The organism is Paenibacillus sp. GCM10027630 (assembly GCF_042676305.1).
Lineage (GTDB): Bacteria > Bacillota > Bacilli > Paenibacillales > NBRC-103111 > Paenibacillus_S.
Map to the genome: position 1 here is coordinate 1 of NZ_JBHTGY010000024.1, position 53,605 is coordinate 53,605.

Annotated in this window: 46 protein-coding genes, 1 rRNA gene and 1 riboswitch; of the genes, 33 read left to right on the forward strand and 14 right to left on the reverse strand. The window is 46.1% G+C overall.

What is annotated here, in order from left to right:
• Nucleotides 1-239: 239 nt before the first annotated feature.
• From rrf to murQ, 7 genes are all read left to right on the forward strand, one after another.
• A 5S ribosomal RNA gene (gene rrf, locus ACFQ0C_RS11400) occupies nucleotides 240-356 on the forward strand.
• Between the two features lie 186 nt (nucleotides 357-542).
• The gene (locus tag ACFQ0C_RS11405) at nucleotides 543-1,403 is read left to right on the forward strand and encodes a MurR/RpiR family transcriptional regulator (protein ID WP_258218324.1); all 861 of its coding nucleotides are present in this window, start codon (nucleotides 543-545) and stop codon (nucleotides 1,401-1,403) included.
• A 184-nt stretch (nucleotides 1,404-1,587) separates the two neighbouring features.
• Entirely contained in the window at nucleotides 1,588-2,904 is a 1,317-nt protein-coding gene (locus tag ACFQ0C_RS11410) for an ABC transporter substrate-binding protein (protein ID WP_379366813.1), read from the forward strand.
• Nucleotides 2,905-2,940: 36 nt separating this feature from the next.
• Nucleotides 2,941-3,897: a carbohydrate ABC transporter permease gene (locus ACFQ0C_RS11415; protein ID WP_379366816.1), complete on the forward strand. Its 957-nt coding sequence runs from the start codon at nucleotides 2,941-2,943 to the stop codon at nucleotides 3,895-3,897.
• 41 nt (nucleotides 3,898-3,938) lie between these two features.
• Complete coding sequence (locus tag ACFQ0C_RS11420) at nucleotides 3,939-4,739, forward strand: carbohydrate ABC transporter permease (RefSeq protein ID WP_379366889.1); 801 nt, start codon at nucleotides 3,939-3,941, stop codon at nucleotides 4,737-4,739.
• Complete coding sequence (locus ACFQ0C_RS11425) at nucleotides 4,726-6,030, forward strand: N-acetylglucosamine kinase (protein ID WP_379366818.1); 1,305 nt, start codon at nucleotides 4,726-4,728, stop codon at nucleotides 6,028-6,030. Before ACFQ0C_RS11420 ends, ACFQ0C_RS11425 begins: the two co-directional genes overlap by 14 nt.
• Complete coding sequence (murQ, locus tag ACFQ0C_RS11430; RefSeq protein WP_379366820.1) at nucleotides 6,031-6,948, forward strand: N-acetylmuramic acid 6-phosphate etherase; 918 nt, start codon at nucleotides 6,031-6,033, stop codon at nucleotides 6,946-6,948.
• 810 nt (nucleotides 6,949-7,758) lie between these two features.
• Here murQ and nagA read toward each other — a convergent pair.
• The 4 genes from nagA to ACFQ0C_RS11450 form a co-directional block, all read right to left on the reverse strand.
• Entirely contained in the window at nucleotides 7,759-8,949 is a 1,191-nt protein-coding gene (nagA, locus tag ACFQ0C_RS11435; protein WP_379366822.1) for an N-acetylglucosamine-6-phosphate deacetylase, read from the reverse strand.
• The gene (nagB, locus tag ACFQ0C_RS11440; protein ID WP_379366824.1) at nucleotides 8,946-9,674 is read right to left on the reverse strand and encodes a glucosamine-6-phosphate deaminase; all 729 of its coding nucleotides are present in this window, start codon (nucleotides 9,672-9,674) and stop codon (nucleotides 8,946-8,948) included. Before nagB ends, nagA begins: the two co-directional genes overlap by 4 nt.
• Before the next feature lie 51 nt (nucleotides 9,675-9,725).
• Nucleotides 9,726-10,568 carry a MurR/RpiR family transcriptional regulator gene (locus tag ACFQ0C_RS11445; protein ID WP_379366826.1) on the reverse strand — a complete coding sequence of 281 codons (843 nt, stop codon included), beginning with the start codon at nucleotides 10,566-10,568 and terminating at the stop codon, nucleotides 9,726-9,728.
• A 192-nt stretch (nucleotides 10,569-10,760) separates the two neighbouring features.
• Nucleotides 10,761-11,660: an AraC family transcriptional regulator gene (locus ACFQ0C_RS11450; protein ID WP_379366828.1), complete on the reverse strand. Its 900-nt coding sequence runs from the start codon at nucleotides 11,658-11,660 to the stop codon at nucleotides 10,761-10,763.
• A gap of 202 nt (nucleotides 11,661-11,862) precedes the next feature.
• On the opposite strand from ACFQ0C_RS11450, the gene ACFQ0C_RS11455 reads away from it, so the two are divergent.
• The 6 genes from ACFQ0C_RS11455 (at nucleotide 11,863) to ACFQ0C_RS11480 (ending at nucleotide 19,736) form a co-directional block, all read left to right on the forward strand.
• On the forward strand, nucleotides 11,863-13,731 hold the full coding sequence (locus tag ACFQ0C_RS11455) for an ADP-ribosylglycohydrolase family protein (protein WP_379366830.1): 1,869 nt from the start codon (nucleotides 11,863-11,865) through the stop codon (nucleotides 13,729-13,731).
• A 56-nt stretch (nucleotides 13,732-13,787) separates the two neighbouring features.
• The gene (locus tag ACFQ0C_RS11460; RefSeq protein WP_379366832.1) at nucleotides 13,788-15,131 is read left to right on the forward strand and encodes an ABC transporter substrate-binding protein; all 1,344 of its coding nucleotides are present in this window, start codon (nucleotides 13,788-13,790) and stop codon (nucleotides 15,129-15,131) included.
• Nucleotides 15,132-15,207: 76 nt separating this feature from the next.
• On the forward strand, nucleotides 15,208-16,077 hold the full coding sequence (locus ACFQ0C_RS11465; RefSeq protein WP_379366834.1) for a carbohydrate ABC transporter permease: 870 nt from the start codon (nucleotides 15,208-15,210) through the stop codon (nucleotides 16,075-16,077).
• Nucleotides 16,078-16,134: 57 nt separating this feature from the next.
• Nucleotides 16,135-16,923 carry a carbohydrate ABC transporter permease gene (locus ACFQ0C_RS11470; protein WP_379366836.1) on the forward strand — a complete coding sequence of 263 codons (789 nt, stop codon included), beginning with the start codon at nucleotides 16,135-16,137 and terminating at the stop codon, nucleotides 16,921-16,923.
• Nucleotides 16,924-16,963: 40 nt separating this feature from the next.
• Complete coding sequence (locus ACFQ0C_RS11475; RefSeq protein ID WP_379366838.1) at nucleotides 16,964-18,892, forward strand: ADP-ribosylglycohydrolase family protein; 1,929 nt, start codon at nucleotides 16,964-16,966, stop codon at nucleotides 18,890-18,892.
• A 16-nt stretch (nucleotides 18,893-18,908) separates the two neighbouring features.
• Complete coding sequence (locus ACFQ0C_RS11480) at nucleotides 18,909-19,736, forward strand: amidohydrolase family protein (RefSeq protein ID WP_379366840.1); 828 nt, start codon at nucleotides 18,909-18,911, stop codon at nucleotides 19,734-19,736.
• Between the two features lie 831 nt (nucleotides 19,737-20,567).
• Here ACFQ0C_RS11480 and ACFQ0C_RS11485 read toward each other — a convergent pair.
• From ACFQ0C_RS11485 to ACFQ0C_RS11505, 5 genes are all read right to left on the reverse strand, one after another.
• Nucleotides 20,568-22,223, reverse strand: a complete 1,656-nt coding sequence (locus tag ACFQ0C_RS11485) for an extracellular solute-binding protein (protein ID WP_379366842.1) — start codon at nucleotides 22,221-22,223, stop codon at nucleotides 20,568-20,570.
• 55 nt (nucleotides 22,224-22,278) lie between these two features.
• Nucleotides 22,279-23,157 (reverse strand): carbohydrate ABC transporter permease, encoded by an 879-nt coding sequence (locus ACFQ0C_RS11490; protein WP_258217940.1) that lies wholly within the window; start codon nucleotides 23,155-23,157, stop codon nucleotides 22,279-22,281.
• Nucleotides 23,158-23,169: 12 nt separating this feature from the next.
• Nucleotides 23,170-24,138, reverse strand: coding sequence for an ABC transporter permease (locus ACFQ0C_RS11495; RefSeq protein WP_379366845.1), 969 nt, complete (start codon nucleotides 24,136-24,138; stop codon nucleotides 23,170-23,172).
• Nucleotides 24,139-24,267: 129 nt separating this feature from the next.
• Nucleotides 24,268-26,583 carry a helix-turn-helix domain-containing protein gene (locus ACFQ0C_RS11500; protein WP_379366847.1) on the reverse strand — a complete coding sequence of 772 codons (2,316 nt, stop codon included), beginning with the start codon at nucleotides 26,581-26,583 and terminating at the stop codon, nucleotides 24,268-24,270.
• A 98-nt stretch (nucleotides 26,584-26,681) separates the two neighbouring features.
• Complete coding sequence (locus tag ACFQ0C_RS11505) at nucleotides 26,682-28,988, reverse strand: glycoside hydrolase family 95 protein (protein WP_379366849.1); 2,307 nt, start codon at nucleotides 28,986-28,988, stop codon at nucleotides 26,682-26,684.
• A 311-nt stretch (nucleotides 28,989-29,299) separates the two neighbouring features.
• Here ACFQ0C_RS11505 and ACFQ0C_RS11510 point away from each other — a divergent pair, with 311 nt between their 5' ends.
• From ACFQ0C_RS11510 to purF, 9 genes are all read left to right on the forward strand, one after another.
• Nucleotides 29,300-29,992, forward strand: a complete 693-nt coding sequence (locus ACFQ0C_RS11510) for a DUF6483 family protein (protein ID WP_379366851.1) — start codon at nucleotides 29,300-29,302, stop codon at nucleotides 29,990-29,992.
• 116 nt (nucleotides 29,993-30,108) lie between these two features.
• A riboswitch (purine riboswitch) is annotated at nucleotides 30,109-30,210 on the forward strand.
• Between the two features lie 198 nt (nucleotides 30,211-30,408).
• Nucleotides 30,409-30,894 (forward strand): 5-(carboxyamino)imidazole ribonucleotide mutase, encoded by a 486-nt coding sequence (purE, locus tag ACFQ0C_RS11515; protein ID WP_258217934.1) that lies wholly within the window; start codon nucleotides 30,409-30,411, stop codon nucleotides 30,892-30,894.
• A complete protein-coding gene (purK, locus tag ACFQ0C_RS11520; protein WP_379366854.1) occupies nucleotides 30,891-32,072 on the forward strand; it encodes a 5-(carboxyamino)imidazole ribonucleotide synthase in 1,182 nt (393 codons plus the stop codon). Before purE ends, purK begins: the two co-directional genes overlap by 4 nt.
• Before the next feature lie 332 nt (nucleotides 32,073-32,404).
• Nucleotides 32,405-33,700 carry an adenylosuccinate lyase gene (gene purB / locus ACFQ0C_RS11525; protein ID WP_171656643.1) on the forward strand — a complete coding sequence of 432 codons (1,296 nt, stop codon included), beginning with the start codon at nucleotides 32,405-32,407 and terminating at the stop codon, nucleotides 33,698-33,700.
• A gap of 211 nt (nucleotides 33,701-33,911) precedes the next feature.
• Nucleotides 33,912-34,796, forward strand: coding sequence for a phosphoribosylaminoimidazolesuccinocarboxamide synthase (locus tag ACFQ0C_RS11530; RefSeq protein ID WP_379366857.1), 885 nt, complete (start codon nucleotides 33,912-33,914; stop codon nucleotides 34,794-34,796).
• A gap of 234 nt (nucleotides 34,797-35,030) precedes the next feature.
• The gene (gene purS, locus ACFQ0C_RS11535) at nucleotides 35,031-35,273 is read left to right on the forward strand and encodes a phosphoribosylformylglycinamidine synthase subunit PurS (protein WP_171656641.1); all 243 of its coding nucleotides are present in this window, start codon (nucleotides 35,031-35,033) and stop codon (nucleotides 35,271-35,273) included.
• Between the two features lie 54 nt (nucleotides 35,274-35,327).
• Complete coding sequence (purQ, locus tag ACFQ0C_RS11540; protein ID WP_258217931.1) at nucleotides 35,328-36,023, forward strand: phosphoribosylformylglycinamidine synthase subunit PurQ; 696 nt, start codon at nucleotides 35,328-35,330, stop codon at nucleotides 36,021-36,023.
• On the forward strand, nucleotides 36,001-38,244 hold the full coding sequence (gene purL / locus ACFQ0C_RS11545; RefSeq protein ID WP_258217930.1) for a phosphoribosylformylglycinamidine synthase subunit PurL: 2,244 nt from the start codon (nucleotides 36,001-36,003) through the stop codon (nucleotides 38,242-38,244). The genes purQ and purL overlap by 23 nt, the downstream gene beginning before the upstream one ends.
• A complete protein-coding gene (gene purF, locus ACFQ0C_RS11550) occupies nucleotides 38,229-39,713 on the forward strand; it encodes an amidophosphoribosyltransferase (protein ID WP_258217929.1) in 1,485 nt (494 codons plus the stop codon). The genes purL and purF overlap by 16 nt, the downstream gene beginning before the upstream one ends.
• Before the next feature lie 681 nt (nucleotides 39,714-40,394).
• Here purF and ACFQ0C_RS11555 read toward each other — a convergent pair.
• On the reverse strand, nucleotides 40,395-40,796 hold the full coding sequence (locus ACFQ0C_RS11555; protein WP_379366861.1) for a hypothetical protein: 402 nt from the start codon (nucleotides 40,794-40,796) through the stop codon (nucleotides 40,395-40,397).
• 22 nt (nucleotides 40,797-40,818) lie between these two features.
• Between ACFQ0C_RS11555 and purM the strand changes: the two genes are divergently transcribed.
• The 5 genes from purM to purD all read left to right on the forward strand — a co-directional run bounded on the left by purM (nucleotide 40,819) and on the right by purD (nucleotide 45,905).
• Nucleotides 40,819-41,859 (forward strand): phosphoribosylformylglycinamidine cyclo-ligase, encoded by a 1,041-nt coding sequence (gene purM, locus ACFQ0C_RS11560; protein ID WP_379366863.1) that lies wholly within the window; start codon nucleotides 40,819-40,821, stop codon nucleotides 41,857-41,859.
• Complete coding sequence (gene purN, locus ACFQ0C_RS11565; RefSeq protein WP_379366865.1) at nucleotides 41,856-42,509, forward strand: phosphoribosylglycinamide formyltransferase; 654 nt, start codon at nucleotides 41,856-41,858, stop codon at nucleotides 42,507-42,509. Before purM ends, purN begins: the two co-directional genes overlap by 4 nt.
• Before the next feature lie 14 nt (nucleotides 42,510-42,523).
• On the forward strand, nucleotides 42,524-43,702 hold the full coding sequence (locus ACFQ0C_RS11570; protein ID WP_379366867.1) for a phosphoribosylaminoimidazolecarboxamide formyltransferase: 1,179 nt from the start codon (nucleotides 42,524-42,526) through the stop codon (nucleotides 43,700-43,702).
• A 196-nt stretch (nucleotides 43,703-43,898) separates the two neighbouring features.
• A complete protein-coding gene (locus ACFQ0C_RS11575; protein ID WP_258217925.1) occupies nucleotides 43,899-44,633 on the forward strand; it encodes an IMP cyclohydrolase in 735 nt (244 codons plus the stop codon).
• Nucleotides 44,634-44,645: 12 nt separating this feature from the next.
• Nucleotides 44,646-45,905, forward strand: coding sequence for a phosphoribosylamine--glycine ligase (purD, locus tag ACFQ0C_RS11580; RefSeq protein WP_379366869.1), 1,260 nt, complete (start codon nucleotides 44,646-44,648; stop codon nucleotides 45,903-45,905).
• A gap of 427 nt (nucleotides 45,906-46,332) precedes the next feature.
• Here purD and ACFQ0C_RS11585 read toward each other — a convergent pair whose 3' ends face one another.
• From ACFQ0C_RS11585 to ACFQ0C_RS11600, 4 genes are all read right to left on the reverse strand, one after another.
• Nucleotides 46,333-46,503, reverse strand: a complete 171-nt coding sequence (locus ACFQ0C_RS11585; protein ID WP_379366871.1) for a hypothetical protein — start codon at nucleotides 46,501-46,503, stop codon at nucleotides 46,333-46,335.
• Entirely contained in the window at nucleotides 46,500-46,757 is a 258-nt protein-coding gene (locus tag ACFQ0C_RS11590; RefSeq protein ID WP_379366873.1) for a hypothetical protein, read from the reverse strand. The genes ACFQ0C_RS11585 and ACFQ0C_RS11590 overlap by 4 nt, the downstream gene beginning before the upstream one ends.
• Nucleotides 46,758-46,856: 99 nt before the next feature.
• Entirely contained in the window at nucleotides 46,857-47,102 is a 246-nt protein-coding gene (gene sda / locus ACFQ0C_RS11595; protein WP_379366875.1) for a sporulation histidine kinase inhibitor Sda, read from the reverse strand.
• Between the two features lie 205 nt (nucleotides 47,103-47,307).
• Nucleotides 47,308-47,520: a hypothetical protein gene (locus tag ACFQ0C_RS11600; protein WP_379366877.1), complete on the reverse strand. Its 213-nt coding sequence runs from the start codon at nucleotides 47,518-47,520 to the stop codon at nucleotides 47,308-47,310.
• Between the two features lie 884 nt (nucleotides 47,521-48,404).
• Between ACFQ0C_RS11600 and ACFQ0C_RS11605 the strand changes: the two genes are divergently transcribed.
• The 6 genes from ACFQ0C_RS11605 to trxA all read left to right on the forward strand — a co-directional run bounded on the left by ACFQ0C_RS11605 (nucleotide 48,405) and on the right by trxA (nucleotide 53,209).
• Nucleotides 48,405-49,928: a sensor histidine kinase gene (locus ACFQ0C_RS11605; RefSeq protein WP_379366879.1), complete on the forward strand. Its 1,524-nt coding sequence runs from the start codon at nucleotides 48,405-48,407 to the stop codon at nucleotides 49,926-49,928.
• Nucleotides 49,925-50,557, forward strand: a complete 633-nt coding sequence (locus ACFQ0C_RS11610) for a response regulator (protein WP_379366881.1) — start codon at nucleotides 49,925-49,927, stop codon at nucleotides 50,555-50,557. Before ACFQ0C_RS11605 ends, ACFQ0C_RS11610 begins: the two co-directional genes overlap by 4 nt.
• Before the next feature lie 16 nt (nucleotides 50,558-50,573).
• Nucleotides 50,574-51,524 (forward strand): polyprenyl synthetase family protein, encoded by a 951-nt coding sequence (locus ACFQ0C_RS11615; RefSeq protein ID WP_379366883.1) that lies wholly within the window; start codon nucleotides 50,574-50,576, stop codon nucleotides 51,522-51,524.
• A 214-nt stretch (nucleotides 51,525-51,738) separates the two neighbouring features.
• A complete protein-coding gene (locus ACFQ0C_RS11620; protein ID WP_258217919.1) occupies nucleotides 51,739-52,164 on the forward strand; it encodes an RrF2 family transcriptional regulator in 426 nt (141 codons plus the stop codon).
• Nucleotides 52,165-52,390: 226 nt separating this feature from the next.
• Nucleotides 52,391-52,783, forward strand: a complete 393-nt coding sequence (locus tag ACFQ0C_RS11625) for a hypothetical protein (protein WP_258217918.1) — start codon at nucleotides 52,391-52,393, stop codon at nucleotides 52,781-52,783.
• A gap of 105 nt (nucleotides 52,784-52,888) precedes the next feature.
• Complete coding sequence (gene trxA / locus ACFQ0C_RS11630; protein ID WP_379366886.1) at nucleotides 52,889-53,209, forward strand: thioredoxin; 321 nt, start codon at nucleotides 52,889-52,891, stop codon at nucleotides 53,207-53,209.
• Nucleotides 53,210-53,605: the final 396 nt, after the last annotated feature.

The window sequence follows — 53,605 nt, forward strand, 5'->3', positions numbered from 1 at the left end:
CGACGAGGTTGATAGGTTCGGGGTGGAAGTGCCGCAAGGTATGGAGCTGACGAATACTAATCGGTCGAGGGCTTATCCATAAATATCTGCGATGTGTAACATCGTTAGAACAAAGCGTTGCTCGACGCTGCTTGTTTCGGATCTAGTTTTCAGGGTGCAAGCCGCCTTGAATGGAAGTCAATGATGCTTCTTGGCAGAAGCATTCAACAAATTAGTTTTGCGCAAGCAAAACACCATCGTTTGGTGATGATGGCGGAGGGGAACCACGCGTTCCCATCTCGAACACGACCGTTAAGCCCTCCAGCGCCAATGGTACTTAGACCGCAGGGTCTTGGGAGAGTAGGACGTTGCCAAGCAAATTAAAGAAGCAGTCGATCTTATACAGATCGACTGCTTTTTGCATTTAATTAAATTTACTTCGATATGGACATTGAATGGAAATATTGTTTCACAAATGTATTTACAAAATGAAATATTATTTTATAATAAGATTAAGAAGTCGGAGTAAATTATTTCAAGAAGAGAGAGAAAGTGGGTGTTGTATGATTAATGGTGGGCTCGTCAGCATCCAGGAGGCACTCCATAGCTTAAAGCCGACAGAACGCAAGGTTGCCCAGTACATACTGGAGCATCCGGAGAAGGTAATGAATGCGTCGGTACAGAAGCTTTCAGAACTTGCCGGGGTTAGCGAAGCGACAATTGTACGGTTAGCACGTTCTCTTCATCTGAAGGGATTTCAAGAGCTTAAGCTGCGTATCGCAGGAGACCTGGCTAAATCTTCTCACAACATAACGAAATCATATCAGGAAATTCAAATTGACGGCTCGATCCCCGCTTTAATTCAATCGGTTTCACACAACAATGTTTTATCGATCCAAGATACCATGTCGGTGCTTTCGGAGCAAGATGTTGAAAAAGCAATTGATTGCCTAAGCAAAGCTAGAAGGGTGTATGTGTTCGGCGTTGGCGCTTCCTCAGTTATTGCGCAGGATTTCAAGCAAAAGCTATCCCGCATTAACAGATGGTGCGAAGCGGCGCCTGATTTTGACTCTCAAGCAACACTCGCTGCGAACATGACGGATGAGGATGTAGCTTTTGGCATCTCTTATTCAGGACAAACGGAGAATATTATTCAAACGCTCAAAATAGCCAAAGAAAGCGGAGCAACCATCATTTCATTAACGAAATTTGGGAGCAATCCCGTTGAGGAAGCTGCTGACATTCGATTATTCACAAGCTCTTTGGAGCAAAGCATTAGAAGTGGTGCGATGGCGTCGCGGATAGCGCAGTTGAATGTTATTGATATTTTGTACGTGGGAATCGCGAGCCGCACTTATGAAGAAAGTATCATGGCTTTAGATAAAACCCGAAATGCAGTAAAGGGCTCCAAACGAAATAGCTAAGCCTCTTAATTGATTGGGGTACAGGACATACAAGTGCCCGCCGACTCCTAAGGCTGTAGTAAAAATGTCGGACTCTTAGAAAATCAAGCTATTTATTCCTCATTGATGAGGTCTAAATATAGTAAAAAAGCAAGCGCTTACAGGTTTGATTATGCTAGCAAAACTCTAAGGAGGGTCAACGAGTATGAAACGTTTGGTTCAACTTTCTCTGGTATCGGTAGTAGCAATGAGTATGGTAGTAGGATGCAGTAAAACCGACCAACCAAGTCCACAAGGGACAGCACCGGCACCAGCAGCGCCTAAAGATACCAAAGCAGTAGAGCAGCCGCAGCAAAAGGTGAAGCTGACAATGGGCAGCTGGAGGACCGAGGATAAGGAAGCTTACGAGAAAATTATTAAAGAGTACCAGAAGAAAAACCCTAACGTGGAAATCGAATTCAAACCAACTAAAAACACCGAGTACAATACGGTATTAAATACGGCTCTGCAAACCGGAGGCGGTCCCGATATTATTCATCTTCGTCCATACGCTGCGGGTATTGCTTTGGCGGATGCCGGCTACCTTGAGCCGTTGGATTCAATAAAGGGCTTGGAGGTATTGTCCAAGGAAACATTGTCTGCAGCAACCGGCAAAGATGGTAAAGTCTACGGTGTGCCAACGGTATTCAGCTCAACGCAAATTTTTTACAATAAAAAGCTGTTCAAAAAGTTTAACATCCAAGAGCCCAAAACTTGGGATGAGCTGACAAAAGCGGCAGATACGCTGAAGCAAAATAAAATTGCTCCTTTTGCTTTTGGCTCCAAGGAAGGCTGGATTATTTCCCTGACACACGGGGCGCTCGGACCTGCAAGTTACGGAGGCAGTGACTTCGTGAAAAAGATAACCGCAGGTCAGACTAATTTTAAAAGCAAAGAGTTCGTAGAATCTCTGAAAGTGATGCAGGGGCTTGCGAAATATTTTCCGGATAACTACGTTGGTCTTTCTATGGATGATATGCGTAACCTATTTGTAACGGAGCAGGCTGGAATGATGGTGATGGGTGACTGGGAAATAGCTGTAATGAAAAAGATGAATCCCGATTTGGATATGGATTTGTTCCCGATTCCTGGGGCTGCGGCAGATAAGGCTTCTGTAACGACATGGGTGGATGGTTCTTTCTCGGTTAATTCCAAGTCAGCTAACAAGAAGGAAGCTTTGAAATTCGTTGAATATATGACGACGAAGGAGTTTGGCACACTGGTTGCCAATGAACTGAAAAAGCCTAGCACCATCCCTGGCATTGAGTCGAATGATGCGATGGTAACGAAAATTGCAAAACTAGCAAACAGCATTTCTACTCCTTATATGTTCGTAGTGCATTTCAGTGCAGGCAACCCGACCACTAAAGTTACATTGGAAACAGCCATGCAAGGAATGTACTTAGGCAAGCAGACACCTGAGCAGGTAGCTGAGGAAGTTCAGAAGAGCGCGGATACATGGTTTAAACCGGTGGCCAAATAAAGTGGAATTAGCTTAGAAAAAAGGCGGCGAGGCGTAATGAGTGAGGTTAATGTACAGATCCATGCATCCAATCACAAGCAGAATAAATTCAACTGGAGAAAAGGGTTTATTCATCTGTTCCCGCTTCCTGCCCTCGCCGTTTATACGCTATTTATCGTATATCCTATCCTTGCGGCATTCAGTTACAGCTTGTTTGATTGGAAGGGATTGCAGAAGGGTGCCTTTATCGGTATCGGCAACTTTGTAAAGCTGTTTACGACAGAGCCGTTTAATGGGCTGTTTTGGAATGCCTTCTGGCATAATTGGTACTACTTCATATTAGAGATGATTGTGCAAAATGGAATAGCCTTTATTTTGGCATATGTCATATTTTCCAAGGTGAAGGGTGCAGAATTGTTTAAAATGGCCTACTTTTTGCCGCGGCTCCTGTCTGTTATCGTTGTAGGATTTTTATGGAAGCTGATGCTTAATCCTAACTTCGGTGCGGTAAATGTGATCCTGAAGCAAGTCGGGCTTGGTGATTGGGCTCGTCCATGGTTAGGGGAACCGGCTACGGCTCTGACGGCAATTATTTTAGCGAACTGCTGGTTCGGGATAGGGTTCTCTGTGTTGATCTTTCTTGCGGGTTTGCAATCGATATCCCAGGAAGTAATTGAAGCGGCAAGGATGGACGGTGTGAAGGGCCTTCGTATGATCCGTTCGATTATTATGCCAATGATGGTGCAATCGCTGATTATTATTACTGTGTTTACGTTTGTTCATGCCTTTGAAGCTTTTGAATTGATTTATGCTATGCAAGGCTCGCAAGGTGAGCCGTATCATGCAACGGACACATTGGCCGTATTTTTCTACCGGACTGCGTTCGGAGGATCAAGTGGAGATGGCGTGGCTATTGGCTTAGGCTCTGCGTTGGCTGTTACATTGTTCTTCATTATTGCAGCATTGTCCGCGATGTTTATGGCATTTGTGAAAAAACGGGATATGGAGTATTAGAAGGGAGAGGATTGCTTGTGAGAGAACATAAGGGATTGCGCATGGGACAATATGTTATCGCGTATTTGTTCGCTGTCATCAGCCTCTACCCGATTTTTCTAATGCTGCTGTCGTCATTGAAAACGAATATTGAGATATTTAAAAACCCGATGGCTCTTCCAAAAATATGGAGTCTCGCCGCGTACCGTAAGCTTTTGGACCAGCTGCCCTATTTTGATTATTTTGGGAACAGTGTCATGGTAAGCGTAGTTTCGGTGGCACTTATCCTTGTTTTTGGCTCGTTGGCATCGTTTTATATCGCAAGGTATAACTTTAAATGGAATTCCGCATTATTCTTTTTTTTCCTTCTTGGGATGATGATTCCTATTAAGCTGGGGATTGTTCCGTTGTTCATGCTAATGAAAACCTTCGGTGTTTTAAATTCAAGTCTATCTTTGATTATGGTGTATGTGGCGATCGGGATTCCGCTGTCGGTGTTGATTTTGACCGGATTTTTCCGTACCTTGCCTAAGGAATTAGAAGAGGCTGCCAAAATTGACGGCTGCTCGGATCTGAGGGTGCTGCTTAGTATTATTACTCCTTTGATGCGTCCGGCGCTTGGCACGGTAATGATTATGAATTTTATTACGGTTTGGAATGATTTTTTCTTTCCCTTGATTTTTATTCAGGATGAGGCCAAGAAGACAATTCCAGTAGGGATGCTCACTTTATTCAGCGAGTATTCGACGGATTGGAGCGTGCTGTTCGCGGGTTTGACGCTGTCTTCGCTTCCGATGATTATTTTGTTCGCGGTGGCTTCCAAACAGTTTATGGAAGGGATGACCGCCGGTGCCGTTAAATAGGATTGAGTTGGAGCAAGAGCAGGAGCAAGAGCAGGAGCGAGGGCGAGAGCAAGAGCAAGGGCGAGAGCAAGGGCAAGGGCAAGGGCAAGGGCAAGGGCAAGAGCAGGAGCAAGGGCAAGAGCAGGAGCAAGGGCGAGGGCAAGAGCAGGAGCAAGGGCGAGAGCAAGAGCAGGAGCAAGGGCGAGAGCAAGGTCAGGAGCGAGGGCAGGAGCGAGAGCAAGGGCAAGAGCGAAGGCGGGAGCAAGGGCAGGAGCGAGGGCGAAAGCAGGAGTGCGAACGTGAAGTTTTAAAGCGGCAAAGGTTTATCGGTGTGGATGGTGGCGGGACAAAGACGGTTTGCATCATCGGTGACGGTTGCGGGAATGTTTTGGCGGTATGCAGCGGGGATTCTAGCAATATTAAATCAAGACCTTGGGATGAAGTGAAACAAATGCTGTGGACGCTCGTGGAGAGCGCTCTTGAATTGTCCAATAGTGATGAATCCCAACTGGTTCACGTCTACCTCGGTTTAGCAGGGGCAGATAGGCCGGAGGATAAGCAGCAGTTTATTGATTTTTTCAAAGGTGAATTCAAGTCGATAGTCCCTGTTACCGTTCAAAATGATGCTATAACTGCCTTAGCTGCGGGAACATGGGGTGAGGCTGGCATTGTATTGATATCTGGTACGGGCTCTATCGGATATGGTTACTTACCTGAAATGAATACTTGTGTACGTGTAGGCGGTTGGGGTTATTTGCTCGGTGATGAAGGAAGCGGCTTTGCTATCGGACAAAAAGCGTTGATGGCCGTAATGAAACAGCATGACGGACGTGGCAGATTTACAGCATTAACGGAGCTTGTTTTAAAGGAGTGGTCCTTACCGGACCCTAACCGGATCATTACTCATGTTTACAGCCAATCGAATGTACGCACAGAGGTCGCCGCTATTTCGAGGCTGGCTGTTGCAGCAGCAAAAGCAGGTGACGAAGTAGCTTGCGGCATTATCGTTGAGGCGGTTGAGCAATTGGGGGAGTTGGCTGTCACCGCAAAATTACGATTGTCTGAGCTTCAGCCTCATTTTGCACTAACTGGACTCCCGCTTGTTTTGAGCGGAGGGTTGTTCTCGGATGATTGGTTTATGTCTTTGCTCCAACAGCATGAGGAAATTCAAAAAAGCGGGTTAGTAATATGTCGATTGGGTCTTCCGCCAGTGGCAGGTTGTTACGTGCTTGCGCTTAAGCAGGCTGAAATTGAGATTACAGAATCAGTGAAACAGCGGATTGGGGCATGGGAGACAAGGAGGGAAGCTTAAGTGAAACACATCACAAGTCAACCCATTACAGAGCAAAGTAATGAGCAAACGACAAATTTGGATAAGCTTAGCGTCTCAGAAATTATTGGAATTATGAATGCGGAAGATCAGTCAGTGGCGTTTTCAGTGCAGCAGGCGCTGCCGGATATTAGCGCGGCGGTTAGCGGCATCGTTGAGAGGATGAAGCGAGGCGGAAGGCTCTTCTATATTGGCGCGGGAACAAGCGGCAGATTGGGGATACTCGATGCATCAGAGTGTCCCCCGACCTTTGGCGTAAACCGGGAGCTGGTGACCGGTATCATAGCAGGCGGCGAAGCGGCGATTATGACGGCGATTGAAAATGCCGAAGATGATGCAGACGCCGGAGCAAGAGACATCGAGGCGGTCATTACAGCCGCCGATGTGGTAGTTGGCATAGCCGCGAGCGGCAATACGCCGTATGTGATCGGCGCGATTAACCGGGCGCGGGAGCTCGGCGCGTTGACAGCGAGCGTGTCCTGCAATGGAGGAGCGAGACTGAGCGAGGCGGCGCAGTATGCCATTGAGGTGCCCGTAGGGCCAGAGGTCGTAACCGGTTCGACCCGGTTGAAGGCCGGCACGGCAACGAAGATGGTGTTGAACATGATCACGACAACGGTGATGATCAAGCTCGGTAAAGTGTACGGAAACCTGATGGTGAACGTACAGGCTACGAATTTGAAGCTGCGCGACCGTGTCGTGCGCATTGTGCAGGATGCTACCGGAGCCGATCAGGTAGCAGCTGCGGCACATGTGGAGCAAGCCGATGGTGATGCGCGGTTAGCGATTCTGATGATTCGATTTGGCATCGGAAAAGGGAAAGCGTTGGAAGCTTTGCAGCAGAGCAAGGATCACTTTGGTGATGCAATAGAGTGGCTAGAGAAGGAAAGCCTGACTTAGTGTTTTACATCTACTTAATAAGCAAGTGGCTTATGTAACTGAATAAACTGTAGTACAAAACAACATCCAAAAGGGATACCGGGTTTATTTCCTGTATTCCTTTTGGATGTTGTTTTAAGTGAAGGCGTGAGAGCAGATGTTCAAGGCTGCTTTTATTCCAGAGGTTACTTGGATTTTCGAGCGGCTGCTGAAGGGAAGGAAATAGATGGAAATCCTCCCGTTAATCTAGCCTGGATATCGTTTGAAAGCAATATAACTGGAAAAAGTACTGCTAATATAGCTGATATGGATGACTTAAGCCCGAATCCTTGGAATTAGCATGAGAAATTCCAGTTATAGGGAGGGGAATGCTATTTTTCGGAATAATTAACATGACATTTTCCTGATAAATGTGTGGAGTTTGCCAAGCTGCCATGCAAAGTCGCCCAAACCCCAAACCCCAAACCCCAAACCCCAAACCCCAAACCCCAAACCCCAAACCCCAAACCCCAAACCCCAAACCCCAAACCGAAGATTAACACACGTTGTATTCTCAGCAGAATGCAGAGATGAGGTCACTTACTCACCCAAGAAACTGCTGTCTCAAAAGGGTGAACCCTAGTTAGTGAACCCTAGTGAGTGAATCCCATAAAATGTGCAAAAGAACCCTCCCATAAAAAATGCACCCCCTAGAATTTCATCGGTTTAACCAAGGGTTATTCCAATGTCTATTCTACGGGGTGCACTCCAACTTCAAAGTGGAATTGAGGGTTCGTTTGCAACCAGCGAAGGGGGCAGTCCCAAAGTGACTTTTTGGGACTGCCCTCTTGACTAACGAATGACGCGTCCCTGGATCCAGACGCGTCCAAGCTCCAGCTGCTCATCGAGCAGCAGCACATCGGCTTGTTTGCCTGGCTGCAGCGCGCCAGTGACCTGATCGATGCCAAGACGGCGCGCAGGGTTGGCGCTCGCCATGCGGCTTGCATGCTCCACGCTGATGCCGGCGTTCTGCACGGCATAGCGGAACGCATCGATCATGGTCAGCGTGCTGCCTGCCAGGCTGTCGCCTTCTTTGAGCCGGGCAACGCCATCCAAGACGACAACGTCGAGGCCGCCGAGCTGGTAGTCGCCGTTGCCGAGACCGGCGGCTGAAATAGCGTCGGTGATGAGCAGGAGGTTGTCAGGTCCCTTCAGCTTCGCGAGCAGACCTATGACAGCCGGATGCACGTGATGGCCATCGGCGATAACCTCTGCCATGATGGCGGGGTTGCTCATCACGGCGCCGACGGTGCCGGGCTCACGATGGTGCAGCGCGCGCATCGCGTTGAAGGAATGCACCGCATGGCTTAATCCATGCTCCACCGCGAGCTGGACCTGCTCGTAAGAGGCATTCGTATGGCCAAGTGCGGCGATAATGCCTTTACTTGCCAGCGCTTCGATGTAGGGGAGAGCCCCTTCGTTTTCCGGGGCCAGCGTTTGCATACGAATTAGTTCGGGAAAACGCTGCGTCCAATCCTCCAGCCAAGCAAGCTGTGGTGCTGTAATGTGCTCGGGGTTTTGTGCCCCAGGCCACTTAGCGCTAATAAAAGGGCCTTCGAGATGAACGCCTAGAAGCTGGGCATAAGGCATCGCAGATTCGCGGTAGTGGCTGACTCTGCTTAACACCTTATCAATATCCGATTTCGGTGCTGTAACGGTGGTCGCCAGCATAACAGAAGTTCCATGCTGAGCATGAAACTGAGTAATGGCATCAAGGCCTGCACTATCGGCATCCATGAAATCATGTCCATAACCGCCGTGCACATGCACATCAATAAAGCCGGGCAGCAGCCAGCCATTACGTCCATCAATTACTTCGGCATGTTCATAAAGTGTAACAGGCGGAACGTTATTGCTATTGTCGCTAAGGCTTCCAATTTCTTCAATAAGCCCATCAACAAGGTGAACCCATCCATGTTCGATCACACCATCTGGAGTAACTACGTTTACATTATAAATATAGGCTGCCTGTTTCCCGCTCATTGAAATAACCTCCCGGCTTCAGAATCCATAAGTACGACGAGATGAGGATGCGTTTGCAGCAGAGAGGCAGGGCAATCTGTTGTAATCGGACCCGTAAGCGCCCGATGGACGATCTCCGCCTTGTCTTCTCCTTTAACTACGAGTAGGATCATCTTGGCCTTCAAAATGGTGCCTACCCCCATGGTCAAAGCGTGGCTCGGCACCTGCTCCATTGAATCAAAAAAGCGTGCATTCGCCTTACGCGTTTCCTCACGCAGCTCAACAATATGGGTTCCGCTAATTAATGCATGATCAGGCTCGTTGAAACCAATATGCCCATTGTGACCTAGGCCAAGCAGCTGCAGATCGATTTGGCCGGCTTGCTCCAGCAGCTTATCATAGTGAGCGCATTCCGCTTGTGCATCGGCCGCATTTCCATCTGGAATGTGTGCCTGGGCGCGTGGGAGATCAACATGATTGAATAAATGTAGGTTCATGTAATTGCGATAGCTCTCCGCATGTTCTTCAGGCAGGCCGACATATTCGTCCAGATTGAAGGTGGTGGTGTCACGAAAGCGGACGACTCCGCGCTGGTAGCTTTTGACGATTTCTTCGTAGATGCCTATAGGTGTGCCGCCGGTAGCTAGACCAAGAACAGCGCGAGGATTTGTTTGAACCAGGCCTGTGATGATGCCTGCTCCTGATTCATGAAGCTTGGCGTGTGTGTCAAAAGTTAAAAGATTCATGGTTGTGCTCCTTATTGTTTTTTGCCAGATCAACTGGCGTCAAAGTACGGCTTATCGGTATTTTTTGACCATTTGGAATGAGTTTTCCAGCCGTGGAACCAAGTCGTGAAATTGCTCGCTAATTAAACCGACGAATAAAATATCAATGATATGCAGCTGTGCGATCCGTGAAGCCATGTCTCCGCGGCGCATCCCTTCCTCCAAGGTGGAGGTGAATAAAGAAATATCCGCAAGCGAGGCCAGCTTGTTGCTGCCGAATTTAGTGAGCGATATTGTAGTTGCGCCATTCTCGGATGCACATTTGAATGCTGCGATGGTTTCGGAGGTTTCACCGGAATATGAAATGCCGATAGCCAGGTCATCCGGAGTTAAATTTGAAGCTGAAGTAACGGCCATATGCGGATCGGAAAAAGTAACGGCACGTTTGCCAATACGAATGAGCTTCTGATAAAAATCCTGGGCTACAAGCCCCGAGGTGGCAACTCCATAAATATCAATTTGTCGCGCTTGCTTCAGAGCATCTATAGCCTTTTCAAGCTGCTTCATGTCGAGAAGGCGGGTTGTATCCGTAATGGACCGCACATGATTGGCTTCCATAGCTTCCACAATTCGGGTGAGCGGGTTGCCTGCCACGATATCCTGATACGATTGCTCGATAGGCTGCTGGGCGAGCTCTGCGGCCAGCTTTACCTTGAACTCCGTATAGCCGGAAAAGTGAAATAACTTGCAGAATCGTGAAATCGTAGCTGTACTGCTGCCGGATTGCTGCGCTAGTTCTGTAATGCCCATTTGGGTGACCTGCTGAGATTGATCCAGAATATAGGCGGCAATTTCTTTCTCCTTGCGATTCATGGTTTCGAGCTGTTCACGGATTGCTGTTAATATTCCTGGCATATTACCCCTCTTAGAAATGAAAATTATTTTCTTGTTGATATAAAATATATGAAAAACATTTGCATCATAGCTCAACTATACAAAATTTGTCTTCTGATATCAACAACTATTGTGCTTGGCAGCAAAAAAACAGGTACCTCCGTTATAATACTGGAGAGTCACCTGTCTGATGTGCTTCTAAAAGTCCCAAATTTACCGCTGTCTCAAGTTATTTTCCCTATACTTGGACGGTGGCATACCTTCGAGCTGTTTAAATATTTTGCTGAAGTAAAAGGGGTCCTCAATCCCAATCTCACGCGCAATTTCTTGTATGGAGAGGCTGCTTTCCACAAGCAGATGCTTGGCTCTTTGGATACGCAGTTGGTGAATGTAGTGGACGATGTTCATTCCAGAGTGCTTTTTAAAAACCTGGCTTACATGCTCGTAGCTGCGGTTCATTTTCTTCTCGATGACTTCCTTGGTCAGGTCTGTTTGGTAAAAATCATGGAAAAAGCTTAGCAGCTGCCTGTATATATGGTAGGAACCGGGCAAAGTTATCGTTTGGAAATTTTGTTCAAGCAGGTCTGTCGAGATGATTTCGAGTATTTTGCAAAGATGCTGGGTAAGCCGGAAACGGAAGTAGCCTACCGGGTGCTTCATTTCTTTATCTAGATCTTCGAAATGATTCAGGATTTTGAATCGTTGGCTGGGCTTGAAGCGGCGTGGAATCAGCAATTGATCCGCATCGCTTGTTGTTGTTGTTCTTAATTCGTTTTTTTCGGCATGTAAAATTTCGTATTCGCTTATCGGTTTTGTCGAGGTGTCTAATTCCTTAAAGGGCGGATCGGGAGAAAACTGAACCCAGAAAAAAGCAGAGGCCCCTTCGGGCTTTCTCCATCCCATATGGCGTTCCCATGGATTCAGCAGAAAGGTTTCTCCGGCTTCCAGAATGAATTTCTCGTTCTCCACCTGCAAATAGACGGGGCCTTCCGATACCATAATCAATTGATAGTAAGGATTGTAGTGATAGGTATAAAATGATTCGTGCACATAATATTGCTTGGCCCATTTGACATCGAACACGGACAACCGTGAAGCTGCGTAATATTTCATTTTATCACCCTGATCTCCTCTGTCGAAAAGTGACTTCATAGTAGCATAGATGAATTCCTTTTGTCATGAGGCTTCGTAAACACCTTGACAAGTCTAGGATAAAAGATTTTATAATCTTAAGATCGTCAATGTTCTTTCTTTACTCATATTGGTAAATTGTTGTTGGGTAACAAAAACAATCAAATGCCATGGAGGATGAAGGATGGGAATCAGCAAGCTAAACGAGAAAGAGTATTACCGGAAGATATACGGAGGGTGGTTAGGGAAAAATATAGGCGGTACTTTGGGCTATCCCGTTGAAGGAAAGATGGAGCTGCTCGATTTGACTTATTATCCTGAATTGTCTGAGGGGCCATTACCTAATGATGATTTGGATCTGCAAATTGTTTGGCTGCATGCTCTGGAGCAATATGGTGCTCGCCTGACCGCAGCAGAGCTTGGACAAGAATGGATGGAGCATGTATTTTTTCCGTTTGATGAATATGGTTACGGCCTGGCGAATTTACGCAGAGGACTCATTCCTCCTGTAGCAGGCTGGTTTAACAATCCTTTTGCAGATTGCATGGGTTCGCCTATCCGCTCGGAGATCTGGGCGATGATTGCTCCGGGTTGTCCAGGCGTTGCCGCTTATTATGCGTATCAGGATGCGATTGTCGATCATGCCGGAGGTGAGGGTGTATACGGAGAGATGTTTTTTGCGGCCATTGAAAGCGCTGCCTTTTTCGAGTCAGACCGTGACCGGCTCATTCAAATCGGCTTAACCTACATTCCGGAGGAATGCCGTACGGCGAGGGCGGTGAACGCATTGCTGGAGTGGCATAAAGAAGGGAGAACGTGGACAGAAGCGAGAGAACTGATCTTGGAGCATCATGGACATCCCAACTTTACGGATGCTCCGCAAAACATTGCTTTTACCTTATTAGGCTGGCTGTATGGGGAAGATTTTGGCGACGCTATCTTGAAAGCGGTCAATTGCGGATATGATACCGATTGTACAGGAGCGACACTTGGAGCTATTCTTGGGATTATACTTGGACCTGAGAAGCTGCCTGAACGCTGGTTAAAGCCGGTTGGCGACCGGATAGCTGTTAATGCACCAATCAAAGGGTTCCCGATTCCGGAAACGCTGGATCAGCTCACGTCGCGAACTTTGAATATAGGTAAGGAAGTGGCGGCAGTATGGAATATTCCCGTTGAATTCGGGCAGGAGAAATCGACAACGGAGCTCCAGCCTGAGCTGCTCGAATTTTATGATCCACGTTGGCTTTGGAAGTATAGCTTTCAATCGAATCGGTATTTATTGCCGAAAGGTACGAAAAACAATATAGGTCTTGAGCTAATCATAGATTACGGGAATCAGGGACCTTCCATAGGGAAGGGGCAAAGCAAGGATATCGCAGTAACTTTAATCAACCGCTCGATGGAAGCTTGGGAGGGATGGCTAAAGCTTGCTGTGCCTGAAGGCTGGTGCGGGCTCACGGAGGAGAAGCTTGATCTTAAGCCGAATCAAGAAATGTCATGGACGCTGCAAGTAACGGCGAACGAGGAAATGAAGGCTTATTATCCGCTGCAGCTGGAAGTCGTGCGCTGTCATGATAATCAATTCTGGAACTCGGAAACCGTTCCGTTCTATTTGGTCAGCGCTACGCATTGGAAATTAAGCGGACCTGACAACGATGAATGGCAAGAGGCGATTATACCGGGCAACCGAATCGACTTTGCCGAAGCGTTACAGACATCAGAGGCTGGCTTGTATCGGGCGTCAACAACGCTGCATAATCCCGAAAGCAAGCAAATCAGATTAATCACGGCAACGGCAAGTCCGGTAAAAGCTTATTTGAATGGAAAACTGATCATTAACGATGATAATGAAACGGATTGCATGCCTGCCTTTCATCGTGCATTACCCTCCAAGCTGGCGGAAATTAAGCTGCCTGCCGGTGAGCATCTGCTTGAAATCGAAGCGGTGAAGGGGGATGGCCCTCTGGAGCTGTACGTGCTGCCCGTAGCTGTCAAAAATACGAGAACACCGGGTCCTTTTTACTTCTATACGGATGTTTTGTTCACTTAATAGCTTCGGATGTTTTATATCTGGATTGTTGATCGAAGAAAAGGGGAGCGATAATTTTGAAGAAAAGATCAATCGGTATTTTAACGTCATTAACATTAATAACCTCTGCATTGCTGTCAGCTTGCGGAGGAAACGAGGCAGCGCCCGGTACGAACGCCAGCAATCCATCTGCTAAAACGGCGGGTCCCGTCACATTGAATTGGTGGTCCTGGAATCCGGATGAAAACAAAGCGAAAACCTATGTCGACGCATTTAATGCTTCCCAAACCGAAATCAAGGTGAATTACAAGCGCTATGAATTTACAGATTACGTAAAAACGCTGAAGCTGGCCATGATTTCAGTAGATGAAGTAGATATTTTCGGCTTGCAGGCAGGGGCGATGATCAAGGAATATAGCGAATTTACGGAGGATCTGGCGCCTTATGCCAAGAAAGAATGGGGGAATGATTGGCAAAGCCGATTTTATGATCTGGGCTTAAAGCAGTTGATGTCCGGGGAAAAGGCTCCTGCGCTTCCTTGGTTTGTTTCTGCTGCAGGCTATCTGTTTTACAACAACACGATTATGGAAAAGGAAGGGCTTCAGCCTCCCAAAACCTATGCGGAATGGATTGATGTAAGCAAAAAGCTGCAGGCAAAAGGAATTACGCCTTATATTCAGGGCGGCAAGGATGCTTGGCAAAATCTCGATATGTTCATTGCTCTATCCAACGAATTCGATCCTGGTAAAATCTACGCAGCCGAAGAAGGCAAAGCGAAATGGACGGAGCCGGGTCTTGTCAAAGCCGCATCGGTGTGGAAGGAAATGTTCGAGAACGGAATTATGCAGAAAGGCGCTCTAGGCAGCGGCTTCTACCCGGATTCGTATGATAAATTCAACAAAGGTGAGGCGGCTATGACGCTGCTTGGAACCTGGAATGACAACCGGATGACCAAAACTATTCTGCAAACGCATCGGCAGAAATACGGTGTAACGGTTGATTATGAATTTATACCTGCTCCTTTTCCTGATATGAACGGAGACGGAAAACCCGGCAAGCTCTTCGGAGGTCCGGACGTTGCCTTGGCGATAAATAAAAACAGCAAAAAGAAGGATGCTGCGTGGAAATTTATGAAATGGCTGGAGTCTGAAGATGGACAGAAAATTAATGCTAAATATTTGATGATGCCGGCGATTAAAGGGATAGACGTTGATGACAGCGATGTCCTTACACAAAGACAGAAGGATAACATGAAACAGCAAATGAAGGATTTGGAAAACAGCTTGGGCAGGAGAGAGCTGATTTATCCGGAAGTGAAATCAGCGCTTGGAGATGCTCTGCAGATGATCGCTACCGGCAAAACTTCGCCTGAAGATGGAATGAAATACGTACAGGCAGCCTCGGAGAAAACAAGCCGTTAACCGGTTTACTCTCGCAAAAATCCGCTTTAGGGCGGATTTTTGTGAGAAACAGTATGTTGTAGGGGGATTTGACAAGATGAATCTAAAGCTGCACCGAAGGATAAATGTTTTGTATATACTGCCGATTTTTTTGTTTCTGGGCGTGTTTATTTACTATTCTTTATTCGATACCTTTCTCACAAGCTTGTACAAATGGAACGGAATCAGCAAAGACAAGACATTTATCGGATTAGACAATTACGTACAGTTATTCACAGATCCGATTTTTTATCAGGCTATCCGCAATACGTTTGTATATATGGTTCTAACCATTGTAGTCCAAATGCTTCTTGGACTTTTTATCGCGCTGCTGTTGAAAACGAATGTAAAGCTGAAAGCTTTATATAAAATTGTTTTTTTCCTGCCCGTAGTTTTATCCCATTCGGTTGTATCTTATGTGTTCAGGCATATATACGATGCAAATGACGGGAGTCTTAACCGTGCATTGGAGGCGATAGGTTTTGACGCTTTTGCGTTGTCTTGGCTGGCTGATCCCGATATCGCGCTTTATTCGATCATCGTCATTAATATATGGGCTTGGACGGGATTCAGCTTTGTCATGTATTACGCCGCATTGACTTTAATCGACAAGGAGCTGTATGAAGCAGCCAAAATCGATGGGGCAAGCCCGTTCCGTACTATAGTCAGCATCACGTTTCCGCTGCTGCGGTCGACGCATTTTTCGTTGATCATTCTTGGCGTTATAGGCTCTTTAAAGCAATTTGATTACGTATTTCTGACAACAGGCGGCGGTCCGGGCAGGTCAACGGAATTGCTGTCCACGTACATATATAAAAAGGCCATATTGGAGTATAATGCGGGCTATTCGTCAGCGATGGCTGTTATTTTATTAGTGCTTGCCTTACTCATAACCGTCATCCAATTACGTGCTTACCGCAATCGTTAGTACCGTTTACTTACTTTCATGTTGCTTTCACTAAAGTGAAATTATTAGGAGGATCATATGTTAACGGATTCCAGTAAAAAAACAACGATTATCTCACAGCTGATCCTGACTGTCCTTGCTGTTGTATTCGCTATCCCGTTGATCATCATGCTCATGGTTTCTTTTCAAGGCGAGGGGATTGGCAATTACATAGCTGTATTGACGCATCCCGCGATACCGCGCTTTTTTCTGAACAGCTTGATTGTTTCCGTATGCACGATCGTTCTTGTTTTTTGCATCACATTGCTTGCTGCTTATGCTTTCTCCAAGCTGGAGCTTCCGGCCAAAGGAGCGCTGTTCAATCTCATCCTGATGGGTTTGATGATCCCTTCGGTTGCCTTGATTGTGCCCTTGTTCCTCATTGTAAAAAACTTAGGTCTGTTTAACAATTATTTCTCGTTGATTGGTCCTATCTGTGCATTTACGCTGCCGTTTACGCTACTGCTCTCCAAAAATTTCATGGATGATTTGCCGAACCAGCTGCTGGATGCCGCGCGGATCGACGGCTGCGGATCTTTTAAAGCGTTGTTGTTTATCATTGTGCCTTTATGCAAACCGATGTCCGTGGTTGTTATCATTTGGGGATTTCTCAATTCGTGGAATGAATACTTTCTGGCGCTTGTTTTTATGAGAAAAGAATCGATGCAGACCATAACACAGGCACCACAATTTTTCACGGACACCTACTCGTCGGATACAGGCAAAATTTTTGCTGCACTCGTATTGATCAGTATCCCGGTTGTTGTCCTTTATTTGAGCTTGCAGAAATATTTCGAGGACGGGATGACTACAGGTTCTATTAAATAAGAAAAGCTATTTTTAAATCAGAAAGCGGGGATAACATTACATGAGAACGATTAGCTATGATACCTACTATGACAAAGTATATGGGGGTTGGATTGGCAAATGTATCGGGGGAAATATTGGCGCCTGCGTGGAAAATAACAAACATTTGATGGATTTGCAGGAGGAGGAGGTGTTTCCGGAGGAAATACCTCCTAACGACGATTTGGACCTCCAGCTGCTGTGGCTGCAAGTATTAGAGCATACTGGGGTGCACCTAACCGGAAAGGACTTAGCAGAGGCATGGCTTCAATATTGCTGGTATCCGTTCAACGAGTACGGCTATTTTTTGCATAACTATCAAAGGTATATTCATCCTCCGGTTTCCGGCTCGTTTAATAACCATTATTTCGCAGAGTCGATGGGCTCGCCCATCCGCTCGGAAATATGGGGAATGATCTCGGTAGGCAATGCGGAGCTGGCTAAAGCTTATGCTTACGAGGATGCGACGCTGGATCATGAGAAGGAATCCGTCTGGGGCGAGCAGATGCTGGCGGCTATGGAAGCGGAAGCTTTCTTCGAGGATAATATGGACCGTCTCATTGAAGCGGGGCTTACGCATATTCCTTCTGACAGCGGGCTTTACCGATGCATCAGATACATTCAACAGCTGCACAATGAGCAAGTGGAATGGACAACAGCAAGGCAGCGGATGCTCGAGCAGTTCGGACATCCGGACGCTTCCAAAGCGGTGCAAAATATAGGGATTACCGTTCTTGCTCTCTTGTACGGCGAGGGTGACTTTGCCCAAACGCAGATGATCAGTCTCAACTGCGGCTATGATACGGATTGCACCTGCGCGACGGCAGGGGCCATTTTCGGTATTATGCACGGGGCGTCGCAGCTGCCTGAGCTGTGGAAAAACCAAGCGAAAGACACGTTTACCGTAGGCATTGATGTCGTAAGGCCTTCATCGCTTATTTCTGATTTGGCGACAGATACATGCCGGGTTGGCGTTGCCTTGACGCGGTCCTTAAATTCCGTAGTGTCCATACAGGATGTCCCTGCCGATCTTGGAGTTGAACGAATACCTGTTGCAAGAAAGCACAAAGAAATCGCTATCGATGTTGATTATTTAGGAGTGCCTGCCGTTGGCTTCGGGGAAACCAAGCAAGTAGCCTTGACTGTTACTAATAATACAGATGGGACTACGCGCGGGAAATTGCTGTTGTCTGTTCCCGAGGGATTTGAGATTAGCCCGCAGGAGGTTCAGCTTACTATTGGTGCAGGAGATAGCTTCGTTCAGGCGGTGTACATCCATGTTACGGAAACGGAGAAAGTCATTCCCGCTGGAATTACGGTTAGCGCCGTTTATGAATCCGGTGGAAGGGAGGCTGGGAGAGCTCAATTCGGTCTGGCAGGCTCGCAATCGTATTATGTGATGGGGCCTTTCTGGGATTTGTACGATACGAAGGAGCATGATAGCTGTCCGTTCTACGATCCTGTCCACAACAGAAAGTCGCGTCCGAGAGGTCCGGCGAGCTTTAACAATTATGTAAACCTGGAGAAGGCTTATATAAATGAAGCTTCTTTTGAACAATTGCCGGCCGGAGGAGCTCATTTTAATTCCCCGGAGCACAAAATCAACCTTGAGGATTGGTTCGGTATGGAGGGGCCAGCTTGCTTTTATCTGATTCAAGATATCGATTCATTGGAAGAACTGGATGTCAGAATCATGATAGGGAATAATAACGGGTTTAAATTATGGGTTAATGATGAGCTTGCTGCACAAAGCAGTGAAGCTTGCTTCTGGATGCCGTATAATCATGATATTGCGGTTCGTTTGCGCCAAGGAAGAAACCGGATTGTTTCGAAGCTGGTCCGCGTAGGAGAGAAGCTGGATTACAGCTTCGGCATTGCGGAATCGGTGCCGCACAGTCCGAGACATTTCAGCTGGGTTAACGGCTTGAGCAGTATCGTAATTACCCCTTAAGGAGGTGGAGTACCCGATGCGTATTGATTCCCATCAGCACTATTGGATAACAGAGCGCGGAGATTATGGGTGGTTAACGCCGGATAAAGGCATTTTGTTTGCTGATTATTTGCCTGAGCAGTTGGATGAGCAGCTGCAGCGTTATGGATTTGAGCGCACGATTGTTGTGCAGGCGGCGCCGACGATGGAAGAGACGGAGTTCATGCTTTCCTTATATGAGAAGTATGACAGCATAGCTGGAGTTGTCGGATGGCTTGATCTGGATTCGCCCGATTTTGCGAATCATTATACAAGGTTCCGCCAGCATAAAGGTTTTGTCGGCTTTCGGCCGATGATTCAGGACCTGCCTGATCCGTGGATTTTAAGAAAGACGGTTATGGATAATCTGAAGCTTGTTGTGAAAGATGAGTTTCCTATTGATTTGCAGCTAAGACCACGTCATCTTCCCTATATGCTGGAAGCTCTCCGAGCTTACCCTACTTTGACAGCGGTAGTGGATCATGCGGCTAAGCCATTTATAGCAGAAGGTATTCTGGAGCCTTGGAAATCCCACATGACAGAGCTGGCTGCTTACCCGAATGTAATGTGCAAGCTATCCGGTCTGGTTACCGAAGCGGATCAAGCGGGGTGGAAGCATGAGGATCTGGCTCCCTATGTGGAGCATATGGTTCAAGTGTTCGGTACACAACGCATCATGTTTGGAAGCGATTGGCCGGTATGCTTGACCACCTGCAGCTACGGTGAGGTGTATGAGGCTTTACAGAAGGCACTGCCGAGGGAGCTTTCGGCGGAAGAGGATGAGGCCATTTATGGTGGCAACGCAAGCAGGTTTTATAAGCTTTAAACTAGTTGGAGCTTAGTCAAAAAAAACGCCAAACCTCTGATCATGAGGCTTGGCGTTTTTCTTAAGAAATAAGGGTTAGCTGGAATGATTTTGGTAAGAACTCGAGAAGCATCACGTAGTCTCAACAAGACGTCGGGCGGGAGGAACAGGGATGCGCTATTTGGATATGCACACGTAAACATTCAAGTGAAACGGAAGTACGATCACTTATTTGCTTGAAATAAGGGCAATTCGGCAGCTTTTAGACGAAATAACGGATCGTAGTTCCGTGGAATGATGAATTCGAAGGAATGTAAGACAAATAGAGGAATGACGTTCCGTAAGAGGAAATTATGAGCTAGAGGGTTGCACATGCACACAAGAAAACCGCCAGGAAACAAGTTTCCCTGACGGTTTTCTTTAAGAGACGAGAAAGTATAAGTTTGAGGGGTTACCTTTGAAGCTCGTGTTTCCACCGCTGCAAGCCTATAATTCGAGGGAACACGAGCTTCAACAGCGGCCAGAATACCACATCATTCCACCCCACGCACAAACGTAAAGGGTACAGCAAGGACGCCGCAAGGCGGTTTTCTTATAATAACAGACTTTATAAGTTTTCAGCGGAGCTAAAGAAGTCTGATATTGCAAGAAAAGCTACAATAAATACACGAATGTATCTTCCTTGAAAGGGCTCCGATCAGAAGTTTTTCTTATAATAACAGACTTTATAAGCTTTCAGCGGAGCGGAACAAGTCTGTTATTGCAAGAAAAGCTGCCTCTTAGACACGAATGTTTCTTCATCGAGAGGGCTTCGAATAGAAGCTTTTCTTACTACAGCTCTAGCTGTGAAACTTACTTTCTTGCATTGAAGCGATCGAAGGCAGCCTGATAAATCTTGTTGGCATCGTCAATGCCCATACTCTTCAGCCTTTTTTGGAATTCATCAATTTTGCTTACCGGATCGGCGCCCATAATAATTCTAAGAACGGTTTCTTGCTTATACGTATTGATGTCGCTCATAATCGAGCCCAGCTTGGAGCTCTCATCGGTCGTTAAGCTAAGCGATGTTGTCGTATTCAAGGAAGTATCCGCGCTTGCGAAGGTTTTAATAGAGTCCTGCTGCTCTGGGAACGGCAAGGATATTTGACTCCAAGCGTCGTATTCCATCACTTTTGTATGTCCAAATACAGGTGTTGCGTAGCGGTAAATGGCTTGCTGAGGTGATTTGCCATCTTTACTTTTCATAATATCTTCTGAAAAGGATTTCTTGCCATCTTTAACTACATAGCTTTTGCCTTCCACACCCCAGTTCAGAAGAGCCTGACCTTCATCTGAGTACATGTAGTCAATGAGCCTAACGATTTCTTTAGGGTATTTGGAGCTCTTGGTAATGATAGCCGAAAGGCCGACCTTTTGAATAGTGGATGCCGAATAGTTATAAGCTTTGCCGCCTGGGCCGATTGGAGGCTTAACCCCGATTAATGAAAAGTTTGGATTTTTGGTTCTGGCGGCTGTGGTCGTGTTGCCGATGATAGATCCAAGCGAGCCATAAGTGGTACCGACCAATTCATTCTGCAGCTTTGTTGTTAAACCCTTAGCATCCGTAGAAGCGAATTCGGAATCGATCAGTCCTTCTTTGTACCAGGAAGCCATTGTTGTCAAGAAGTCCTTGTATTGTGGCTGCATAGGCCCGTAAAGCAGCTTTCCGCTTGCAGGGTCTTTATAAAATCCATCCAAAATCCCCCAAGCAGCGGTGAATTCGGACATTCCGCTTCCGACACCCCCAAGCGCTGTGCCACTTGGACTTTTGGCAATGCTATAAGGGATCTCATCGGCTTTACCATTGCCATTCGGATCTTTTTCTTTAAAAGCTTTTAATACAGTGTGCCATTCGTCAATCGTAGTAGGCGGTTTCAAACCAAGCTTATCGAGCCAGTCCTTGCGGGTAATCAGACCGTTATAGCTTGTTCTCATCGGATCGGGATCCAATTGGAAGAAAGCTGGGTACGTTCCATCATCCAGAGTAACGAACTTTTTTAAATCCGGGTATTTATCGATTGTTTTTTTGTAGTTAACGGCATACTTGTCCATATAATCGTTCAGCTTGATCGCAATACCATCATTAATTAGTCCTGTTAAGCCTCTAGGAACCGTTCCCCAATCCCAGAATACAACATCCGGATAATCGCCTGAAGCCAGCATAACATTCAATGCATCGGGAGTATTGGGTGGATGCACAAATTCAATATGAATTCCCGTCTTTTTTTCCAACTCTTTAAACGCTTCCATTTCTCCCATGCTTTTCAATTCAGTTTCCACGTAATTTCGTTGATACCATTTGATTGTGATCGGTTTTTGCGTGATAGGCATCGTTAAGGTTTCAGGAGCGCCCTTATCCGGTGCCGCAGGTGTATTGGCTGCTTCTTTGCCGCTGCTGGAGCAGCCGGCCAGTGCACCGCCCAGTAGAACGGAAGCCAATAGTGAGCTAACTAATTTATTTACTTTCATGAAAATTTCCCCCTACACTTTTTAGTTTATATTCCCGAATGGAAGTAATTGTGGCTTAGCCTTTGATGGCGCCGATCATAACGCCTTTGGCAAAATACTTTTGCAGAAAAGGATATACAAGCAGCACCGGGATAGTTGCAACCATAATGGTCGTATATTTGATGACCTCGCTCATGTCCTGACCTTTTTGGTCAACTCCAAGGGATACCATCATGTCATCGGTGCTGTTGCCGATCAATATATTTCGGAGAACAAGCTGCAAAGGAAATAGCTCCGACTTGTTCAAGTAAATAGATGCATTAAACCATGCATTCCAATGTCCAACGCCGTAGTACAATATCATTACTGAAATAACCGGCATGGATAGCGGGATAATAATTTTGAGTAAAATAACCCAATCTCCAGCACCGTCAAGCTTCGCAGATTCCTCCAGGCTCTCCGGGATCGATTGAAAATAAGTTCTCATAATAATGAGATTCATCGTACTGATCAAGCCTGGTAAAACAATGGCGCCCATTGTATTTAAAAGTCCCAAGCCCTTTATCATAAGATAGGTTGGAATCAAGCCCCCGCTAAAAAACATTGTAAATACGACGAACATCATAACATGGTTTCGCAGCATAACTCCTCTGCGGGAAAGCGCATACGCCATTAATGACGTCACAATGATATTTAGCGTAGTTCCTACCACTACATAGATTAGAGTGTTCTTGTAGCCGGTTAGGATCAAATTATTGCTGAGCACAAGCTTGTATGCTTCCCATTGGAAGCCGCGTGGAAACAACAGTAAACCGCTGTGGCCTGCAAGCTCTGAAGGGCTGCTAATGGAAGCGAAAGCTACGTGCAAAAATGGATATAATGTGGCAATGGTCAGTAAACCTAGAAGGATGACATTCGTTGTATCAAAAAGAGTCTCGCCTATGTTTCGTTTCACATGTTTCACTCCTTACCATAAGCTCGAATCCGAATATTTCCGGCTTAATTTATTGGCCCCAATCAGCAGGATAAAATTAATGAGGGAGTTGAATAACCCGATCGCTGCACTGTAGCTGTAATTGGCATCAACTATCCCTTTTCGAAAAACAAAGGAAGATATGACATCAGCTGTTGCGTAAGTGGAAGGGTTATACAGCAGGATGACCTTCTCGAATCCCACATCCATCATATGACCGATTCTCAGTATGAGCAAAATGATAATGGTCGGCATAATGCCTGGCAGCGTAACGCTCAGCATCTGCCTGAAGCGGCCTGCACCATCGATATTCGCTGCATCGTACTGTTCCTGATCGATTCCTGACAAGGCCGCTAAATAAATAATCGAACCCCACCCGATCTCCTGCCAAATGCCGGAGCTGACAAAAATCGTACGAAACAGATCTTCATTCATCAGCAAATTTGCCCGGGTACCGCCAAACCATTCGATGATATCGTTGATCAATCCGTTTTTGGAAGTGAAATCGACAATCAAACCGGATATAACCATTACAGATACGAAGTGAGGTAAATAAGTTAACGTTTGAACCGTTCTTTTAAACCACAGCTTCCGTACCTCATTCAATAACAAAGCCAAAATGATCGGTGCGGGGAAACCAAATAATAAGGAATAGAAATTAATTAATAGGGTGTTTTTAATGATTCGCAAAAAATAATAGCTGTTGAAAAAGTCTTGAAAATGTTTGAAGCCTATCCAGGAGCTTCCCCATATGCCGGCCACCGGTGTGAAGTTCTTAAATGCAATCGTAGCACCATACATGGGAATATAATGAAATACGATATAATACACAATCCCGGGAAGCATCATCAGATAAATGTATTTATTCTTCAGAAGATCCTTGCCGAGTACTTGAAGCTTGGTGGGCTCAGCACGCCGCTGTTTGAATACTTCCGTGGTTGCTTCCTTGCGGGTTGCCTCCATAACCTCTACCTCCATTCCTTATCTATCGCTGCATGAGGCTTATCATAAAGAAATCGCAGGATTCGGTAAAGAAACAATACTTCCAGGCATTGATTATATTTGCGGAAAGCGATTATATTATTTTCATTATCATTTCTTATGGTCCGTTGAAGTGTTTTTTTCCCTGTATTCACCGGGTGTCATGCCGACGTACTTCTTGAAATTCCTAATTAATACTACATTATTGGAATAGCCTACTAGGGCTGCGATTTCTTGGAGGGATATCGATTGCTCCACTAAAATCTTTTTGGCGGCTTCTACTCTCAGCTTGTTTACATAATTCAGAAAGTTTTCTCCGCTCTGTTCTTTGAAAAAACCGGATAAATACGTAGAGCTCAGGTTGAAAACACCTGCTACTTTCGTCAGGCTGAGATCGGGATCGGTATAATTTTCCTGTAAATAAGAGGTGATACGATCCTCCAGATGGTGGCTGTGCTTCTTTTTATCCTCCTGGATGTGCTCGCAAATTTGCTCGTAAATCCATAAAAGTGTTCCCTGCATCTCTTGGATGGTACGACTGGAAATAAGCAGCTCGTAGGGCTGCGGACCGCCCGCAAAAATCTTTTCGTAGTCCATAACCGAAGAGTTGAGTACCTTTATGGATGTCCCCATCATGTCGAAGAAAAGACAGCGGGCCATTTCCAAAGGCAATTGACCGGATATAAAATTCATTTCATAAACATCATTCATGATTTCACGAACTTTTTTAAGATCACCGTGTTTAATGCTGCTTATGAGCAGCTCCTCCGTCTGGATCGGGTATACATAGGTTTGCGGCTTATGCAGGGCTTTAATTTCATCAAAGGTTATGATGCTGCTATATCCTCTAATGATTTGATATTCCATCGCGCGGAAAGCCTCCAGATAGGAGTGATAAATGCCTTCCAGCTCATCATGTATGCCGCCGATACTAATCGTAATCGTGTTATTAAACTTGGCTCGAATAAATTCCAATGCTTTTACAGCGACATCATGTAAATTTTGGCGGTCGGCTTCGCTCTCATCAGCTAAGTTGATCAACAGCGCCACGCGGTCGACATCCAAGTCTACGGCATAGGAGGGCCCGACCTCTCTGCCCAAATGTTCGAGCACATTGCTGATTACAAATTTGGATAAGTTGCGTTCCTTAAGCTTACTTTCGTGGTATTGATCCACATGCACAACAATGACGCTGAAATAAGGAGCGTTAAATTGTATGCCGATATCTTCGAAGGAGTTTTCCTCGGCTGAAATGCTGCCCTTCATTAAGGTTAAAAGCATGTTGGAGCGCATGACAGGCATTTGCCTCTGCATAGCTTGCAGGAAGTTTTCTTTTTCCTTAAAAGCGGTGTCGGCAACCCATTCAATTTGCTGAAGCTCGTTAGCTGCATCGGTAGGCGCTGATCTCATTTTTGCCAGGAACCCGTCAGCCAATTTTTTGATCGGCCTGTACTTTCCTTTGGCGAGGATAAATGCCAGGACAATTCCAGCGGTAATTAAACCAATCGTAACTAAGATGACCAGGTCGGTAATTCGTTTTAGATCATTTTTTAAAAATTCAACAGATGTGATCGATACATATTGCCTGTCACGGTAAGATGAGTGAATACTGGATACAAGAAAAGACTGGTTGTTCACGTGAATACGAGAGCTTTGATGGCTGACCAACTGCTCGTTAGACATGGCGGATAACAGTGAATGATCCCCGAGTCCAAATATAGTGCTGCCGGAACGATCCAGAACATAGAGGTTGCCTAACGCTGAAGGCCCGTCCGAGAGAAGTGCTTCCACTTTCTTGGCATCAATGGTTACGACGATAGTTGCCACCGGCTGCTTGATGGAACCTTGATATACGGATTGCAGCAGACAGATGACTTGGTTAGGATCAGATGCATCGCTTAATGTGACTTGAGCTGCTCGATATTCCAGGTTGTGATTTTGATTGATTGAATATTTCCAGTCATCGAAGCCCCAGTCCGCATACCGATAAACATATTTATAGAAGTCAGGAACTGTCGATTTAGCGGTTTCCGTTATTACAGAGCCTGATTTTGGAAAATATATATAAATGCCATGAATGAAGCTGTTAGTTTTCTTATAGCTGGCTAAGCTTTCGATCAACTTGCTCATATTGTATTTATCAACTGCATCCATATTTTCCGATACATTAATAAATCGCTGAACCTGGGTATCCAATGAAAGATTAATCGTCATTTCCTCTATAGTTTGCAGACGGTCATCCAAAACCCGTTGGGATTGTTTGAGTAAGGATAAGTTGTACATTTCGGTTTCTTTATTGATCAAATTGGAATATTGAAAATAACTGAAGGTTTCAATCAACAGTGGAATAATGAGCATGAGCAAATATGAAAATAAAATACTTGAATACATGGTACGTCGATTAAACCATTTGTTTAATATGTTCATCTCTAACTACCTCGCTTGCTGGTTTACTTGATTAAAATCTTAAAGACCAACCCCTTTGTATGATTCAGGAGTTGGTCTTACTTATGAATTAAAACAATTTATGCAACCAGTCGAATTTCATATATGGCGTTTGGAATGGTCATAAACTCATACTTTCCGGACGGCAGCTTCTTCACAGCAACAGGCTGATCTTCACAAGTAATATGAATGTCGACCGGCGTCTGAATCGTGCAGAGTCCGCCTGCAAGAGACTGGATCTCCGCAAGCTCCAGCTGACCATCCTGCCAGCGAAGCGCAACTTCGTATCCGCCGCGTGCCCGCAGTCCGCGGACATACCCGTTAGTCCATGAGGTTGGCACCGCTGGAAGCAAGCGCAAGACCCCTTCGTGGGATTGAAGCAGCATTTCCGCGATACCCGCAGTTGCACCCAAGTTGCCGTCTATTTGGAAAATAAGCGGCGGATGAAGATCGAGCATGTTGTCTGCCGTACTGACACGAAGCAGCTTGGTGATCATTTCATTAGCTCGATCGCCTTCTCCGAATCGTGCCCACAAGCTGATAATCCAGGCGAGACTCCAGCCCGTACCGCCGCCGCCATACTCTAGCCGGCGTTCTAATGCTGCTCTTGCTGCATCGGACCATTTCTCCTCGCGCAGCAGCTGGTGATCCGGGTAAATCCCGAATAGGTGAGAGAGATGGCGATGCCCGGGGTCGACCTCCTCATAGTCTTCGTCCCATTCCTGAAGCTGTCCATATTGCCCGATCTTCGGTTCGGGCAATCGGCTGCCGGCCTCTTTCCATTCGTTTCGCAGCTGCTCATCTATTTGCAGTATAGCGGAAGCTTCTATGCACCGTTCAAAAAGTCCTTTGGCAATCTGGACATCCATCGCCGGATCCATGCAAATCCGACCTGTTTGCCCATTGGGAAGCCGGTAACTATTTTCGGGAGAAACCGAGGGACCGATATGTAGATTCCCTTGCTCATCCTTAATCATAAAGTCCAGAATAAATAGGGCGGCTTCCTTCATTAAAGGATAGCCACGGGCTGCGAGAAATTCCTTGTCCAGGCTATATGTATAATGCTCCCATAAATGATAGCACAACCAAGCCGCTCCCATCTGCCATAATCCAGCCCGTGCAAAGTCGGTCGGTGCAGTATCTCCCCAAAGATCCGTATTGTGATGACACATAAAGCCTCGGGAATTGTACTGTACCCGCGCTGTTTCACGGCCGTTAGGCAGCATGGCATCCAAATGATCGAATAAAGGGAAATGCAGCTCCGAGAGGTTGCAAACCTCCGCAGGCCAGTAATTCATTTGAATATTAATATTGATTGTATATTTCGAATCCCAGGAAGGGACGTAGCTGTCATTCCAGATTCCTTGCAGGTTGGCCGGTATTGTGCCCGGGCGGCTGCTTGCAATTAGCAGATAACGTCCATAGTGGAAAAAGAGCGTCACCAGCCCAATATCCTCTCCGCCATTTCTGACAAAATCGAGACGGTCATCTGTCGCAAGATTATGTAAATCACCACTATTTTTACCGGAAATCGACAGCTCCATTCGGTCAAACCATTGGCGATGCTCTGCAATATGTCGCTCACGCAGTCGGTTAAATGACAGGCTGGCGGCATTTTGCAGCTCCTCCAAGCAGTGATTCCGATACTCTTTATGCCGGTAGTCGGTAGCGACTGTCAAAATGAAAGTGACGGAATCGGCATCCTCTACGTAGATATGGTCTCCGAGCGTCCTGCTGCTTCCTCCTTCATGAACAGCTTTCAATTTTACGTGAAACCGCGTTCCCCATATTCCGCATTGTCCGTCCATGGAGACAGAATCCGTGCTTTCAATTTCCGTAAGCGCATCGAATTTACGGAACAAATTAGCGCCCACGCGGATTTGATTCGGCTGATCGGCCGTTAATCTCACGATCAATGCCTGATCGGCAGCGCTGGCAAATACCTCTCTTGTATACACAATAGTGCCAATGCGGTAGCTCACTTTGACAATACCGGTTTCCAAATCCAGCTCACGGTAATAGTCTGACGCTTCACTTTCGCTATGTCCAGGGAGGACCAGATTAAGCTCCCCCAACGTCTGATAAGGAGGCTGTCTTCGTGACACGCCCATCATGCCCATATCGGCCAAATCATGAGCTTCCTCAAGCTTGCCTTCTATTAGAAGCCTCCGGATTTCTTCGGCTGTGTGCTGAGAATCCGGATTGTTGCGATTTTTTGGCCCTCGCGCCCAAACTGAGTCCTCATTGAGTTGGATAACTTCACGGTTGATTTCGCCATGGACCATTGCGCCGATCCGCCCGTTGCCAAGCGGTAGCGCCTGGAGCCAGCGTTTTGCCGGATTGCGGTAATGCAGCTTGGTCTCTTGATTGTATTGGCTTGAACTCATATTGAATCCCCCTCAATTATGTATAATGGTATGCAAAAATAAACATTTGCGCCAGTCATTCATTCCCATCCATCTGCAATACCTGTTAGTGTATAGAGTTTTACGCCATAGAACAATAAACGATATACGTCTAGATTTATACAAAACTAATATGTTTAGTGATGCTTCCAAGTTTGAGCGGTGAGGAGCTGTGGTTTCTGTGGTAGAGAGCAAGGATCAGGTTAACAAGCTGCAAACTTTTCCATAAGGTTTCATTTACGCTACAATAGTAATAGGACGACAACCGCTTATGAAGAACGGGGGGAACCGGGATGTACCAAAGAGACTATCTGCTGCGAATGATCGAACAATTCAGTGTGGTGATGGGCAAGGTTATTTTTCAGCGGCGAAATCAGCGGTTTACCGAGGCGTTGGAGCTGTTGGCGCAAGCGATGAAACAGCTGTTGGGGCTTAATTCGAAGCTGGTGAGAGCTTTATCTGCCAAAGATTTGATTTCTTTGCTATCCTCGCAAGGATACTTTGATACGGGAAAAGGGCTGCTTCTTAGCGATATGCTGAAGGCAGAAAGCGAAGTACTGCTCGAAAACGGTCAGGAAGCGGATGGCTGGGGATGTCGGTTGAAGTCTTTGGAGCTGCTGCTCGAAATAAACCAACTTCCAGAGGCGCTGGATTACAAGTCGGATATTAAGGAAAGAATGGATGAATTATTGCCGAAGGTACAGCATTATCGGACGTCGTCACGGATTACGGAGCTATTGATGTTTTATCATTCGGAGAACGGGCAGTTGGCAAAAGCGGAGGATATGCTGTTTTTTCTGCTGGAGGACGACCCGGACAATGAAATTTTTCTTGAACAAGGGCTGCAAATGGTTGAAAAATGGCTGGAATATACAGCAGAAGAGCTGTCAGCAGGGAATTTAACGGAAGAAGAAATTCGTGCAATCTATGAGATACTTATTAAATTGAAACAAAATGGAAGCTGGTGGAAGGAATATGACCTTTGATTCAGATGAAATGCGAACCTTTTAACGTGGGATTTCACATATCGTTCGTCTTTTTAGGTTGACATGAGCCTTTGATCACTGGTAAACTAAAAACGTAAAAGTTAACTGTTTTTTTAGCTAAAAATGTCGATGCGTCTCGTATAATGTCGGGGATATGGCCCGTAAGTATCTACCCAGAAACCTTTAATTTTTGGACTACGAGTAGCGTAAACGGAAAGGTCAGCACAATGGTGCTAGGCCTTAGCTTGCGCTTGAGTTTATTCTTGTCGTCCTGTTGATAGGCTGCTTATAGGGATTGTCGATTTTGTTGAAGGGGAAGAATTTAGGAAATACCTTACAAACGACATCTTGTGTTAGGCGTTCTATTTGCCGGGCGTTTTTGTTTTTTTATATAGAGCAAACCATGGAGGTTCGAAATGTCTGTTCTTGTAGGAGTCATTATGGGAAGCAAGTCGGATTGGGAGACCATGAAGCATGCTTGCGACATGTTGGAAGAGTTAGGGGTTCCTTATGAGAAAAAGGTTGTCTCAGCCCACCGCACGCCTGATCTGATGTTTGATTATGCGGCATCGGCGGCTGAACGAGGATTAAAGGTTATTATCGCTGGAGCGGGTGGAGCCGCTCATCTACCCGGTATGGTTGCCGCGAAAACGGAGCTGCCGGTTATTGGTGTTCCTGTCAAAACGTCCACACTCAACGGCTTGGACTCGCTCTTGTCCATTGTGCAGATGCCGGGAGGCATTCCGGTAGCTACTGTAGCGATAGGCCATGCCGGAGCGACCAACGCAGGTTTGTTGGCGGCACAAATCATCGGGGCTTTCGACCCTGCTTTGCAGGAAAAGGTACGTGATCGCCGCGAGCGCACTCGTCAAGCGGTAATCGAAAGCAGCGTGCTGGAATGAGTGACAAGCGGAGTGGCAGTTTGGATGCGGCAAAGGTGATTCGTCCAGGCAGCACCATCGGTGTTTTGGGCGGCGGCCAGCTAGGCCGGATGCTTGCCTTGTCAGGGCGGGCGATGGGCTATCGCTTCGTCACGCTGGACCCGACGCCGGATGCGCCGTGCGGCCAAGTGGCTGACCGGCAAATTACGGCGGCTTACCACGATGTGGAGGCAGCACGGGCGCTCGCAGAGGAGTCGGACGTCATCACGTACGAGTTCGAAAATGTCGACGCCGATGTTACAGAGCTGCTGATGGCAGAGTCTTATGTGCCGCAGGGCAGCAGGCTGCTGTACACGACGCAGCATCGTCTGCGCGAGAAGCGTGCTATTGAAGCCGCTGGCGTGAAGGTGGCGCCATATGCGGAAATCAGCAGCGCATCTGAGCTGCGAGAAGCGGTGATACGCTTCGGCACGCCATGTGTGCTGAAGACCGCAACCGGCGGTTATGACGGCAAAGGGCAGTGGGTTATCCGCTCGCTTGATGAAGTGGAGGAAGCTTACGAAACGTTGAGCCGTGCTAAGACGGAGCTTGTCTTGGAACAGTTCATCCACTTCGAGAAGGAGCTCTCAGTTATTGCGGCTAGAAGTCCGCGAGGTGAAGTGAAAGCTTTCCCGGCAGCGGAAAATATACATGTAAATAATATTTTGCATCTATCTATAGTTCCTGCCCGAACATCAGAGCAAATTCAGCAGGAAGCAGAGCGACTGGCGGTGCAAATCGCCGAATCGATGGGTGTGATCGGGCTGATTGCTGTTGAGCTGTTTTTGACCCGGGAAGGTGAGCTGTTCGTCAACGAGCTGGCGCCGCGGCCGCACAATTCAGGTCACTACACGATGGAGGCCTGCAAAACATCGCAGTTCGAGCAGCATGTGCGAGCGATCTGCAATCTGCCTCTGGGTTCAACAGATCTGCTGACGCCGGTTGTAATGGGCAATGTGCTGGGACAGCATGTCGAGCCTTTGCTGGATTGGATTGTGCAGCCTGAATCCGAGCAGCAAGCGGGTGGTGCAACCGCTAAAGTTCATTTGTACGGCAAGCATGAGGCTAAGCATAACCGCAAGATGGGGCATGTGAACGTATTAGCGGCTTCTGTCGATGAAGCACTGCAATGGATAGAGGCTTCAAACATATGGGAATAGCCCCCACCCAAACCAGTAGCCCCCACCCAAACCCTCCCCGCCGGGAGGGCTCCAAAGGGCAGCCGCCCTCTGGACACCCGCTAGGCTGGGGAAGGAGATTGGCTTAATGCTTCAAAGGGGCTTTGGTGGTGGAAGCGCGTTTGTCGAGGCTGCTCTGGCTTCGCGGAGCGAGCCTCTCCACGCTTACATGCGGGAGGGCGAGGGCAGAAAATCTTCCGTATTAGTGAGATACTTAGAAGTACGACAACAACCAAAAAGCATGAACGGCAAACCTGCGACAAGCCTATAAGGAAAGGCTTGGATGGGTAGAATATAGAAGGAGGATTTTATCAATGATCGATCGTTACAGCAGACCGGAAATGGCGCGTATTTGGACGGAGGAAAACAAATTCAATGCATGGCTGGAGGTTGAATTGCTTTCCTGTGAGGCTTGGGCCGAGCTTGGCGTCATTCCTAAAGAAGATGTGGTGGAGCTGCGCAAGAATGCCGCTTTTGACATCGACCGTATTTACGAAATCGAGCAGGAAACTCGTCATGATGTTATAGCTTTTACCCGTGCAGTTTCTGAAAAAGTGGGCCCTGAGCGCAAATGGGTGCACTACGGATTGACTTCCACTGACGTGGTAGATACGGCACTTGGGTATTTGCTTCGCCAAGCTAATGAAATTTTGGAAAAGGACCTGCTGAACTTCATCGAGATTCTGAAGGATAAAGCAGTTCAGTATAAAGATACACCGATGATGGGCCGTACACATGGCGTCCATGCAGAGCCAACTACATTTGGCTTGAAAATGGCGTTGTGGTGGGAGGAAATGAAGCGTAACCTGGAGCGTTTCCGTTTTGCCGCTGACGGTGTGCAGTATGGAAAAATTTCCGGTGCAGTTGGTACGTACGCGAATATTGATCCGTTTGTTGAAACTTATGTTTGCGAGAAATTAGGAACAAAAGCTGCGCCAATCTCGACTCAAACATTGCAGCGTGACCGTCATGCTGAATATATGGCGACACTGGCTTTGATAGCTACCTCGATGGACAAGTTCGCCACGGAAATCCGCGCGCTGCAAAAGAGCGAATTCCGCGAGGTGGAAGAAGCTTTTGCCAAAGGTCAAAAAGGTTCATCGGCGATGCCTCATAAACGTAACCCGATCGGCTGCGAGAGCATTTCCGGTTTGTCTCGTGTAATCCGTGGCCACATGATCTCAGCTTATGAGAATGTTACGCTATGGCATGAGCGCGATATTTCGCACTCCTCTGTTGAGCGGATCATCCTGCCGGATGCTACCATCCTGCTTAACTATATGCTGAATCGCTTCGGCAACATTGTGAAGAACTTGACGGTGTTCCCGGAAAACATGAAGCGCAACATGCAAAGCACTTACGGCGTGCCTTTCTCAGGTCGCGTTATGACGAAGCTGATCGACAAAGGCTTTAGCCGCGAGCAAGCGTATGATACGGTTCAGCCGCGTGCGATGCAAGCTTGGGAAGAGCAGCGCTCTTTCCGCGATATCGTGGAGAATGCTTCGGTCATCCGCGAGCAATTGAGCCTCGAGGAAATTGAGGACTGCTTTAATCCTAGCTGGCATTTGAAGCATGTGGACACTATCTTCACGCGTTTAGGTCTGAATTAATTAATTCTTTCTTTTTAATATAAAATTCAGTGTTTAAAGTCTGATTAAAGGGGGCTAGTAAAGATACCGGAAAGTTTACGGGACTCTTTTTGAAGCTGTGTTACCGCCACTTAGTCTAATCAAAGTAACACAGCTTCAATGGAGTCTGGAGGTACTTTACTGCTCGCTAATCATCAGGCTTTGAACACTATTCAGGGGAGGACCACGGACAATGGTCTCAACAAAAGCAATATCGAGCGCCGAAGCCTACGTTACAGCGCCTTTGCTCTACAAAGGCAAGGTTCGCGAGCTGTACGATTTGGGAGAGCATTACTTGATCGCAGTAACGGATCGCATCTCGGCTTTTGACTGGGTGCTGTCGCCAGCCGTGCCGGATAAAGGCAATGTGCTCAACAGCTTGAGCGCTTTCTGGTTTAAGCAAACGGCTCATCTGATGCCGAACCATGTGGTACACACCGATGTTGACCAGCTGGGTGACATCGTAACAGACCGCGAGATCATGAAGGACCGCTTCATGGTCACGAAAAAGGCTGAGCGCATCGACATCGAATGCGTGGTGCGCGGCTACATTACTGGCGGCGGATGGCGCCAATACGAAAAAAACGGCGAAGTCAACGGGCATAAGCTGCCGGAAGGCCTTCGCAAAAACGAACGCTTCGCGAAGCCGATCTTCACGCCGGCAGCGAAAAACGATGTCGGCCATGACGAGGATATCTCGATCGAGCGGATGAAAGAGCTGGTTGGCGCTGAATTGACAGAGCAGCTGGAAGCAAAAAGTATCATGCTGTATGAGTTCGCTCGTCAATTTTGTGAGGAGCGCGGCATCATTTTGGCAGATACGAAGTTTGAATTCGGCTTGATTGATGGAGAAATCATTTTGATTGATGAGATTTTTACTCCTGATTCCTCCCGTTTCTGGGCCAAGGAAAACTACGCTTACGATATTGAAATCGACGGTATGGATAAAGAGCCTGTGCGGACATATCTGTCCAGTACGGATTGGGATAAAAACAGCGAGCCGGATCCTTTGCCAGCTGAAGTAGTAGAGGAAACCTCCCGCCGTTACAGAAACATTCTTGAGCGTTTGGTGAAATAAATAGTAATTGGAACAGCAGCCATGATTCGTAAGGTGGCAGTGAGATTTGGACATGTAATTTTTTCTATTTTATATAAAAAAGTTTTAAAAAGCAGGTTAGAGAGATAGGGAATGTGCCGGACAGTTTGCTTGCAAACTTGTTTCTGAAGTTAAGCTTACAGCGTGCATCCCTTCCCTTCTCGGAAAACATTGGCTTTTTTAACTCAATCCCACTCTCTAGGAGGATTCACCTCAATGTTAAAAGCAACCGTTTATGTAACGATCAAACAAAGCGTACTAGATCCGCAAGGAGTTGCGGTACAAGGCGCGCTGCATTCTATGGGTTTTGATGAAGTGGGCAAAGTGCGTGTAGGGAAATATTTGGAGCTTGAGCTTGGTACAAGCGATCGCGCTGAAGCTGAGCAACGTGTGAAAGCAATGTGCGAGAAGCTTTTGGCTAATACCGTTATCGAAGATTACCGTTACGAATTGGTTTAAGACTTGGCAAACGGAATATAAAAGGCAGCAACCAAAGTGAAGGAGGACCATGTGATGAATTTCGCAGTACTGGTGTTTCCAGGCTCCAATTGTGATATTGATTGCTACAAAGCAGTTGAAGAAACGATCGGCCAACCTGTTGAATATGTATGGCATACCGAAACGGATTTATCTAAATATGATGGCATTATCGTTCCCGGAGGTTTCTCTTATGGGGACTACTTGCGCTGCGGCGCAATCGCACGTTTTGCTCCAGTTATGACTGCATTGGTTCAAGCGGCTGAGCAAGGTAAATATATTATCGGCATCTGTAACGGATTCCAAATTTTGCTCGAATCCGGCTTGCTGCCGGGGGCAATGCTGCGTAATGAATCCCTTAAATTCCGTTGTCATGCGGCTATGCTGCAGGTAGAAAATACGAATACGCCATTCACGGCGGAGTACAAGCAAGGTGAACTGATCAATATTCCAATCGCACATGGTGAAGGCAACTATTACTGTGACGATGAAACACTGGCAGAGCTTAAAGCTAATAACCAAATCGTGTTCCGTTATGAAGCGGGTAATAACCCGAACGGATCCGTTGATGATATAGCGGGAATTTGCAACAAAGCGGGCAACGTGCTTGGCATGATGCCGCATCCGGAGCGCGCGATTCATGAGCTGTTGGGCTCGGCGGACGGCAAACGGATGTTTACTTCGATTTTGAGCACATGGAGGGAAAAGCATGGCGCAGCAGTTAACAGCTAAGGAACCAACCGCAGAGCAAATCGCGGAGCAGAAAATATATAAACAAATGGGCGTTACCGATGCAGAGTTTGATAAAATCTGTGGGTTCCTGGGTCGCCAACCGAACTATGTGGAAATCGGCGTTTTTAGCGTTATGTGGTCTGAGCATTGCTCTTACAAAAATTCGAAGCCGGTGCTTCGCAAGTTTCCAATCACAGGTCCTCGCGTATTGATGGGTCCTGGCGAGGGCGCAGGGATTGTTGATATCGGTGATAACCAAGCCGTTGTGTTTAAAATAGAAAGCCATAACCACCCTTCGGCGATCGAGCCTTTCCAAGGCGCGGCAACAGGTGTGGGCGGTATTATTCGTGATATTTTCTCCATGGGCGCACGTCCTGTAGCTTTGCTGAACAGCTTGCGCTTCGGCCGTCTGGAAAATGAACGCGTTAAATATTTGTTCGAGCATGTAGTTTCAGGGATTGCAGGCTACGGCAACTGTATCGGTATTCCGACGGTTGGCGGCGAAGTGATGTTTGACGAAAGTTATGAAGGCAACCCGCTAGTTAATGCAATGTGCGTGGGTCTAATAGATCACGATAAGATCCAAAAGGGTGTTGCTAAAGGCGTAGGCAACCCAGTGTTTTATGTGGGTCCTGCAACTGGACGCGATGGTATTCATGGAGCTACGTTTGCTTCTGAGGAACTGACAGCCGAATCCGAAGCGAAACGTCCTGCGGTGCAGGTCGGCGATCCGTTCATGGAGAAGCTGGTATTGGAAGCTTGTCTTGATTTGATTAATTCCGGTATCGTACTCGGTATTCAGGATATGGGCGCGGCGGGTCTTACATGCTCAAGCGCTGAGATGGCAAGTAAAGCCGGCAATGGTATGGAACTGTACCTTGACGAAGTACCGCAGCGTGAGGTTGGCATGACGCCTTATGAAATGATGCTGTCGGAATCCCAGGAGCGTATGCTGTTCGTTGTTGAGCCTAAGGATGAAGCTCAGGCGAGAGCTATTTTTGAACGTTGGGGCTTGCATTGCGCGAAGGTTGGTAAAGTATCGAATGACGGTCGGTTGAAGCTGTTCCATGGCGGCGAGATGGTTGCTGATATGCCTGTAACGGCGTTAGTTGATGAGTGCCCGGTATACAACAAGCCTTCTCAAGTACCTGCCTATTATGTGGAGAATGCGTCTGTAGATACAAATCGCTATGCAGAAGTAACGGATTTGAATGGCGCTTTAAATAAAGTATTGTCTTCCCCTACAGTAGCTAGCAAAGAATGGGTATATAATCAATATGACTATATGGTGCGTACCAGCACAGCGGTTCGTCCAGGGTCAGATGCTGCGGTAGTGACGATTCAAGGCTCACGCAAAGCTTTGTCCATGTCCACGGATTGCAACGGACGTTTCGTCTACCTGGATCCTGAAGTAGGCGGGATGATTGCAGTAGCAGAAGCAGCTCGTAATAACGTATGTTCTGGCGGAGAGCCGCTGGCCATCACGGATAACCTTAACTTCGGAAGTCCGGAAAAGCCGGAAATTTTCTGGCAGCTTGAGAAAGCGGCTGATGGTATTTCCGAGGCCTGCCGCAAGCTGAATGCTCCGGTTATCGGAGGTAACGTAAGCTTGTACAACGAAAATTCCAAAGGTGCGATTTATCCAACACCGGTTATCGGTATGGTCGGACTCGTTCATGATACAGATCATATTACAACTCAAGGCTTCAAAAAAGAGGGCGACATTATTCTCGTGCTCGGCGACACGAAAGCAGAGCTCGGTGGTAGTGAGTTCCAATATGTGATTCATGGCGTAACTGAAGGACGTCCTCCGCAAATTGACCTCGATGTTGAGAAAAAGCTGCTGGATACCGTTCTTGGCGCTATTCAAAAAGGCCTTGTGGCTTCAGCACATGATTTGTCCGAAGGCGGGCTTGCAGTGGCGTTGGCGGAAAGCTGCATGAGCGGTCGTCTAGGCGCTCAAGTCAACTTCAACACAGAACTGCGCAATGATATTGCATTATTCAGCGAAAGTCAGTCACGTATATTGTTAAGCGCATCTCCGGAAAAGGCTGCTGAGTTAAAGCAGTTGATCGAACAGCAAGGAGTCTCCTATCAAGAATTAGGTCAAGTCCAAGGAAAAGATCTGCTAATCCAAGTTAACGCTAAACCAGTCATCCAAGCGGAAGTTACTCAATTAGAAAAGGTTTGGAAGGATGCGATTCCATGTCTGATGAAATAAAGACATCGCAAGAGCTATGGACAGGACGTTTCTATAATGATGGAATCAACAGCCATGATGGGCTGTTTGACAAGCTTCGTGAGGAGTGTGGTGTTTTCGGGGTGTTCGGTCACTCCGAGGCAGCATCACTTTCTTATTACGGATTGCATGCACTTCAGCACCGTGGTCAAGAGAGCGCAGGTATTTGCGTAGCAGACGGTGCTGGTTTTAAATATCACCGTGGAATGGGCTTGGTCAAAGAAGTATTCGTTAACGATACCTTGAGTACTCTAGTCGGTACTTCGGCGATTGCCCATGTTCGTTATTCGACAGCTGGTGAGAGCAAGCTGGCTAACGCACAGCCGCTTATTTTCAAATACCGCGGCGGCGATCTTGCGATCGCTACTAACGGTAACTTGACCAACGCAGCGGCGATTAAGCAGGACCTTGAGAACCAAGGCTCTATTTTTCAAACAACAAGTGATACAGAGGTAGTAGCTCACTTAATAGCACGCTCGAAACACGATGACATCGTGCTTGCAGTCAAGGAAGCTCTGTTGAAAGTAGACGGAGCTTATGCTTTCTTGTTTCAAACCAAGGATAAGCTGATTGCTGCGCGGGATCCGCATGGCTTGCGTCCTTTTGTAATGGGCCGGTTGGGGAACGCGTATTTGTTTGCTTCCGAGACCTGTGCATTCGACGCGGTAGGAGGTACTTACTATCGTGATGTAGAGCCGGGCGAGCTGCTCGTAATTGATACGAAAAGCGGGATTGTTGAGGATCGCTTCTCACCAATCAAGCAACGTGCTATTTGTGCTATGGAATACATTTACTTTGCACGTCCAGACAGCGATATAGATTCAATCAATATCCACTCCGCACGTAAACGGATGGGTCGTCAGCTGGCGCTTGAGGCCTTCGTTGACGCTGATATTGTAACCGGCGTGCCGGATTCCAGTATTTCAGCGGCTATCGGCTATGCTGAGCAGACGGGCATCCCTTACGAGCTGGGGCTGATCAAAAACCGCTACACAGGCCGGACCTTTATCCAGCCGAGCCAAGAGCTGCGAGAGCAGGGCGTTAAGATGAAGCTGAGCGCGGTGCGCAGCATCGTAGCCGGCAAACGAGTCGTCATGATCGATGACTCCATCGTTCGCGGCACGACATCGCTTCGCATCGTGAACCTGCTGCGCGAAGCGGGAGCAACTGAAGTCCACGTGCGTATCAGCTCGCCGCCGTTTATGAATCCTTGCTACTACGGCATCGATACGCCGGACCGCAAGGAACTGATCGCCGCGCAGAAGTCGATCGAAGAAATTCGCCAGGCGATCAACGCCGATTCGCTGCATTTCCTGAGCAAGGACGGCCTGCTGGGCTCCATCGGCCGTCCGAATGTGGAGCTGAACCGCGGCCACTGTACAGCCTGCTTCGACAACAGCTACCCTACTCGCATCACGGAAGAGACAGAGATCGGCTGTGGATGCGACTAAGAGCCTGGCTTCAGGAATGGTTGGCAATATAGTCGCGCTGAGGATCAGAAGTGTTGGTTGGCGAAATAGTCTCGCTAAGGATTTGAAGTGTGATTTGTGAAATAGTTGCGCTGAGGATCTGAAGTGTTGATTAGTAAAATGGTAGTGCCGAGATCTGAAGTGTGGGTTGGTTAAATAGTTGCGCTGAGGATCAGAAGTGTTGATTGGCAAAATGGTCGCGCTGAGATCTGAAGTGTGGGTTGGTAAAATAGTTGCGCTGAGGATCAGAAGTGTTGATTGGCGAAATAGTTGCGCTGAGGATCAGAAGTGTTGATTAGTAAAATAGTTGTGCTAAGGATCAGGAGTGTTGATTGTAATATAGCAATTTGCAGTTTGGTTGGTAATATATGTTGAATTTAGCTTGAAATGCAATGGTTCTACATCAAATTACCGACTGCTGTTGGTCTTCAAAAAAATAACTGGAAAAGGTACCGCTAATCTGTTCGTTTTTTGGAGTGGACGTGGTTTAACAGGAATTTCTACTTCTAATTTGGCTGATTCCTTGTATTGAGGCGGATTTTGGCATAATTAGCAGGAGGTTTTCCAGCTAAATCATCATACAGGACGTTTTAGGGGAAATTAGCGGGAGTTTTTCCAGTTAGTGTTGCAAGATGGAGTGCTTGCACTAGTAATATAGCAGCGTTATGTTGTCAGGCAGAAACGAGCAGATAGAAGCGCATGGATTCCTTGACCTTGCACTTGATCTTGCACTTGATCTTGATCTTGATCTTGATCCTGCACTTGTACTTGCTCTTTATCTGCACTTGTACTTGCTCTTAATCTGCTCTTGCACTTGCTCTTAATCTGCTCTTGCACTTGATCTTGCACTCGACCTTGCACTTGACCTTGCACTTGACCTTGCACTTGACCTTGCACTTGCTCTCCATCGTACTCCACACACACTCTTGTCTGTGTGGAGTAACAATAAATGGCTGGGTGGCATGCGCCATCCCCGCCCAAACCTATAAAACGCACGGTTGTTGCGTGCGTTTTATTTTTAAAGCTGATCGCCGGTTTAGGCGGTCGAATTACTGCTCTAATCAAAACCCAAAGGAGATGATTCCCAGTGTCGGATGCATATAAGAAGGCCGGAGTCGACATAGCGGCGGGCAACGAAGCCGTAGAACGTATGAAAAAGCACGTGAAAACAACCTTCCGTCCTGAAGTGATGACGGATTTGGGTGGATTCGGCGGGCTTTTCGGCTTGAATAAGGATAAATACGACGAACCAGTGCTCGTTTCAGGTACAGACGGCGTGGGTACGAAGCTTAAGATTGCTTTTGCCATGGATAAGCATGATACGATTGGTATTGATGCTGTGGCTATGTGTGTGAATGATATTATCGTGCAAGGTGCGGAGCCGCTATTTTTCCTGGATTACCTAGCTTGCGATAAAGTCATTCCAGAAAAAATCGAGTCGATCATCAAAGGAATTAGCGATGGCTGCGTGCAATCCGGCTGTGCTTTAATCGGTGGTGAAACGGCCGAAATGCCAGGGATGTACTCTGAAGGCGAGTATGATATTGCAGGCTTTACGGTTGGTGTAGTGGACAAGAAGAAGATCATCAATGGTTCAACAATCACACCGGGCGATGTAGTTATCGGCCTTGCTTCCACTGGCGTACACAGTAATGGGTTCTCGCTAGTTCGCAGACTGCTGCTTGAGGAAAAAGGCTACAGCCTGCATGATCACGTAGATGCACTGGGCGGTAAGCTGGGCGATGTGATTTTGGAACCGACCAAGATCTATGTGAAGTCCGTTCTTGCAGCTTTGGAGAAGGTACAGCTTAAAGGACTGGCGCATATCACAGGTGGCGGTTTTATCGAGAATATCCCGCGTATGCTTCCAGATGATGTGAATGTGGATATCGATTACGGTTCATGGCCAATTCTGCCAATCTTCCAACTGATGCAGCAAGAGGGCGGTATTAGCAATAACGATATGTTCCGTACCTTTAACATGGGCATCGGTATGGTTATCGTTGTATCCGAGCAGCAGGCAGCGGAAGCCAAAGCAATTTTTGAACAGTACGGAGAAAAAGTATACACGCTGGGTCGGGTAACAGCCGGTGAGAGGATTGTTACGTTTCAAGGAGCGGTAGTATGACGAAACCGTTTCGCATCGCCGTTTTCGCGTCCGGTAGCGGCTCGAATTTTCAGGCTATCGCGGATGCGGTGAATGCAGGCAGGCTGGCTGGTGACTCTGTCACCAACTCGCCCATGCATCCGAGGCTCGATGTTCGCATCGAGCTTCTTGTATGTGACAGACCGAAGGCTCAAGTGGTGGAACGAGCGAGGCAATTAGGGGTGCCTGCGTTTGTGTTTCGCCCGAAGGACTATGCAGACCGCGAAACTTATGAAAAAGAAATATTAGAGCGGCTGCAGACACTTGAGATCGATTTGGTAGTGATGGCCGGTTATATGCGTCTTATTACAAATGTGCTGGTCGAGCCGTTGTATGGACGTTTGATCAATATTCATCCGTCGCTGCTGCCGTCTTTTCCCGGCTTGGATGCCATTAAACAAGCGCTGGATTATGGTGTAAAAGTGACCGGAGTCACGGTTCATTACGTTGACGGCGGTATGGATACAGGGCCAATCATCGCTCAGAGGAGCGTCGAAATTACACCTCAGGACACGGAAGAAAGCTTGGCTGCGCGCATCCATGAGATAGAACATGTGCTGCTGCCTCAAGTCATAGAACGAATTGCTAGAGGACAGGTTCAATTGCAAGGGAATATCACTATAACCAGTTAGGAAGGGATAAACCAATGAGTAACTCGAACGAGCTTCATTTACGCTATGGCATGAACCCGCACCAAAAGGAAGCAAAGATCTACAGTGAGAACGGCAAACTGCCTCTAACGGTAGTAAATGGCGATCCTGGCTTCATTAATCTGTTGGACGCTCTTAACAGCTACCAGCTTGCAAGAGAGCTAAGACAGGCGACTGGGCTTCCTGCTGCGGCTTCATTTAAGCATGTTAGTCCGGCTGGAGCAGCGGTTTATGCACCGATTAGCCCTGAGTTGGCTAAAGCTTACTTCGTAGAGGGTCTGGAGCTGTCTCCACTTGCAACAGCCTACGCTAGAGCCAGAGGAGCAGATCGGATGTCCTCATTCGGTGATTGTGCGGCGCTTAGCGATATTGTTGATGCTTCCACAGCCAGACTGCTGAAGCGCGAAGTATCCGACTTGGTTGTTGCGCCTGGTTATACAGAGGAAGCTTTGCAGATTTTGAAAGAAAAGAAAAACGGCGGTTACTTAATTTTGCAGATCGATCCGGAATACGTGGCGAATCCTGTTGAAAAGCGCAATTTATTCGGCATGACCTTAGAACAGCAGCGCAATAATGCAGTGATAGACGAATCTGCTCTGACTAATATTGTTACGAAAAATAAAGATTTGCCGGAATCAGCCAAACGCGACATGCTTGTTAGCTTGGTAACTTTGAAATATACGCAATCCAACTCTATCTGCTATGCCCTTGATGGTCAAACTATAGGTATTGGTGCAGGACAGCAATCCAGAATTCATTGTACTCGTCTAGCCGGTGATAAAACGGACCGTTGGTTCCTTCGCCAGCATCCAAAAGCACTTTCGATGGCGTTCCGTCCGGGCTTATCCCGTGCTGAGCAGAACAATGCGATCGATCTTTGGCTGGAGGATGAAGTTACTGCGGTAGAAAACGCAAGCTGGGAAAGCTGCTTCTCGGAAATTCCGGCACGTTTGACACGTGAGGAGAAACGTGAGTGGTTGAATAAGCTGCAAGGAGTTACCTACGGTTCGGATGCTTTCCTGCCATTCCGCGATAACATTGACCGTGCGAGCCGCAGCGGCGTGAAATATGTTGTACAGGCTGGCAGCTCCATGCGTGATGAAGAGGTTGTACAAGCAGCTAATGATTATGACATGGTCATGACCTATTCAGGCGTGCGTTTGTTCCATCATTAGAAAATAGAGCTTATGCAGCAACCCTTAACTAATTTATAATTCAAGCTCACTTGGCAACGGGTACAAGCTTACGAAGAAAGTTTGGTAAGAGCCGAAACTAGTACAGGCATATAAAGAAAGTTTCGTTAAAATGAAACCCGAACAAGCTTACGAAAAAAGTTTTGGCTCAAGCCAAAACTCTAAGGAGGAACTAATCGTGACGGCAACAGCACAATGGAGCAGTACAGCTGAACATAACTTGGATGGACTGAAACAAAATCCTTATCCAGGACGCGGAATTGTTATTGGTTTAACGCCGGATGGCACACGTTTGGTTCAAGTTTATTGGATTATGGGGCGCAGCGAAAACAGCCGCAACCGGATTTTTGTACAGGAAGACAATGGTTTTCTACGTACGGAAGCTAAGGATCCGGCAAAGCTTACAGACCCGTCTCTTATTATTTATTATCCTGTGAGATATACAGATGGTGCACACATTGTAACGAATGGTGACCAGACTGATACTATTTACGATGCATTGAACAGCGGGGGCTCCTTCGAGCAAGCCTTGACTACACGGACCTTTGAGCCGGATGCGCCTAACTACACGCCGCGGATATCTGGTTTAGTTGATTTGAATAACAAGCAGTGCCAATACAAGCTGTCGATCTTAAAAACGAATGCAGGCAATCCGGAACAAACGCTTCGCCAGTTTTTCCATTATGAACAGGGCATCCCTGGTTTTGGACACTGCATTCATACTTATTCTGAAGACGGTAATCCACTGCCATCCTTCAATGGAGAGCCTGTGCTTGTACCTGTGTACAACGATATAGAGCAAACGGCAAATGCCTATTGGGATCGTTTGAATGAAGAAAATAAAATTTCATTGCTGGTTAAAACGATCTCTATCGACAATGGACAGACGGAAATGCGGGTTATTAACAAGTAGGAGGTGCACGGAATGCGGGTATTAGTCATTGGCGGCGGAGGCCGTGAGCATGCGATTTGTTGGGCTTTGAAAAAAAGCCCCAAGGTTCGGGAGCTGTACTGTGCGCCGGGTAACGGAGGTATTGCAGAGGTTGCGGAATGCGTGCCCCTACAAGTGAATCAGTTCGAGGAGATTGGGGAATTCGCTTTGGATCACTCCATTGATTTGGTCGTTATCGGGCCCGATGATCCGTTATCCGAAGGTATTGTCGATCACTTGGAGGCAAAGAAAATTCCAGTGTTTGGTCCGCGGAAGAATGCGGCGATTCTTGAGGCAAGCAAGGTATTCTCCAAGGATTTGTTCAAAAAGTACAACATTCCAACCGCAGCCTACGAATCCTTCGAAAGCTACGATGAAGCGTTAAGCTACTTGCATAAGCAGCAAATTCCGATCGTTATCAAGGCGGATGGCTTGGCGGCCGGAAAAGGCGTTGTAGTTGCCCAATCGATGGAGGAAGCCGAGAAGGCGCTTCATGATATCATGGTTACTAAAATTTTTGGGGCTTCCGGAGATCAGGTTGTGATCGAAGAGTTCTTGACCGGACAAGAAATGTCTATCCTGTCCTTTGTGGACGGTACAGTTGTGCGCCCTATGGTGCCTGCGCAGGATCATAAGGCTGTGTTCGATGATGACAAAGGCCCGAACACAGGCGGCATGGGTACGTATACGCCGTTGCCGCATATTCCTCAATCTGTCATCGATGAAGCGATTGAGACTATTATTAAGCCGACCGCAGCAGCGATGGTCAGCGAAGGCCGTTCTTTCCGCGGCGTGCTGTTTGCAGGGCTTATGATAACGCCTCAAGGCCCCAAAACCATCGAGTTCAACGCGCGCTTTGGCGACCCGGAAACTCAAGTTGTTCTGCCGCGGTTGAAAACCGACCTGCTTGACATTTTCCTGGCGGCAGTGAACGGTCACCTGGAGCAAATGGATATCCAATGGAGTGACGAGGCAGCTGTATGCGTAATTCTGGCTTCGGAGGGTTACCCTGGCTCTTATCCAAAAGGGCTTCCAATTGAAGGCTTGGATAATGTGAAGGATGCTCTAGTGTTCCATGCTGGAACAGCGTTGAAGGACGGTCAGATCGTAACTAACGGAGGCCGTGTACTAGGCGTTACCGCGCTCGGCAAAGATATCGCAGAAGCACGTGAGAAAGCATACTCTGCTGCGGAAGTTATCCGGTTCGATGGTAAGCATTACCGTTCGGATATAGCTAAGAAAGCATTGGTATAATAAATCAGACCAAAGGCTGGATTTCCTTACACTAAGGAATCCAGCTTTTATTTGTAGTTGTCCCTTAATAAACCACAAACCAGGTTGCATCGTTTTGTACAAACTCTTTTGCAGGTTGTTACTCTGTAAATCCAAGAATTTTGAACTTTGTCTCGACAAATCCACAATTATTCTTGGCGTGTTGGGTAGAATGTTTGGTGAAGCGACTTAGTCTACTCCTGTACGGCGGCTACCTTCAGTTCCTTAGAATGGATAACTAAGCCAGCAGACCGAATGAAATCAAATCCAAGAATACCATCGATTTTCATCCCGTAGTTCATCTCACCAATTTCAACTTCAAATCCTGGTAACGAAATTTCTCCAATACGAACAAAATCAAAGCGTTTGGAATAGACAACCTCTACTCCACCAACACCTCTAATCGTATTTAAAAATCCCCCGGTTCCACTCTAACACCGATTTCATCTACAAGATCAGCGTTAAAAATAGTCCCGGCGGAACCTGTATCTAATAATACGTGTTTCAATAAAAGTTCTTGGTCACGGTAACTGATGGTTACTGCAATAAAAGGCAATCCATATAAAAGGTCAATATTCATCTTGGGCCTCGTACCCCTGACCATTTTTCACGAAGCTGGAGATTTTCTCGTGAGGTGTGAAAAAAGCCATATTCTCTAGTGGGTTTCTCTCGATGCAGCTCGTAATAACGTTTCATAGCGATCTTAGAATCATCAAATCTGTCAATAACGGCTACTTCATCAATATACCAGTATCCACCCTGGGAACGTGATGCCAAAGCTTCGCAGACAACCCATTCATCGGGAAATTGTTCTCTCACTTCTTCCCAGCGCATCTCGCCACCTCCAGCATAGTTATTAAAAAAACGTCCTGGGCTCTAGTGGAGTCAAGGACGTTTTTGCGTGGAGCGATTATTGTTCCTGCTGCAGTTGGGTTAAGATTTCTCACTTTCGGATGGCTGTATATATGATTTATCATTAGGAGTGCTGGAAGTGAAAGATTGTTTCGCTATTATTTGCAGCTTTCTCCGTTTGAGTTCAGCGAATAGCATGTCTATGAAATCTTGGTCGAGCTTCATTCCTACAGCATTTACATATGAGTTAACCAGATCTGTATCTTTAAGCGAGTCATACATTCTATTATCCCTTACTCCCTTCCATTCTATGACTCTATAAGTCATTTATGTAATCTTCCACAAATGTAAAATATATACTTATATCATAAAATAAAAGGGCCTCCAATACTGTGCAAAATGTTTGCATTTATGCACATTTTGTTTGCGTCTTTATTTACTTTTATGTGACAAAATATGAAAAAGAGATTGCAAAATCGGACAAGTCCCGATATGCAATCTCTTTTTCATTTGGTAAAATAAAGAAGTAATACTAAGTCCAAATATCTAATGGTTTTGAATCCTGTGAGTTTACACTGGTAGGTTGGGAGAACTGTTTCATGACGGTTTTACCTTCTTCAGCAGATAGTAAAAAAGTCTCAAACCATCTAGCATCTTTAAATAGTTGGGCGAGCTGTTGTACATCAAATTGCTTTAGCGATCGAACTGCATCCATAAGTCCTGGTGAAAAAGTCATACTTTGCATAATCATCACTCGCTTTCGACATATTTTAACATATCTTGCACTTTTTATTATATCAGAAAATTGAAAAAAGCAAGGGGGGGATAGTTATAAATAAGAAAATATTTTTTAGGCTATTTATCCTAGTGATTATTATTATTCATGTATGGTTTGCAACGCTCACATTTACTTATCCTGCTCTTGGCATTCTATTAAAGTTAAATGATAATAATGAATTTGTGATAAGGAAATTGGATACAGGTAGTGCAAGTTTGGAGCTCAACTTGCAAATTGGTGATATTGTCATGCAAGTTGATGGACAATTGCCGAATGAATATATAACTATAAAAAAGTGGATGTCGGTTGAACAGGCTAAAAATATCGTAATATCCCGTAATGATGAGCAGTTTTTAGTAAGTACTAACCTAATTCCGCTTAGTGGAAGTACTGACGTTTTTCCAATCTTCGGAGAGTTACTATGTCTAATTTTTGCAGCAATGATATATAGGAAGCTAGGTTATTCTTTATCAGGAAGATTTTTATCGCTCGTCTTTTTAAATATCGGGTTTATTTTCGCCAGCGTAGGAGCTTCCATAAGAGGAGACTCACTAGGTAAAATATGCATTAATGTCCTTATGATTATCTTTCCTATTCTATTTCTTCATTTTTTAGTTATTTTTTTGAAGGAGAAGGGAAACACACAATCACCGGAAAAAATACTTAAATATTTGTATGGAGTAGTTGTTGTGGCTATAATGCCGCTAGTAGTTTTTTTAATTCCATCGTACTCATATTATTACTATAAATATAGTATGTTTATGGCTATTTCTATATTTCTAGCAGGAATACTGTTAAACTTCTTATTTTTGTCTTTTTGCTATTTCAAACATAGAAAAGAAACTTCCAGTTTGTCTATAATTATCAAAACGATCTGGTGGAGCTTAATCATCTCCTTTTTTCCATTTTGTGTATTCTCTTTTATCCCGCTAATGCTTTTTGGCTATGAATGGATAAGCTCTCTCACTACCTCATGGTTTGTGCTCTTTTTCCCTATATCATTTGCTTATTTGATTATGTCCAAGCAATTATATGATATTGACGTTGTCATAAGGCGTATCGTATTTACCGTTCTACTGTCGATTGTTCCCAGTGCAATTCTTGTAGTATTGAATGCACTCATCTTCAAAACGGATGCTACAATCACACACAACCTTCTAAGCTTTATTTTCTCAGTTGTCATTATTTCGTCTGTGCTTTATTCATATGAATACTTAACCACGAAGCTGCAAAAAATTATGTTTCCACGCAAATACCATCTGCAGAATGCATTGAAAAACATAGCTACAAAGCTTCGATCTATTTCCAGCTTCCGCGAGCTGAAGGATATTATTTTGGTTGATATGGTTAATACGCTTGAAGTATTCGGGGCGGCTATCGTATTTAAGTACAATGACAGCGTGGAGACGGTTATTACAGGAGATATTCAGTCTGATGAAGTTGAACGGATGGCAGCATCAGGGGCATGGGACCATCCATCCTATTCATGCATAGAGATCAATCGTCATGAGGAATACTCGAGCTACCTCATCATCACAAGGAAAAGAACGAACACGCTGCTGGGGCAAGAGGAATTACAATGGTTGAATTTGATTATTTCGTATTTGGCGGTAAGCTTGGAAAATTTACATTTGATAGGGAAGCTGAATGTGCGATTACAGCATTTGGCGTCTCAAATGCCCAATGAGCAAGTGGCGCAGGATTTCATGTGGTTCCGCAAGCTGATGTTTGAGCTGCAGGAGACGGAGCGCAGACGTATTGCTACCGATCTGCATGATACTACGCTGCAGGACTTGTTTTTTCTGAAGAAAAGATTCGCCGCAATTTTAAATAGCTATCCTTTTCAGGCAGAAGAGCTTGAGAAAATGAGCGGAATCATCGATTATGTTGAAATTATCAACACTAATCTACGCCAGAGCTGCTTTGAATTGAACCCCCATCTGCTTCATGAGATCGGACTTATTCAAACGGTGACTAAGGTCGTTGAACAAGAAGGTGCGCTACTTCCGTTTCATCTGGAATTCAGTGCCCAAGGGGCTGAAATGATAGAGTTTTGGGATATGGAAACAAAACGTCATGTTTTTCGCATCATACAGGAGCTGTTAAATAATGCGAAGAAGCATTCAGAAGCATCTAAAGTGAGTATTCGTATAACAAAGGAGGCGGATTCCTTTCGGCTGCTGTACGAAGATGATGGGATAGGGTTTACACCAAAATCTGAAGTAGAGAAGCAAATTGGAGCATCAGGTATGGGAATGGAACAAATGAAAAGTCGTGTCTTGCATCTGAACGGGCATCTTGAGGTGGCGGCAAATCGGGGAACAGGGATGACAGTGTGGATCACATTACCGCTGAGAAGGGTCTTGACGGCATGAGGAGCATTCTGAGAGTTCTAATTGTTGACGATCATCCGGTCATGGTTAAAGCAACAATGGCCATTTTGGAGCAAATTGAAGGAATAGAGGTCATAGGTAATGCCGGTAACGGGAAGCAGTGTTTGGAGTTTATCGAGCTGAATCAACCGGACATTGTTTTCCTGGATTACCATCTTCCGGATCAATTTGGAAGTGCCGTTGCTAAACAAATCAAGGAGAGGTATCCGAAAACCCATGTTATTATTTTTACAGGAATCGATGTAGCCGATATGTATAACCATTTGTTGGAATTAGGGGTAAGTGGAATTATTTCCAAGGAATCCAGTGAAAATGTTGTACGTAACATGGTGTATTGCATTATAGAGGGGTATACAGCACTGCCGATTTCTGTTTATCGTCATATGAGGCTGGTGGCTAGCGATTCCCCTTATGAGATTGTGCTGAGCAATGACGAGGTCCAAATTATGGCTATGCTGGTAAGAGGCGCAACACATGAACAAATTGCCAATGAGATTTACGTGAGCAAGCGATCTGTCGATAATTATTTGAAAAAAATCTATGAGAAAATGGAAGTGAAATCCAAGGCGCAAGCCATAGAGAAGTTTGTCCAAAGTAAATATTATACTTAGAAGTGGGGTGAATAATATGGATCGTTATGTGGTAGAGGAAATATACCGGGTTATTGATGAATACATATATTCCAATGATCTGAATATTCTAATCAAACAGTTTGTACAAGAGAAGGCTTCAGAGAACAGCATATGGTCAAGGATTACGGAATATAGTCACAGGATGCTGGGGGGGACATTCCCTCATATCGGTCAAGTGGCCGCTCTTAGCGAAATAATTATTCTGGCTCTGGATATAGTTGATGATCTACAGGATCAGGATAATACGGCTAAACCATGGATGACTTGTGCTCCACAATTTACTTTAAACGCGCTGCTCGCATTTCAAACGATTTTTATGGGTGAAATGGGGAGGCTGCAGCAAAGTTACGGCGGGTCGTCAAATCTTGTAGAGGAAGCTAGCCGCATTCTGGCGGGAGCGATCAATGGCCAACAGAAGGATTTGAACGGAAGCGTTACTATGGAAGCGGATTGCTTGGTTATGGTTCGGGAGAAATCAGGCTCATTGATTAAGCTTGCTTGCTATATGGGTTATGCGTTTGTAGAGAACTGCACTCAAGAGACAATCGCACAAATGAACGAGTTGGCGGACTGTATCGGTATTATGGCTCAAATTGAGAATGATATGAAGGACGTTATGAGATTTGATTTGAAAAATGATCTGCTCCAAAAGAAACGTACGCTGCCTATTATATTCCTCCTACAGCATGGCGACCAAGATTTTCCGGTTTTGAAGCAATTCTATGAAGGAGATCTGTCGGCGGAGCAATTTCTTAAGCATAAGCTGGCATGCCTGCAATACATAGCGGATTCAGGGTGCATAGAGTATTGTAAAATCGTACAGTCGCTATACTTTAACAGGGCGGATGAGCTGTACGCTTCGATGCCATCATGCTCGCCTTGGAGAGAGGAATTTAAAGAAATCACGTTTGCCTCCTATGAAATTAAAGAAGAAAGCACAAGATAATCATAAATGTATGGCAGAGGAAAACAAGCGCGGCAAATGGGAGAACAGGATTAACGGTAATTTTGAAAATGGTTCTGTTTTTCGCTCATTTTTGACTCGTACAATAATCCTCTGCCGGATTCAGTACAAATTTGCTTGACATCATCAACTGTAATAATTATAATAACAGTATAACTTAGCTGCAATAAGCCATACAGAGTAAGGAGGGCATTCAATGAATAGCGAGTTTACTATAGCGGTTCATAGTTTGGTCCTGCTTGCTTATAGACCCGATCATATGGCAACGAGTGATATGATTGCCCATAATGTTTGTACCCATCCTGCAAGAGTTCGTAAAGTGATGGCGCTGCTGCGGAAGCAAGGGTATGTGGCAGCGAAGGAAGGAACCGGCGGCGGGTTTTTGTTGAATTGTGCTCCCGATCAAGTGACACTTGCAGAGATTTATCGTCTGACCTCGATGGGGTCCGTGAAACCGAATTGGTGCTCTGGTGATGTGGAACAGGATTGTATGGTTGCTTGCAACATGGCGAGTGTGATGGATCAATTATTTGCAGGTGCTGAGAAGCATCTGATTGATTATTTTAATGCATCCACTATTCAAGATGTGCTTAAGCAGGTACGGGAGAAAGCAGCTAAATAGTTGAGTATAGAATGATTCGCTCAGCTCTAGCCTACCAAGGATGGCACAATTGTTTTCTCTCTAGTCAAACTGTTACTTGATTTGTTTCAGTTTTGGAGGTAGTATTTGTAGTAAGTCATTTACTTACGATTAGGTGTGTAGGTGTTATGAATTGCACAATTGTTTTTGAACTGTTACTTAAATAGTATCAGTTCGGTTTTGAAATTAGGAAGGGAGAGTGGCAAGTATGGCATGGGCAAAACAACAAACGGTTCAAGTTGGCGATTGGGTAAGTGGTACTTCTTTGTTAGATGAAAGATTTATAGGGTATTTGGAGTCTATCAACGGAAACGGCAAAGTGATGGTGTATGTTACCCAAAGCGATCATGATGAGGCCGTAGGCGAATGGATAGAAGGTACTTTATCGAAGCTCGAAAAGCTGGATGATTATGTGCCTAATGAGGTGAATGATCTGCAAAGCCTGATGGATTTGGCTCTAATGACGCGTGACCAAGCATGGTTTAACGAATTGGCTGCCGCTCTCCGAATCGCTCAAGAGAAGGCTCGCGGCTCCGCCGGTAAAGGCAAGCATAATGGCAATGGAAATGGGAGCTGGGCTCGCAGAGTAAAAATTGATTAAACATGCTACATGTTTACCATATAAATAATGAATGTGTTTAACGAGGCTGAAAGGCTGTTTAAATGAAGTTGGATAAACTAAATTTATTGAAGGAGTGGATGCGCTATGGCATTAATAAAAGTAGAAGATAATAATTTCAAAGAAACGATTGCACAGGACGGGTTGGTGTTGGTTGATTTCTGGGCTCCATGGTGCGGTCCTTGCAAAATGATTGCTCCAGTGTTGGAGGAAATGAGCAATCAGCTGGGAGATCGGTTGACGATTGCCAAAATGAATGTTGACGATAACCCGGAAACGCCGGGAACATATGGCGTGATGAGTATCCCGACGTTGAAGCTGTTCAAAAACGGTGTAGAGGTATCCACAATAGTCGGCTTTAAACCGCTGCAGGATATGATGGCTTGGGTAGAGCCGCAATTATCATAATACGATAGTAATTCATACGGTACAATAAAGGACAGGAGTATTCCCTTATAGAGGAATGCTTCCTGTTCTTTTGTTTGTAGAAAGAATCTCTTTTTATGGCTCAAAAATGAAATCAGCGCTTGACGAAATCATTCGATTTTGTCTCCGTGCCGTGCCCTACTCAGTTGTAGACCAAACTTTAAGAACGGCCATGCTTGAACACACTACTTTATTCCAATTATTCGATTCGAGGCCAGCACCTCTTCCTAAAACCTGCTATTATACATCCTTTTGGCTTGCATGTCGGCAGTCTTCTTGAATTCATGCAAATGAAGTCAATTTCATAATTCGAACCCCTTGCTACGACTGGTTTTTTTCGCACACAAAAAAGGAGTACCTCCCCACAATCTCGAAGTT

Bases quoted from the DNA above. Each gene is read 5' to 3' on its own strand.
- ACFQ0C_RS11405 (WP_258218324.1), top strand. From the start codon at position 543: ATGATTAATGGTGGGCTCGTCAGCATCCAGGAGGCACTCCATAGCTTA.
- ACFQ0C_RS11410 (WP_379366813.1), top strand. From the start codon at position 1,588: ATGAAACGTTTGGTTCAACTTTCTCTGGTATCGGTAGTAGCAATGAGT.
- ACFQ0C_RS11415 (WP_379366816.1), top strand. From the start codon at position 2,941: ATGAGTGAGGTTAATGTACAGATCCATGCATCCAATCACAAGCAGAAT.
- ACFQ0C_RS11420 (WP_379366889.1), top strand. From the start codon at position 3,939: ATGGGACAATATGTTATCGCGTATTTGTTCGCTGTCATCAGCCTCTAC.
- nagA (WP_379366822.1), bottom strand. From the start codon at position 8,949: ATGAGCGGGAAACAGGCAGCCTATATTTATAATGTAAACGTAGTTACT.
- nagB (WP_379366824.1), bottom strand. From the start codon at position 9,674: ATGAATCTTTTAACTTTTGACACACACGCCAAGCTTCATGAATCAGGA.
- ACFQ0C_RS11445 (WP_379366826.1), bottom strand. From the start codon at position 10,568: ATGCCAGGAATATTAACAGCAATCCGTGAACAGCTCGAAACCATGAAT.
- ACFQ0C_RS11450 (WP_379366828.1), bottom strand. From the start codon at position 11,660: ATGAAATATTACGCAGCTTCACGGTTGTCCGTGTTCGATGTCAAATGG.
- ACFQ0C_RS11455 (WP_379366830.1), top strand. From the start codon at position 11,863: ATGGGAATCAGCAAGCTAAACGAGAAAGAGTATTACCGGAAGATATAC.
- ACFQ0C_RS11465 (WP_379366834.1), top strand. From the start codon at position 15,208: ATGAATCTAAAGCTGCACCGAAGGATAAATGTTTTGTATATACTGCCG.
- ACFQ0C_RS11470 (WP_379366836.1), top strand. From the start codon at position 16,135: ATGTTAACGGATTCCAGTAAAAAAACAACGATTATCTCACAGCTGATC.
- ACFQ0C_RS11475 (WP_379366838.1), top strand. From the start codon at position 16,964: ATGAGAACGATTAGCTATGATACCTACTATGACAAAGTATATGGGGGT.
- ACFQ0C_RS11480 (WP_379366840.1), top strand. From the start codon at position 18,909: ATGCGTATTGATTCCCATCAGCACTATTGGATAACAGAGCGCGGAGAT.
- ACFQ0C_RS11485 (WP_379366842.1), bottom strand. From the start codon at position 22,223: ATGAAAGTAAATAAATTAGTTAGCTCACTATTGGCTTCCGTTCTACTG.
- ACFQ0C_RS11495 (WP_379366845.1), bottom strand. From the start codon at position 24,138: ATGGAGGCAACCCGCAAGGAAGCAACCACGGAAGTATTCAAACAGCGG.
- ACFQ0C_RS11500 (WP_379366847.1), bottom strand. From the start codon at position 26,583: ATGAACATATTAAACAAATGGTTTAATCGACGTACCATGTATTCAAGT.
- ACFQ0C_RS11505 (WP_379366849.1), bottom strand. From the start codon at position 28,988: ATGAGTTCAAGCCAATACAATCAAGAGACCAAGCTGCATTACCGCAAT.
- ACFQ0C_RS11510 (WP_379366851.1), top strand. From the start codon at position 29,300: ATGTACCAAAGAGACTATCTGCTGCGAATGATCGAACAATTCAGTGTG.
- purE (WP_258217934.1), top strand. From the start codon at position 30,409: ATGTCTGTTCTTGTAGGAGTCATTATGGGAAGCAAGTCGGATTGGGAG.
- purK (WP_379366854.1), top strand. From the start codon at position 30,891: ATGAGTGACAAGCGGAGTGGCAGTTTGGATGCGGCAAAGGTGATTCGT.
- purB (WP_171656643.1), top strand. From the start codon at position 32,405: ATGATCGATCGTTACAGCAGACCGGAAATGGCGCGTATTTGGACGGAG.
- ACFQ0C_RS11530 (WP_379366857.1), top strand. From the start codon at position 33,912: ATGGTCTCAACAAAAGCAATATCGAGCGCCGAAGCCTACGTTACAGCG.
- purS (WP_171656641.1), top strand. From the start codon at position 35,031: ATGTTAAAAGCAACCGTTTATGTAACGATCAAACAAAGCGTACTAGAT.
- purQ (WP_258217931.1), top strand. From the start codon at position 35,328: ATGAATTTCGCAGTACTGGTGTTTCCAGGCTCCAATTGTGATATTGAT.
- purL (WP_258217930.1), top strand. From the start codon at position 36,001: ATGGCGCAGCAGTTAACAGCTAAGGAACCAACCGCAGAGCAAATCGCG.
- purF (WP_258217929.1), top strand. From the start codon at position 38,229: ATGTCTGATGAAATAAAGACATCGCAAGAGCTATGGACAGGACGTTTC.
- purN (WP_379366865.1), top strand. From the start codon at position 41,856: ATGACGAAACCGTTTCGCATCGCCGTTTTCGCGTCCGGTAGCGGCTCG.
- ACFQ0C_RS11570 (WP_379366867.1), top strand. From the start codon at position 42,524: ATGAGTAACTCGAACGAGCTTCATTTACGCTATGGCATGAACCCGCAC.
- purD (WP_379366869.1), top strand. From the start codon at position 44,646: ATGCGGGTATTAGTCATTGGCGGCGGAGGCCGTGAGCATGCGATTTGT.
- ACFQ0C_RS11585 (WP_379366871.1), bottom strand. From the start codon at position 46,503: ATGAATATTGACCTTTTATATGGATTGCCTTTTATTGCAGTAACCATC.
- ACFQ0C_RS11590 (WP_379366873.1), bottom strand. From the start codon at position 46,757: ATGCGCTGGGAAGAAGTGAGAGAACAATTTCCCGATGAATGGGTTGTC.
- sda (WP_379366875.1), bottom strand. From the start codon at position 47,102: ATGACTTATAGAGTCATAGAATGGAAGGGAGTAAGGGATAATAGAATG.
- ACFQ0C_RS11600 (WP_379366877.1), bottom strand. From the start codon at position 47,520: ATGCAAAGTATGACTTTTTCACCAGGACTTATGGATGCAGTTCGATCG.
- ACFQ0C_RS11610 (WP_379366881.1), top strand. From the start codon at position 49,925: ATGAGGAGCATTCTGAGAGTTCTAATTGTTGACGATCATCCGGTCATG.
- ACFQ0C_RS11615 (WP_379366883.1), top strand. From the start codon at position 50,574: ATGGATCGTTATGTGGTAGAGGAAATATACCGGGTTATTGATGAATAC.
- ACFQ0C_RS11620 (WP_258217919.1), top strand. From the start codon at position 51,739: ATGAATAGCGAGTTTACTATAGCGGTTCATAGTTTGGTCCTGCTTGCT.
- ACFQ0C_RS11625 (WP_258217918.1), top strand. From the start codon at position 52,391: ATGGCATGGGCAAAACAACAAACGGTTCAAGTTGGCGATTGGGTAAGT.
- trxA (WP_379366886.1), top strand. From the start codon at position 52,889: ATGGCATTAATAAAAGTAGAAGATAATAATTTCAAAGAAACGATTGCA.